This window comes from Salinicola endophyticus (assembly GCF_040536835.1).
GTDB lineage: Bacteria > Pseudomonadota > Gammaproteobacteria > Pseudomonadales > Halomonadaceae > Salinicola > Salinicola endophyticus_A.
In genome coordinates this window covers 1,761,137-1,818,807 of record NZ_CP159578.1, presented here as the reverse complement: position 1 = coordinate 1,818,807, position 57,671 = coordinate 1,761,137, and the positions used below count along the sequence as shown (strand labels likewise).

The 57,671-nt window shown below is 67.1% G+C and carries 45 protein-coding genes (2 of these 45 running past the window's edge); 30 read left to right on the top strand and 15 right to left on the bottom strand.

The window, feature by feature from the left end:
- Window positions 1–1,427: the 3' portion of a dihydroxyacetone kinase subunit DhaK gene (locus ABV408_RS08260; protein ID WP_353981931.1), read on the top strand. Its footprint begins 217 nt before the window's first position; the window shows 1,427 of its 1,644 coding nt (coding positions 218–1,644); its start codon lies beyond the left edge, outside the window; the stop codon is at window positions 1,425–1,427.
- An 86-nt stretch (window positions 1,428–1,513) separates the two neighbouring features.
- Here the strand turns inward: ABV408_RS08260 and ABV408_RS08255 are convergent, their stop codons facing one another.
- The 3 genes from ABV408_RS08255 to rpe are packed head-to-tail and all read right to left on the bottom strand — an operon-like array spanning window position 1,514 to window position 3,332.
- On the bottom strand, window positions 1,514–2,260 hold the full coding sequence (locus ABV408_RS08255) for a ParA family protein (RefSeq protein ID WP_106420399.1): 747 nt from the start codon (window positions 2,258–2,260) through the stop codon (window positions 1,514–1,516).
- Between the two features lie 36 nt (window positions 2,261–2,296).
- Complete coding sequence (locus ABV408_RS08250) at window positions 2,297–2,632, bottom strand: GIY-YIG nuclease family protein (RefSeq protein WP_353981930.1); 336 nt, start codon at window positions 2,630–2,632, stop codon at window positions 2,297–2,299.
- Between the two features lie 10 nt (window positions 2,633–2,642).
- On the bottom strand, window positions 2,643–3,332 hold the full coding sequence (gene rpe, locus ABV408_RS08245; RefSeq protein ID WP_035469669.1) for a ribulose-phosphate 3-epimerase: 690 nt from the start codon (window positions 3,330–3,332) through the stop codon (window positions 2,643–2,645).
- A gap of 399 nt (window positions 3,333–3,731) precedes the next feature.
- On the opposite strand from rpe, the gene ggt reads away from it, so the two are divergent.
- From ggt to ABV408_RS08210, 7 genes are all read left to right on the top strand, one after another.
- Window positions 3,732–5,474 (top strand): gamma-glutamyltransferase, encoded by a 1,743-nt coding sequence (ggt, locus tag ABV408_RS08240; protein WP_353981929.1) that lies wholly within the window; start codon window positions 3,732–3,734, stop codon window positions 5,472–5,474.
- Between the two features lie 35 nt (window positions 5,475–5,509).
- On the top strand, window positions 5,510–6,664 hold the full coding sequence (locus ABV408_RS08235) for an MFS transporter (protein ID WP_353981928.1): 1,155 nt from the start codon (window positions 5,510–5,512) through the stop codon (window positions 6,662–6,664).
- A gap of 200 nt (window positions 6,665–6,864) precedes the next feature.
- Window positions 6,865–7,890 carry a thiosulfate ABC transporter substrate-binding protein CysP gene (gene cysP / locus ABV408_RS08230; protein WP_353981927.1) on the top strand — a complete coding sequence of 342 codons (1,026 nt, stop codon included), beginning with the start codon at window positions 6,865–6,867 and terminating at the stop codon, window positions 7,888–7,890.
- Complete coding sequence (gene cysT, locus ABV408_RS08225; protein WP_353981926.1) at window positions 7,887–8,741, top strand: sulfate ABC transporter permease subunit CysT; 855 nt, start codon at window positions 7,887–7,889, stop codon at window positions 8,739–8,741. Before cysP ends, cysT begins: the two co-directional genes overlap by 4 nt.
- Window positions 8,741–9,568: a sulfate ABC transporter permease subunit CysW gene (gene cysW, locus ABV408_RS08220; protein ID WP_353981925.1), complete on the top strand. Its 828-nt coding sequence runs from the start codon at window positions 8,741–8,743 to the stop codon at window positions 9,566–9,568. Before cysT ends, cysW begins: the two co-directional genes overlap by 1 nt.
- On the top strand, window positions 9,565–10,647 hold the full coding sequence (locus ABV408_RS08215) for a TOBE-like domain-containing protein (RefSeq protein ID WP_353981924.1): 1,083 nt from the start codon (window positions 9,565–9,567) through the stop codon (window positions 10,645–10,647). The genes cysW and ABV408_RS08215 overlap by 4 nt, the downstream gene beginning before the upstream one ends.
- A 71-nt stretch (window positions 10,648–10,718) precedes the next feature.
- Window positions 10,719–11,312 carry a YajG family lipoprotein gene (locus tag ABV408_RS08210; RefSeq protein WP_353981923.1) on the top strand — a complete coding sequence of 198 codons (594 nt, stop codon included), beginning with the start codon at window positions 10,719–10,721 and terminating at the stop codon, window positions 11,310–11,312.
- A 103-nt stretch (window positions 11,313–11,415) separates the two neighbouring features.
- Here the strand turns inward: ABV408_RS08210 and ABV408_RS08205 are convergent, their stop codons facing one another.
- The 3 genes from ABV408_RS08205 to ABV408_RS08195 form a co-directional block, all read right to left on the bottom strand.
- On the bottom strand, window positions 11,416–12,051 hold the full coding sequence (locus tag ABV408_RS08205) for a thiopurine S-methyltransferase (protein WP_353981922.1): 636 nt from the start codon (window positions 12,049–12,051) through the stop codon (window positions 11,416–11,418).
- Between the two features lie 94 nt (window positions 12,052–12,145).
- Window positions 12,146–12,757, bottom strand: a complete 612-nt coding sequence (locus tag ABV408_RS08200; RefSeq protein WP_353981921.1) for a TIGR04211 family SH3 domain-containing protein — start codon at window positions 12,755–12,757, stop codon at window positions 12,146–12,148.
- A gap of 300 nt (window positions 12,758–13,057) precedes the next feature.
- Window positions 13,058–13,387, bottom strand: coding sequence for a DUF1820 family protein (locus tag ABV408_RS08195; protein WP_035469689.1), 330 nt, complete (start codon window positions 13,385–13,387; stop codon window positions 13,058–13,060).
- Window positions 13,388–13,637: 250 nt separating this feature from the next.
- Here ABV408_RS08195 and miaB point away from each other — a divergent pair, with 250 nt between their 5' ends.
- The 7 genes from miaB to ABV408_RS08160 all read left to right on the top strand — a co-directional run bounded on the left by miaB (window position 13,638) and on the right by ABV408_RS08160 (window position 22,661).
- On the top strand, window positions 13,638–14,987 hold the full coding sequence (miaB, locus tag ABV408_RS08190) for a tRNA (N6-isopentenyl adenosine(37)-C2)-methylthiotransferase MiaB (protein ID WP_353981920.1): 1,350 nt from the start codon (window positions 13,638–13,640) through the stop codon (window positions 14,985–14,987).
- 246 nt (window positions 14,988–15,233) lie between these two features.
- The gene (locus ABV408_RS08185; RefSeq protein WP_353982212.1) at window positions 15,234–16,238 is read left to right on the top strand and encodes a PhoH family protein; all 1,005 of its coding nucleotides are present in this window, start codon (window positions 15,234–15,236) and stop codon (window positions 16,236–16,238) included.
- Window positions 16,235–16,726, top strand: a complete 492-nt coding sequence (ybeY, locus tag ABV408_RS08180; protein WP_353981919.1) for an rRNA maturation RNase YbeY — start codon at window positions 16,235–16,237, stop codon at window positions 16,724–16,726. The genes ABV408_RS08185 and ybeY overlap by 4 nt, the downstream gene beginning before the upstream one ends.
- Window positions 16,727–17,062: 336 nt before the next feature.
- Window positions 17,063–17,956 (top strand): HlyC/CorC family transporter, encoded by an 894-nt coding sequence (locus tag ABV408_RS08175; RefSeq protein ID WP_207034649.1) that lies wholly within the window; start codon window positions 17,063–17,065, stop codon window positions 17,954–17,956.
- 72 nt (window positions 17,957–18,028) lie between these two features.
- Complete coding sequence (gene lnt / locus ABV408_RS08170; protein WP_353981918.1) at window positions 18,029–19,513, top strand: apolipoprotein N-acyltransferase; 1,485 nt, start codon at window positions 18,029–18,031, stop codon at window positions 19,511–19,513.
- A gap of 242 nt (window positions 19,514–19,755) precedes the next feature.
- Entirely contained in the window at window positions 19,756–21,123 is a 1,368-nt protein-coding gene (locus ABV408_RS08165; RefSeq protein ID WP_353981917.1) for a VOC family protein, read from the top strand.
- 134 nt (window positions 21,124–21,257) lie between these two features.
- A complete protein-coding gene (locus tag ABV408_RS08160) occupies window positions 21,258–22,661 on the top strand; it encodes an MFS transporter (protein ID WP_353981916.1) in 1,404 nt (467 codons plus the stop codon).
- 181 nt (window positions 22,662–22,842) lie between these two features.
- Here ABV408_RS08160 and ABV408_RS08155 read toward each other — a convergent pair whose 3' ends face one another.
- Window positions 22,843–23,391 carry a zinc ribbon-containing protein gene (locus ABV408_RS08155; RefSeq protein ID WP_353981915.1) on the bottom strand — a complete coding sequence of 183 codons (549 nt, stop codon included), beginning with the start codon at window positions 23,389–23,391 and terminating at the stop codon, window positions 22,843–22,845.
- Between the two features lie 334 nt (window positions 23,392–23,725).
- Between ABV408_RS08155 and leuS the strand changes: the two genes are divergently transcribed.
- The 3 genes from leuS to holA all read left to right on the top strand — a co-directional run bounded on the left by leuS (window position 23,726) and on the right by holA (window position 27,983).
- On the top strand, window positions 23,726–26,311 hold the full coding sequence (gene leuS / locus ABV408_RS08150; protein ID WP_353982211.1) for a leucine--tRNA ligase: 2,586 nt from the start codon (window positions 23,726–23,728) through the stop codon (window positions 26,309–26,311).
- A gap of 94 nt (window positions 26,312–26,405) precedes the next feature.
- Window positions 26,406–26,894: an LPS assembly lipoprotein LptE gene (gene lptE / locus ABV408_RS08145; RefSeq protein ID WP_353981914.1), complete on the top strand. Its 489-nt coding sequence runs from the start codon at window positions 26,406–26,408 to the stop codon at window positions 26,892–26,894.
- Between the two features lie 30 nt (window positions 26,895–26,924).
- Window positions 26,925–27,983, top strand: a complete 1,059-nt coding sequence (holA, locus tag ABV408_RS08140; RefSeq protein ID WP_207034660.1) for a DNA polymerase III subunit delta — start codon at window positions 26,925–26,927, stop codon at window positions 27,981–27,983.
- 58 nt (window positions 27,984–28,041) lie between these two features.
- On the opposite strand, the gene ABV408_RS08135 is transcribed toward holA, so the two are convergent.
- The gene (locus tag ABV408_RS08135; RefSeq protein WP_353981913.1) at window positions 28,042–35,499 is read right to left on the bottom strand and encodes a carbohydrate-binding protein; all 7,458 of its coding nucleotides are present in this window, start codon (window positions 35,497–35,499) and stop codon (window positions 28,042–28,044) included.
- 695 nt (window positions 35,500–36,194) lie between these two features.
- Between ABV408_RS08135 and ABV408_RS08130 the strand changes: the two genes are divergently transcribed.
- The 6 genes from ABV408_RS08130 (at window position 36,195) to ABV408_RS08105 (ending at window position 44,409) form a co-directional block, all read left to right on the top strand.
- Entirely contained in the window at window positions 36,195–37,934 is a 1,740-nt protein-coding gene (locus ABV408_RS08130; RefSeq protein ID WP_353981912.1) for a type I secretion system permease/ATPase, read from the top strand.
- Window positions 37,931–39,301 carry an HlyD family type I secretion periplasmic adaptor subunit gene (locus tag ABV408_RS08125; RefSeq protein WP_353981911.1) on the top strand — a complete coding sequence of 457 codons (1,371 nt, stop codon included), beginning with the start codon at window positions 37,931–37,933 and terminating at the stop codon, window positions 39,299–39,301. Before ABV408_RS08130 ends, ABV408_RS08125 begins: the two co-directional genes overlap by 4 nt.
- A 17-nt stretch (window positions 39,302–39,318) precedes the next feature.
- On the top strand, window positions 39,319–40,746 hold the full coding sequence (locus tag ABV408_RS08120; RefSeq protein ID WP_353981910.1) for a TolC family protein: 1,428 nt from the start codon (window positions 39,319–39,321) through the stop codon (window positions 40,744–40,746).
- Window positions 40,747–40,832: 86 nt separating this feature from the next.
- Window positions 40,833–41,225, top strand: coding sequence for an MAPEG family protein (locus ABV408_RS08115; protein ID WP_353981909.1), 393 nt, complete (start codon window positions 40,833–40,835; stop codon window positions 41,223–41,225).
- A 114-nt stretch (window positions 41,226–41,339) separates the two neighbouring features.
- The gene (locus ABV408_RS08110; protein WP_353981908.1) at window positions 41,340–43,496 is read left to right on the top strand and encodes an EAL domain-containing protein; all 2,157 of its coding nucleotides are present in this window, start codon (window positions 41,340–41,342) and stop codon (window positions 43,494–43,496) included.
- 28 nt (window positions 43,497–43,524) lie between these two features.
- Window positions 43,525–44,409: an LD-carboxypeptidase gene (locus tag ABV408_RS08105; protein ID WP_353981907.1), complete on the top strand. Its 885-nt coding sequence runs from the start codon at window positions 43,525–43,527 to the stop codon at window positions 44,407–44,409.
- A gap of 84 nt (window positions 44,410–44,493) precedes the next feature.
- Here ABV408_RS08105 and ABV408_RS08100 read toward each other — a convergent pair whose 3' ends face one another.
- From ABV408_RS08100 to fadB, 4 genes are all read right to left on the bottom strand, one after another.
- Window positions 44,494–44,970 (bottom strand): YbhB/YbcL family Raf kinase inhibitor-like protein, encoded by a 477-nt coding sequence (locus ABV408_RS08100; protein ID WP_353981906.1) that lies wholly within the window; start codon window positions 44,968–44,970, stop codon window positions 44,494–44,496.
- 171 nt (window positions 44,971–45,141) lie between these two features.
- Window positions 45,142–45,546: a GFA family protein gene (locus tag ABV408_RS08095; RefSeq protein ID WP_353981905.1), complete on the bottom strand. Its 405-nt coding sequence runs from the start codon at window positions 45,544–45,546 to the stop codon at window positions 45,142–45,144.
- A 129-nt stretch (window positions 45,547–45,675) separates the two neighbouring features.
- Complete coding sequence (fadA, locus tag ABV408_RS08090) at window positions 45,676–46,851, bottom strand: acetyl-CoA C-acyltransferase FadA (RefSeq protein WP_353981904.1); 1,176 nt, start codon at window positions 46,849–46,851, stop codon at window positions 45,676–45,678.
- A gap of 26 nt (window positions 46,852–46,877) precedes the next feature.
- The gene (fadB, locus tag ABV408_RS08085; protein ID WP_353981903.1) at window positions 46,878–49,046 is read right to left on the bottom strand and encodes a fatty acid oxidation complex subunit alpha FadB; all 2,169 of its coding nucleotides are present in this window, start codon (window positions 49,044–49,046) and stop codon (window positions 46,878–46,880) included.
- Between the two features lie 237 nt (window positions 49,047–49,283).
- Between fadB and ABV408_RS08080 the strand changes: the two genes are divergently transcribed.
- Together ABV408_RS08080 and slyA are read left to right on the top strand one after the other, a co-directional pair.
- Window positions 49,284–50,411: a DUF5924 family protein gene (locus tag ABV408_RS08080; protein ID WP_353981902.1), complete on the top strand. Its 1,128-nt coding sequence runs from the start codon at window positions 49,284–49,286 to the stop codon at window positions 50,409–50,411.
- Window positions 50,412–50,488: 77 nt separating this feature from the next.
- Window positions 50,489–50,941 (top strand): transcriptional regulator SlyA, encoded by a 453-nt coding sequence (slyA, locus tag ABV408_RS08075; RefSeq protein WP_207034682.1) that lies wholly within the window; start codon window positions 50,489–50,491, stop codon window positions 50,939–50,941.
- Window positions 50,942–50,950: 9 nt separating this feature from the next.
- On the opposite strand, the gene ABV408_RS08070 is transcribed toward slyA, so the two are convergent.
- Window positions 50,951–51,472: a preprotein translocase subunit YajC gene (locus tag ABV408_RS08070; protein WP_353981901.1), complete on the bottom strand. Its 522-nt coding sequence runs from the start codon at window positions 51,470–51,472 to the stop codon at window positions 50,951–50,953.
- A 200-nt stretch (window positions 51,473–51,672) separates the two neighbouring features.
- On the opposite strand from ABV408_RS08070, the gene ABV408_RS08065 reads away from it, so the two are divergent.
- A complete protein-coding gene (locus ABV408_RS08065; RefSeq protein ID WP_035469719.1) occupies window positions 51,673–52,128 on the top strand; it encodes a universal stress protein in 456 nt (151 codons plus the stop codon).
- 56 nt (window positions 52,129–52,184) lie between these two features.
- On the opposite strand, the gene ABV408_RS08060 is transcribed toward ABV408_RS08065, so the two are convergent.
- Window positions 52,185–54,134: an ATP-binding cassette domain-containing protein gene (locus ABV408_RS08060; RefSeq protein ID WP_353981900.1), complete on the bottom strand. Its 1,950-nt coding sequence runs from the start codon at window positions 54,132–54,134 to the stop codon at window positions 52,185–52,187.
- A 141-nt stretch (window positions 54,135–54,275) separates the two neighbouring features.
- On the opposite strand from ABV408_RS08060, the gene ABV408_RS08055 reads away from it, so the two are divergent.
- Both ABV408_RS08055 and ABV408_RS08050 read left to right on the top strand, forming a co-directional pair.
- Window positions 54,276–55,151, top strand: a complete 876-nt coding sequence (locus ABV408_RS08055; RefSeq protein ID WP_353981899.1) for a TatD family hydrolase — start codon at window positions 54,276–54,278, stop codon at window positions 55,149–55,151.
- Window positions 55,148–55,624 carry a hypothetical protein gene (locus tag ABV408_RS08050; protein WP_207034692.1) on the top strand — a complete coding sequence of 159 codons (477 nt, stop codon included), beginning with the start codon at window positions 55,148–55,150 and terminating at the stop codon, window positions 55,622–55,624. The genes ABV408_RS08055 and ABV408_RS08050 overlap by 4 nt, the downstream gene beginning before the upstream one ends.
- 22 nt (window positions 55,625–55,646) lie before the next feature.
- Here the strand turns inward: ABV408_RS08050 and ABV408_RS08045 are convergent, their stop codons facing one another.
- Entirely contained in the window at window positions 55,647–56,207 is a 561-nt protein-coding gene (locus tag ABV408_RS08045; protein WP_353981898.1) for an elongation factor P hydroxylase, read from the bottom strand.
- Window positions 56,208–56,318: 111 nt separating this feature from the next.
- Between ABV408_RS08045 and ABV408_RS08040 the strand changes: the two genes are divergently transcribed.
- Window positions 56,319–57,671, top strand: partial view of an MATE family efflux transporter gene (locus ABV408_RS08040; protein ID WP_353981897.1) — the 5' portion only. The gene runs 96 nt beyond the window's last position; only the first 1,353 of its 1,449 coding nucleotides appear in the window; its start codon is at window positions 56,319–56,321; the stop codon falls past the right edge of the window.

The window sequence follows — 57,671 nt, the reverse complement described above, 5'->3', positions numbered from 1 at the left end:
GCATGCTGACCGGCGCGGTGGTCGGCGGGCTGTTCGCCTCGCCCAGTGTCGATGCGGTGCTCGCCGCGATTCGCGAGGTGTGCGGCGCAGCCGGCTGTCTGCTGATCGTCAAGAACTACACCGGCGACCGGCTCAATTTCGGCCTCGCCGCCGAGCAGGCGCGCCAGGAGGGCCTGGCGGTGTCGATGGTGATCGTCGGCGACGATATCGCCCTGCCCGACTCCCCCCAGCCGCGCGGCATCGCCGGCACGCTGATCGTGCACAAGCTGGCCGGCTGGCTGGCGGCGCAGCAGATACCGCTGGAGACCTTGAGCGAGCGCGTCGAGGCCGCCCTGCCGCGGATCGCCTCGCTGGGGCTGGCGCTCTCCCACGCCGCCCGCCCGGGCGAGGCGAAAGCCCCCTGCGCCCCCGAGCTGGGCCTGGGCATCCACAACGAGAGCGGCGTGCGCCGGGTCGATCCGGAGAGTGCCAGCGAGGCGGTGGAGACCCTGCTGGCACCGCTCACCGAGACCCTCGCCGCGCGCGGCTACGCAGCGCCCTACGTCGCCCTGCTCAACAATCTGGGCGGCGCCGCCGAACAGGAGATGCAGGTGCTCGCCGCCAGCCTGCTGGTCAACCGCCGCGGACTCGCGCTCTCCGGGGTGATCGGGCCGGCGGCGCTGATGACCTCGCTCGACATGCAGGGCTTCTCGATCACCCTGGTGGCGGCCGACGACGATCTCTTCGACGCCCTCGCCGCGCCGACCGACGCGCCCGCCTGGCCGGGGCTGCGCACGCCGCGTGCGCCGGCCCGCTTCACGCCCCAGGTCAGCGAGACGCCGGTGCCCGAGCATGTCGAGCGCGACGCCACGGTGGAGACCCTGCTGCGCGCGGCGATCGCGGTACTGACGGAGTCGCGCCAGGCCCTCGACGACCTGGATGCCCGCAGCGGCGACGGCGATGCCGGTACCAGCCTGGCCAGCGGCGCCGAGGCCGTCGCCCGGCGTCTCGATGCCGGCCAACTGGAGAGCGCTCGACCCGGGGCGCTGTTCGCTGGCATCGGTGCCTGCCTGGCCCGTGACATGGGCGGCTCCAGCGGTGTGCTGCTATCGATCCTGTTCACCGCGGCGGGGGCCAAGCTGGCCGAGAACGACGATCTCGCCGCGGCACTGGCGGTGGGCATCGAGCGCATGCAGCGCTACGGCGGCGCGGCGCAGGGCGACCGCACCCTGCTCGATGCGCTGATACCGGCGGTGGACGCACTGCGCGAAGGCGGCGATCTGACCAAGGCGGCCGAGCGCGCGCGGGAAGGTGCCGAGGCTACGGCGACGATGGCGCAAGCCCGCGCCGGGCGTTCTGCCTATCTACCGGAGAGCGCCCTGCAGGGGGTAACCGACCCCGGCGCCGAGGCGGTGGCGAGGGTGCTGCAGGCGCTGGACGAGGCCTGAGCGCGTCTTATCCATGGCCCCCGACGCCGCGCCTTGTCCATGGCGCCCGATGCCGCGCCTTGGCTTATGGCACCCGATGCCGCGCCTCAGGCGTCGAGATCGGCCTTGAGCTCTCGCCACAGCTGACGGTAGGCCAGGGTCGCTCGGCTGCGCGGCGCCAGGTCGGCCAGCGGCTGGCATTCGAGACTCATGCGTTCGACGTCGCTGGCATAGGGAATCCAACTGCGCATGGGCCGGCCGAGGGCCGCGGGCGGTGAATCGAGCCAGTCGCGGTGCAGGGTACGCCGCCGGTCGACCAGATTGAAGAACGGCGAGAGCCGCTCGCGCTGGCGCTTCTTGAGATCGAGATGGTCGAGCATGCGCGAGAACGCCTGCACCGAGAGCGGGCTGGGGATGGTTGGCACCAGGATGCGGTCTGCGGCACGGATCAGCTGCTCGGCCAGCGTCGACAGCCCCGGCGGGCAGTCGAGGATCATCAGCCCGTACTCCTCGCCGAACGGCTCGATCAGCCGCTTGAGATGCTTGTCACCGTCGGCGCTGGCGTCGAGCAGACGGTCCAGCTCGCGCAGGCGAATATCCGCCGGCAGCAGGTCGAAGCGCTCCCACGGGGTGTGCTGCACCTGCTCGCCGAGCGGCGACTTACCGGCGAGCAGCTTGGAGACCTTCTTGCTCAGCCCGCTCTCGCCGCCCAGCACCCAGGTCGAGGCCCCCTGGGCGTCGAGATCCCACAACAGCACCGGCACTCGATCAAGATTGGCCTCCCGGGCCAGATTGACCGCCGCCGAGGTCTTGCCCACTCCGCCCTTCAAGTTGTGCAGCGCCACGACCTTCATGCTCTCGACCACCCTTTGTTAACATATAGTTACATTCTACGGGCCATGGGTTTCGGACATGATGACAGTTCGATGACAATTACCCTCGCGCTGCGCCAGCCAGCGCCGCTTCTGGGCCGCGCCCAGGCGCTTGATCGCCGCCTCCCGCTTGAGCGCCTCGCTCTGGCTCCCCACCTGCTCGACGTGGCGCAGCGTCAGCGGTCCGCGCCCGCGCAGCGCGCGAGCCCCCTTGCCGCGACTGTGCTCGGCGAAGCGCCGCGCGACGTCGGTGGTGATGCCGGTATAGAGCGCGCCGGCGGCGGTCTCGATCAGATAGAGATACCAGGGGCGCACGGCAGCCGTTGGCGCATCATCCCCCGGGCATTCACTCACCTTCGCCACCTCAGTCCAGTGCCGCCAGGGCGCTACGCATCTCGCCGATCACACCATCGTAGCGGTGCGGGTCGTCGAGGCTGCGCGCCTTGAAGATCGCCGAGCCGGAGACGAAGGTATCGGCGCCGGCACGCGCGATCTCGGCGATGTTCTGCGGCGACACCCCGCCATCGATCTCCAGCCGGATCGGCAGCCCACTGGCGTCGATCCGGCGCCGCGCCTCTTGCAGCTTGTCGAGCGCGGCGGGAATGAAAGACTGGCCACCGAAGCCGGGGTTGACGCTCATCAGCAGGATCATGTCGAGCTTGTCCATCACGTAATCGAGATAGGAGAGCGGCGTGGCCGGGTTGAATACCAGCCCGGCCTTGCAGCCACGGCTCTTGATCAGCTGCAGCGAACGATCGATATGCTCCGAGGCTTCCGGATGGAAGGTGACGTAGCTGGCCCCGGCGTCGATGAAGTCGCCGATCAGCTGATCCACCGGCTTGACCATCAGGTGGCAGTCGATCGGCGCGGTGACGCCGTGCTTGCGCAATGCCTCGCACACCATGGGGCCGATGGTCAGATTGGGCACGTAGTGGTTGTCCATCACGTCGAAGTGGATCATGTCGGCGCCGGAGGCCAGCACATCGTCCACCTCCTGCCCCAGGCAGGCGAAGTTGGCGGAGAGAATCGAGGGGGCAATCTTGAAATCACGCATATGACGCAGCGTCCTGGCAGTGATGGGCGTGGGCATGGATTCGAGTATGCCTGCATTCTAGCAGCCCTCGGCGCCGCTGCGGTTAGCCGATCGTGCGCCCACGGGCTATGCTCGGCCAGACACCGCGGAGCGCATAGCGCCCTCCGGGTAGCGGGAGAACGCCGCCGGCGCCGAGCGTCCCGGGCCCCGCCTCTAAGGAAACGCTGAATAAATTGCCGAACGAGATGAAGGGCAAGGCGCCCGGAGTGCAGAAAACGAGACATAACATGGGGTTAGGCGAGTGTTCGAGCACCGCGTAACGCAGCCATTCGCTCGTGCAGGCATTTATGCAGTGGTTCCCTAACAAGACCAAAACCCAGATAAAGACCCATGACGGGATCAGCCCAAGGAGCCTACGCCATGTCCTCACTCTTTCGTCCGCGCGCCCGGCGCTGGCTGTCGATCACGCTCTCCACGCTCTATCTGGGCATCGCGCCACTGGCGCAGGCCGATTCGGCGATCCTCGAGGGCGAGCGTTTTCACCCGCAGGTGGGCGAACACGGCATGGTCGCGACCAGCCACTATCTGGCCTCACAAATCGCCCACGACGTGCTCGCCAAGGGCGGCAATGCGGTGGACGCCGCGGTCACCGCCGGCTTTGCGCTGGCGGTGACCCAGCCGCGCTCGGGTAATATCGGCGGTGGCGGCTTCATGCTGATCTCCGACGAGCGGCGCGATGAGGTGATCGCCATCGACTACCGCGAAAAGGCGCCCGCGGCAGCCTACACGACGATGTTCCAGAACGATCAGGGCGAGGCGGTGCCGCAGCTCTCGCGCTTCACCCACAATGCTGCCGGCGTACCCGGCACGGTGGCCGGCCTGGCACTGGCGCTGGACAAGTACGGCACCCTGAGTCTGGCCGAGGCGCTGGCCCCGGCGATCAAGCTGGCCGAAGAGGGCTTCGAGGTGCCGCCGCGCTTCGCCGAAGGGCTGGCACAGGCCCAGGATCGCCTCAAGCAGTGGGACGCCACGCGCAAGGTCTTCTACAAGCCCGACGGCTCGAACTACCAGGCCGGCGAACTGTTCCGCCAGCCTGATCTCGCCGCCACGCTCAAGCGCATCGCCGCCCAGGGCCCGCGGGAGTTCTACGAGGGCGAGACGGCGCGCCTGATCAGCGCCGAGATGCAGCGCCACGGGGGCCTGATGACCGCCCAGGATCTGGCCGACTATCAGCCCACGATTCGCAAGCCCGTGCACGGCAACTATCGCGGCTACGATGTCTACGCCATGAGCCCGCCCTCCTCCGGCGGCGCGCATATCGTGCAGATGCTGAACATTCTCGAGGGCTATGACATCCACGCCATGGGCTTCAACTCGGCGCGCACCATTCACTTGATGGCCGAGGCGATGCAGCGCGCCTACGCCGACCGCGCCGAATACCTGGGCGACCCCGATTTCGTCGACGTGCCGCTGGCCGGGCTGACCTCGCCGGCCTACGCCGCCGAGCTGCGCGGCGAGATCCCCCTCGACCACGCCACCCCGAGCGCCGAGATCGCCGCCGGCAACCCGCTGCCCTACGAGTCCAACGAGACCACGCACTTCTCGATCGCCGACGACAGCGGTCTGGCGGTCTCCAACACCTATACCATCAACTTCAGCTACGGCTCGGGCATCGTGGTCGATGGCGCCGGCTTTCTGCTCAACAACGAGATGGATGACTTCTCGGCCAAGCCGGGCGCGCCCAACGCCTATGGGCTGATCGGCGGCGAAGCCAACAAGATCGAGCCGCGCAAGCGCATGCTGTCGTCGATGACGCCGACCATCGTCAAGAAGGATGGCAAGAACTTCCTGATCACCGGCAGCCCCGGCGGCTCGCGCATCATCACCACGACGCTGCAGGTGGTGATGAACGTGATCGACCACGGCATGAACATCCAGAGCGCGGTGAGCGCGCCGCGTATCCACCACCAGTGGCTGCCCGACGAGATCCGCATCGAGGATGGCATCAGCCCCGACACCCAGGCGCTGCTCGAGGCGATGGGCCACACCCTCAGCCAGCAGGAGGCGATGGGCGCCGCGCAGTCGATCCTGATCGAACCCGACGGCACCTTCACCGGCGGCGCCGACCCGCGCCGCTCGACCTCCTCCGCCATGGGGCTGTGAGTGCACGTCCGGCGTGACGCGCGTGGCCGGCGGTGATGTCACGCCGGCCGCAGTTGGCGATCCTGGTGATCGCCCTCGCCGAGTGGTTCGGCACCTCGCTCTGGTTCACGCCCAACGCCCTACTCGCCGAGCTGCGTCTGGCCTGGGCGCTGGATGCCGATGACCTGGCCTGGCTCACCGGCGCGGTGCAGGTGGGCTTTCTGCTCGGCACCCTGGGGATCGGGCTCAGCGGGCTTGCCGACCGCCGCGACGCCAGTCGGGTGTTCGCCGTGTGCTGCGTGATCGGTGCCGCCAGCAATGCGGCTCTCGTGCATGCCGGCGGGCTGGGCCCGGCAGTGGCACTGCGCCTGATCACCGGCATGGCGCTGGCCGGCATCTACCCGGTGGGGATGAAGCTGATGGTGGGCTGGGCCCCCAAGCGCACCGGCGCGGCGCTAGCGTGGCTGGTCGGCATGCTGGTGCTCGGCACCGCGATGCCGCACCTGCTGGCGGCGCTGGACCTGGGCGGCGGCTGGCAACTGACGCTGTGGCTGGCCTCGTTGCTGGCAGTGACCGGTGGCGCCGGCGTGGCCTGGCTGGGGGAAGCGTCGCGTCCGGGTCCACGCCCATCACGTCCACGCCTGGGTGGGCTGGCAGCCTTTCGCCTGCCTGAGTTTCGCCGCGCTGCCGGCGCCTACTTCGGTCATATGTGGGAGCTCTATACGCTGTGGGCGCTGCTGCCGCTATGGCTTCTGCACGCCCTGCCCGGGCTCTCCACGAGCGGCGCGGCACTCTCGAGCTTCGCCCTGATCGCGGTGGGCGCGCCCGGCTGCTGGCTCGGCGGCTGGCTGAGCCAGCGCCACGGCAGTCGGGCGGTAGCGCGCTGGGGCCTGGCCGGCTCGGCGCTGTGCGCCACGCTCTACGCCCTCGCCGCCGACACCCTGCCCACGGCGGTGCTGATCGTGCTGCTCGGCGCCTGGAGCCTGCTGGCGGTGATCGACTCGCCGCACTTCTCGGCGCTCTCGGCGCGCGCCTGCCCCGCCGCGCTGGTGGGCAGCGCGCTGACCCTGCAGAACGCCATCGGCTTCGCCATCTCGGCGCTCTCGCTGGGCCTGCTGCTGCCGTGGCTGCCCCTGCTCGGGCAGTCGCTCGCCTGGCTGCTGCTGCCCGGTCCTCTGCTCGGCCTGCTGGCGCTGGGCCGCGGCCATTGAGCGACCTTGGTGGGCACTGCAGCGCTTATAGAAGGCTTGCGCATCGTTATACCCAAATGACATAAATAGACATATTGTAATTCCATATGGGTTTATTTAGCCTGCGGGTCTATAGCAGGCACACCCATACGACAACTCCATACGATAAGAGCGCCGCGTGCCTACGCGCGCGACAAGCCATCACCATTCAGGGAACCCTCATGCTCCGATTCGCTTCGTCTCGCCGCTGGTTCGCCGCTTCCACCCTGGGGCTCGCTCTCGCCCTGGGTAGCGTCGCTCCGGCCCAGGCCGATCAGCCCCGCGAGCTGCTCAACGCCTCCTACGATATCGCCCGCGAGCTGTTCGCCGCGGTCAATCCCAAGTTCATCGACTGGTGGCAGCAGCAGCACGACGAGCAGGTGAGCGTGAAGCAGTCCCACGGCGGCTCTTCGACCCAGGCACGTTCGATCATGCAGGGCCTGCGCGCCGACGTGGTGACCTTCAACCAGGTCACCGACGTCAACGTGCTCGCCGACGCCGGGCTGGTGGCCAAGGATTGGCAGGCGCAGTATCCCAACCACGCCTCGCCCTACTACTCGACCACCGCCTTCCTGGTGCGCAAGGGCAACCCCAAGCAGATCGAGAACTGGGACGACCTGGCGCGCGACGACGTCGAGCTGGTGTTCCCCAACCCCAAGACCTCGGGCAACGGCCGCTACACCTATCTGGCCGCCTGGGCCTACGCCGACCAGGCCTTCGACGGCGACAAGGCCAAGATCGAAGCCTACATGAAGCGCTTCCTGGGCAACGTCGAGGTGTTCGACACCGGTGGTCGCGGCGCCACCACCACCTTCGTCGAGCGCGGCATCGGCGACGTGCTGATCACCTTCGAGTCCGAGGTCAACAACATTCGCAACGAATATGGCGCGGATGACTACGAGGTGGTGGTGCCGCCAGTGAGCATCCTGGCCGAGTTCCCGGTGGCGGTGGTCGAGGAGTACGCCGAGCGCAACGGCAACCTGGATCTGGCCAAGGGCTACCTGGACTACCTCTACACCGAAGAGGCCCAGCGCCTGCTCGCCAGCTTCAACTACCGGGTCAACGACGAGGCGGTGGCGGCCGAATTCAGCGATCGCTTCCCACAGACCGAGCTGCTGCGCGTCGAGGACGTCTTCGGTAGCTGGCCCGAGGCGATGAAGACCCACTTCGCCAGCGGCGGCGAGCTGGACCAGCTGCAGCGCCGATGATCGCCGCGACCCTGCGCCGGCAGGCCAGCCGCCGCGTCCTGCCGGGCTTCGGGCTCTCGCTGGGGGTGACGCTGACGTTCGTCTCGCTGATCCTGCTGCTGCCGCTGATCAGTCTGGTGGGGCAGCTGTCGCAGCTGAGCCTGTCGCAGTACTGGTTTCTGATCAGCGATCCGCGCATCCTCGCCAGCTACCGGGTGACCTTGCTCGCCGCGGCGGTGGCGGCGCTGTTCAACGCCGCCTTCGGGCTGCTAATGGCGTGGGTGCTGGTGCGCTACGAGTTCCCCGGCAAGCGTCTGGTGGACGCGCTGATGGATCTGCCCTTCGCCCTGCCCACCGCTGTCGCCGGGGTCACCCTAGCAACGCTCTACTCGAGCCAGGGCTGGGTCGGGCGCTGGCTCGAGACGCTGGGCCTGCCGATCGCCTACACCTGGGTCGGCATCGCCCTGGCCATGGCCTTCACCAGTATTCCGTTCGTGGTACGCACGGTGCAGCCGATCCTCGAGGATCTACCGAGCGAGGTCGACGAGGCCGCAGTGACCCTAGGCGCGCGTGATGGCCACGCCTTCCGCCGGGTGATCCTGCCCCATCTGTGGCCGGCCCTGGTCACCGGCACGGGGCTGGCCTTCGTGCGCTCGCTGGGCGAGTTCGGCGCGGTGATCTTCATCGCCGGCGGCAAGCCGTTCGAGACCGAGATCACCTCGCTGATGATCTTCGTCAAGCTGCAGGAGTACGACTACGCCGGCGCCGCCGCGGTGGCCTCGATCGTGCTGGCGACCTCGCTGGCACTGCTGCTGGTGATCAATCTGTGGCAGGGGCGCTTCATTCGCCGCCTGCATGGGGGAGGCGCCTGATGATCCGTATCGGTGATGCCCCCGGCGTGCGCCGGCTGCTGATCGGCGTAGCGCTGGTGCTGACCGCGCTGTTCCTGCTACTGCCGCTGGTGGCGATCTTCGCCCAGGCGCTGATGGGAGGCATCGACCTCTACTGGCAGAACCTGAGCGACCGCTACACCCTGGCGGCGATCGGACTGACCCTGCTGGTGACGCTGCTGACGGTGCCGATCAACCTGGTGTTCGGGATCTTCCTGGCATGGCTGGTGACCCGCTTCACCTTCCCCGGGCGGCGCCTGCTGCAGACCCTGATCGATATCCCGTTCGCGGTCTCACCAGTGGTTGCCGGGCTGGTCTATCTGCTGCTCTACGGCCGCAATGGCTGGCTCGGCGGCTGGCTCGACGGCTACGACATCCAGATCATGTTCGCCTGGCCGGGCATCGTGCTGGTGACGATCTTCGTCACCTGCCCCTTCGTCGCCCGCGAGCTGATCCCGCTGATGCAGGCCCAGGGCGCCCGCGAGGAGGAAGCTGCGGTGACCCTGGGGGCCTCCGGCTGGACGATCTTCCGCCGCGTCACCCTGCCCAATATTCGTCACGCTCTGCTCTACGGCGTGATCCTGACCAACGCCCGCGCGGTGGGCGAGTTCGGTGCCGTCTCGGTGGTCGCCGGGGCGATCCGCGGACAGACCAATACCCTGCCGCTGCAGGTGGAGCAGCTGTATCAGGACTATAATACCGTCGGTGCCTTCACCAGCGCCTCGCTGCTGGCGCTTCTGGCGCTGCTGACCCTGGCCGCCAAGGCGGCACTCGAATGGCGCGCGGCGCGCCGGGAGAGCCTCGCATGAGCATCCGTATCTCGCAGATCGACAAGACCTACGGCGCCACCCGCGCGCTGGCGCCGATCGACCTCGACATCCGCGATGGCGAGCTGATCGGCCTGCTCGGCCCCTCGGGTTCGGGCAAGACCACGCTCTTGCGCATCGTCGCCGGCCTCGAGCAGGCCGATGGCGGCAGCATCCACTTCGGCGAGCGCGAGGTCACCCAGGTGCACGTGCGCGAACGCCGGATCGGCTTCGTGTTCCAGCACTACGCCCTGTTCCGCCACATGAGCGTGTTCGAAAACGTCGCCTTCGGCCTGCGCGCGCTGCCGCGACGCCAGCGCCCGTCGAACGGCGAGATCCGCACGCGGGTCATGCAGCTTTTGGAGATGGTGCGGCTCTCGGCCTTCGCCGAGCGCTTCCCCGCGCAGCTCTCCGGCGGCCAGCAGCAGCGCGTGGCGCTGGCCCGCGCACTGGCGCTCAAGCCCGATGTACTGCTGCTCGACGAGCCGTTCGGCGCGCTCGATGCCAAGGTGCGCCAGGAGCTGCGCCGCTGGCTACGCCACCTCCACGAGGAGCTCGGTTTCACCAGCCTGTTCGTCACCCACGACCAGGAGGAAGCGCTGGAACTCTCCGACCGCGTGGTGGTGATGAGTAACGGCCGGGTCGAGCAGATCGCCACCCCGGATACCCTCTATCGCGAGCCGGCCAATCGCTTCGTGTTCGAGTTCCTGGGTGACGTCAACCGGCTGGAGGGCGACGTGATCGAGGGCCGGCTGACCTGCGGCAATGCCAGCGTCAGCGTGCCGGGGATCGAACCGGGGCGCCGCGAGCTGCTGCTGCGCCCCCACGAAGTGCATCTGGCCGAGCGTGCCATCCCTGCGGCGCACCTGCCGATCACCGTGGCGTCGATCGTGCCGGTGGGCGCCGAAGTGCGCCTCGAGCTCGAGGCCGACTGGCTCGAGGAGCCGTGGCTGGCGAGCGTCAGCCACGCTGAGTTCGAGCGCCTGGGCATCACCCGCGGGCGGCGGCTGTTCGCCGTGCCCAGCCGGCTGCACGGCTTCGATGCCGCCGGCGCGCAGAATGTCGCGCTGCCGGTTGGCTGAGGCGCTACGAGCGCGCGCCCGAGGCGTCTATACTGGGCGGGTCTTCCCCCAGTCAATTCGAGAGGTACGTTATGCGTCAGTGGTTTGCGCTCAAGTGCGTGGCGATTCTTGGGGTGCTCGGCCTGCTCGCCGCCTGCGCCCAGAGCCCCCAGATCCTTTCCGTACAGCCGAAGGTGAGCGGCGGCTTTCCGCACACCGGCAGCGGCCAGACGGTCACCCTGAACGTGGTCGACGGCCGCGACGACAACGTCATCGGCACCCGCTCCGGCACCGCCTCGGCCACCTCGACCATCACCGTCGAAGCCCATGACGTGATTCCCAAGCTGCAGGCCCAGGCCGAGAACGCGCTGCGCAGCATGGGCTTCAACCCCACGACCCAGGATACCGGCGGCCCCTCGCTGACCCTGACCCTGGCCGAGCTCGACTACGCCCGCGGCAATGCCGACGAGCCGCTGCTCGGCGCCTCCCAGCTGCAGGCGATCATCGCCGCCAAGGTGGAGAACGGCAGCAACAGCTACACCGGCCGCTACACCGCCAAGCGCAAGCAGAGCTACGCCTTCAAGCCCGACTGGGACACCAACAACCGCATGGTCAGCGAGCTGCTCAGCAGCGCCCTCGATCGCACCTTCCGCGACCAGCAGCTGGCCAACCTACTGGCACGCTGAAGGCCTCACAGAAGGCAGCACCACAAGCCGTACCAGACGACGACGCCCGCAGCCGAAAGGCCGCGGGCGTCGTCTTTAGCAGAGTCGTCGGAAGGATCGTACTTCAGCGGCACGGCCCACGTCGCAGCAGATGCCACACCGTCTCGCAGGCCCCCTTGGCGTCGGGTTCACCCGGGCCATCCAGCCGCTGCAGGGCGAAGTTGGGACCCAGCAGCCGCTCGACTTCCGCAGCGTCGACGCTGTAGGGCGGCCCCTGCTCGCCGTCGGCGTGGCTCAGGGTGACCAGCAGCCCCTGGGTACCCGGCAGGAACAGCTGGGCCAGATGGTGGGCGTAACGCTGCCGCGTGGCACGCGGCAGCGCGATCAGCGCGGCGCGGTCGTAGAAGGCCGCGAGTTCGGCGGCCTGCTCGACGTGGAAGCGGAAGAAGTCACCGCACCACAGCTCGATCCGCCCCTGCCGCACGCAGGAGAAACCGGCCTGGGCATAGCGCAGGGCCGGCAGTGCCCCCTCGCCGATGAACTGATCCACCGCCAGCGGCGACAACTCCACACCCAGCACCGGATGCGCCTGCGCCGCCAGCCAGCGCATGTCGTGGCTCTTGCCGCACAGCGGCACCAGCACCTTGGCTCCGGGGGCCAGCCCCAGCTGCGGCCAGTGATTCACCAGAGCGGCATGCGGGGCGTCGCGATGAAACCCGATGCGCCCCTCGCGCCAGCGTCTCAGCCAGTCGATCTGCATCCGCCCCTGCCCTCTCTTTCGTCACCGCCCGCATCCTTTCAGCACCACCGCCTCATCGGCCGGCCCGAGGTCTCGGTGCCGCCGCCGGGCGATCTCAGAACCAGCGGTCGCGCTTGCGCCGGCGACGCGGCAGGTGCGGCACGATCAACCCCAGGATCAGACCCGCGCCGGCGACCCCGCCGCCGTACATGAAGTAGCGCATCAGCAGGTCCTCCTCCTGGGTATCCAGACGCGCCTGCATGTTGCGCATCTTGGACTCCGCCTGGGAGTAGGCCTGGCTGAGCTGGTTGTTGCTCGTCTGCAGCTTGTCGACCTGCTGCTGGCGGCTGGCGAGTTCGCTGCGCAGGTCCGCCACGCGCTGGTTCCACTCGTCGTCGATGCCGTCGAGGCGCTGGGTCAGGCTGGCGACCTTGTCACGCAGGGCCGGCAGCTGCTGCTGGGCGCTCGGCGTGTCCTGCACGAAGCGCGACTGGATCCAGACTTCGTCGCCATCGGGGCCGCGCACCTGGGTGTAGTCGCCCTGGGTCTGCAACACCGTGACCGGGTCACCGCTGTCGAGGGTGCCGACGATGCGGTAGCCATCGGTGGGGCCACTGCGCACGAAGGTGGGCAGCTTGTCGCTGACCCAGTGGTCGCTCTGCGCCGAGACGCCGGCGGAGAACAAAAGCGCCGCGCCCACGGCGCAGCCCATCGCAACATTTCGCATTTTCAACATGTCGTCGTGATCTTAGTGGCTAATGGATAACGGTTCGGCTTCGTTCCACGCGACGATGAGCGGCCTCCGCGTCCTGCAGAGGCATCGTTGGGCCGTGAACGACGGGCGTCCGCGGCGGTTGTCCGGTTGCTCGCTGGCCATCCCCAACCTCTCTCGGGGAGACATCCACACTTTCTGTGGATAACGTTTGGGACAACTGGTTTCATGTCGTCGTCACACGCTGGTCATCCCGGCGCTGGCGACAGATTGGTGAATTTCTGATCAACGCCGAGGTCTGCGCCAGGCTCTACCTCAGCTGTCCTCGCGCGGCGGCCACGCCATCGGGCGCGGGAATTCGGCGACATTGCCCTCGGCCTTGACCGCCTTGGCCACCCCGCCGCGCTCGACCTCGTCGATACGCACGATCGCGCTGTAGGGGATGTAGCTGCGGCTGACGCCATCGAAGGTGCGCCGCAGCTTCTCGGCGCTGGGATCGACGACGACCTTCGACTGATCCTCGAAGACGAACGCCTCCACTTCGATGAATCCCCACAGGTCACTCTGAAAGATCTCGCGGGCGTAGAGTTCCCACACTTCCCCTTGATTGTGGAAGACCACCCGATAGACCGGCTTGGACGACATAGACGCAAGACTCTCCGACATCACGGCGCCCGGCAGCACCAGCGCAGTCCGGGTCGCAAATAGGCGCAAGGGTATCACAGCCGGATGGGCTTGCGAGCGCCACGGGTTGGCCGCCAGCCGCCGGCGGCCGTATAATGCCGCGTTCGCGACGATGGCGATCTCGCTCGACGGCGACACCCCACCGCGCGAAACGCTCTTATCCTCTTTCCCCACGAGTACCGGTGACGCGCGCATGGCCGCAACGCAACCCATGACGAAGAAGCTCTTCATCAAGACGCACGGCTGCCAGATGAACGAGTACGACTCCGCCCGCATGGCGGATTTGCTCGGTGAGTCCCACCGCCTCGAGATGACCGACGACGAGCGTGAAGCGGACGTCATCCTGCTGAATACCTGCTCGATCCGCGAGAAGGCGCAGGAGAAGGTGTTCCATCAGCTCGGCCGCTGGAAGAAGCTGAAGGCCGCCAAGCCCGACCTGGTGATCGGCGTGGGCGGCTGCGTGGCCAGCCAGGAAGGCGAGAACATCCGCAAGCGCGCACCGCACGTCGACATGGTGTTCGGTCCGCAGACCCTGCACCGGCTGCCGACGATGCTCGACGCGCGCAGCAAGAGCGCGACGCCGATCCAGACGGTGGACGTCACCTTCCCCGAGATCGAGAAGTTCGACCACCTGCCCAAGCCCAAGTCCGACGGCGCCACCGCCTTCGTCTCGGTGATGGAGGGGTGTTCGAAGTACTGCACCTTCTGCGTGGTGCCCTACACCCGTGGCGAGGAGGTCTCGCGCCCGTTCGAGTCGGTGATGGAAGAGGTGGTGCATCTGGCCGAACAAGGCGTGCGCGAGATCAACCTGCTGGGGCAGAACGTCAACGCCTATCGCGGCCGCGACGCCGAGGGCGACGAGATCGACCTGGCCGAGCTGATCGCCTGCGTGGCCGCCGTCGAGGGCATCGACCGTATCCGCTTCACCACCTCGCACCCGGTGGAGTTCTCCGACAGCCTGATCGAGGCCTACGCCGAGATCCCCGAGCTGGTCAGCCATCTGCATCTACCGGTGCAGTCCGGCTCCGATCGCATCCTGGCGGCGATGAAACGCGGCCACGGCCGCGACATGTACATCGACAAGCTAGAGCGTATCCGCGCCCTGCGCCCGGACATCAGCTTCTCCTCGGACTTCATCATCGGCTTTCCCGGCGAGACCGACGAGGATTTCGCCCAGACGATGGATCTGATCCAGCGCATCGGTTTCGACGCCTCGTTCAGCTTCATCTACTCCAAGCGCCCGGGCACCCCGGCCTCCTCACTACCCGACGACACGCCGGAGGAGACCAAGAAGCAGCGCCTGGCACTGCTGCAGACCCGTCTCAATCAGCAGACCCAGCAGATCAGCCGGCACATGGTCGGCAACGTCGAGCGCATCCTGGTCACCGGCTTCTCGCCCAAGGACCCGGGCAAGCTCTCCGGGCGCACCGAGAACAACCGCGTGGTCAACTTCCGCGCCGACGACCCGACCCGCCTGATCGGCCATTTCGTCGACGTCTCGATCACCGAGGCGCTGCCCAACTCGCTGCGCGGCGAGCTGGTCTCCGACGCCCGCTATTGATGCCACCACCGTGACACCGGCCCGCGGCCGTACGCGGCGCACCCCGCGCCGCGCTCGGCCGGTCGCGGGCGCATCGCCGGCCCACGCCCGTGGGAGATTGGTTATCCTGGAGCATTGCCCCCGCGGGAAGCGTCGCAGTAAGCTGACAGCTTCCACTTCACATCATCGACGGATCCTTCTGCGTTGACTCAAGACCACCAGTCCGCCCAGCGCGTCGTGTCACTGACGCTCGAACCCAACGATCCCATGCGCCTCGCCAGCCTGTGCGGGCAGCGCGACGAACACCTCAAGCTGATCGAAACGCGCCTCGGCGTGACGCTGCGCAACCGCGGCAACACCTTCCAGCTCGCCGGCCCCGAGGCCAGCGTCAAGGCTGCTGCCAACGTGCTCGAACACCTCTACCGTGAGACCGAGGCCGAGGAGCTGCTCCCCGATACTGTCCACCTCTATCTGCAGGAATCCGGGATCGAGGCGCTCGAGGAGGAGACCGGCGATCTCGAGGAAGGCGGTATCCTGATCCGCACGCCGCGGGCGCTGATCAAGCCCCGCGGCTTCAATCAGCAGGGCTATGTCGCCAGCATCCGCCGCCACGATATCAACTTCGGTATCGGTCCAGCGGGCACCGGCAAGACCTACCTGGCGGTGGCCGCGGCGGTCGAGGCGCTCAATCGCCAGGAAGTGCGCCGCATCCTGCTGGTGCGCCCGGCGGTCGAGGCGGGTGAGAAGCTGGGCTTCCTGCCCGGCGACCTGGCGCAGAAGATCGATCCCTACCTGCGCCCGCTCTACGACGCGCTCTACGAGATGCTCGGCTTTGAACAGGTCAACAAGCTGATCGAGCGCCAGATCATCGAGATCGCCCCGCTTGCCTACATGCGCGGGCGCACACTCAACAACGCTTTCATCATCCTCGACGAGAGCCAGAACACCACGCGCGAGCAGATGAAGATGTTCCTGACGCGTATCGGCTTCGGCTCCACCGCGGTGATCACCGGCGACGCCAGCCAGGTCGACCTGCCGCGCGGGTCGAGTTCCGGCCTGATCCATGTGCTCGAAGTGCTGCGCGACACCGCGGGCATCGGCATTACCCAGTTCGCCCCCAAGGACGTGGTACGCCATCCCCTGGTGCAGCGCATCATCGAGGCCTACGATCTCCACGAAGCGAGCGAGGAAGCCGCCGATCGCAAGCGTCGCGAAGAGCGGCGTCAGGCGCGTCTGGAAGCCAGCGCCGCGCGTGACGGTGGTGCCTCGTGACCCTCGAGATCGATCGCCAGGTCGCGGTGGCCGACGCGGCCGCCGCCGAGCTGCCCGGCCTCGCCGACCTCGAGGCCTGGGTCGCGCGGGTCCTCGACCACGTCGAGGAGCCGCGCCGCGAACTCACCGTGCGCTTCGTCGAACGTGACGAAAGCCAACAGCTCAATCGCGACTACCGCGGCAAGGACAAGCCCACCAACGTGCTCTCGTTTCCCTTCGAGGCGCCGCCGGGCATCGAGCTGGGCCTGCTCGGCGATCTGGTGATCTGCCACGCCGTGGTGGCCGCCGAAGCCGCCGAACAGGGCAAGTCCTGCCACGATCACTACGCCCATCTGGTAATACATGGCTGCTTGCATTTGCTCGGCTATGACCATATAGATGACGCAGAGGCCGAAGAGATGGAAGCGCTGGAGCGCACTCTGCTGGCCGGGATCGGCATTGCCGACCCCTATCGGGAGGAGCGGTCGGAAGACGCGTCGGACGCCTGACGCCCTGACTGACTCGACCGACTGATGCATTTGACCGACGTACTCGACTGACTACCGAAGCGACCGTCCAGGCAACCACATCGACGCCATGCCGACATCGACGCACGCCGCTCCCTGCCGGGAGCGCACCGACGCCAGCCCGTCCCAGATGGACGATCCTGTCGACGAGCCTCCGCCACGCGGTGCCCGGCGGCAGGGACACGGCCCGGACTCCTTTGCCGCCCCGGCGGCAAGACCCCATTACCGACACGCGCTCTCGGGCCAGCCTTGGCCCGGTAGCGCGTGTCGTTTTCGTACCCAGCCCCAACGGCATCCGAGGACAAGAGACTCCCACTCATGAGCGAAGACCGATCGAGTAGCCAGAACAGTCGATCCTGGCTGGAAAAGCTGATCAGTACCTTCTCGAGCGATTTCGACGAGCCCAGCTCCCGCGAGGAGCTGCTCACCTTCCTGCGTGAAGCGGGGCCCAAGCTCAACCTCGACCAGGACGCCCTGACCATCATCGAGGGCGCCTTCCAGATCAGCGACCAGCAGGTGCGCGAGGTGATGATTCCGCGCTCGCAAGTCACCGCGGTGTGCGTCGACCAGCGCCCGGAAGACTGCCTGCCGATCATTCTGGAGACCGCCCACTCGCGCTACCCGGTGATCGACGACAACCTGGATGACGTGCTCGGCATCCTGCTGGTCAAGGATCTGCTGCCGCTGCTCAAGCGCAACAGCCAGGAGCGCGAGGCGTTTTCGCTGCGTGACGTGCTGCGTCCGGCGATGTTCGTGCCCGAGTCCAAGCGTCTCAACAGCCTGCTCAAGGAGTTCCGCGATACCCATAACCATATGGCGGTCGTGGTCGACGAGTACGGCGGTACTGCCGGTATCGTCACCATCGAGGATATCCTCGAGCAGATCGTCGGCGACATCGAGGACGAACACGACACCGACGAGGAAGAGGACATTCGCGATCTCGGCGACGGCACCTTCGCGGTGCGTGCGCTCACCCCGATCGAGGATTTCAACGAGCAGTTCGGCACCGAGTTCTCCGACGAGGAGTTCGACACCGTCGGCGGTCTGATCATGCAGCGCTTCGGCCATCTGCCGAGGCGCAACGAGCACACCGATCTAGGCCAGTGGCGCTTCACCGTGCTCAACGCCGACAACCGGCGCATCCGCCTGCTGCAGGCGCGTCCGGTACCCGCGGCGCTGGAGCAGGAGCGCGCACGCCACGTCGAGGGCTGAGCCGTACGGCGGCCGCCGCGACGCCGCCGAGCGACTCTGATATAAGGGGCACTTTGCGCAAGGAGTGCCCCCATGCCCGCCGCCCTACCCCTTATCTCCGCCCGCCGCCCATGGCCGGCCTATCTCGCCGCGCTGGTCGCCGGGGTGCTGGCCACGCTGAGCTTTGCCCCCTTTCATCTCTGGTGGCTGGGGCCGATCGCCGTCGCGCTGATGGCCCTCGACCAGCACCGCCTGACCCTGGGCCAGGCCACCCTGCGCGGATGGCTGTTCGGGGTCGCGCTGTTCGGTAGCGGCGCTTCCTGGGTCTATGTCTCGATCCACGACTACGGCTACACCGGGGTACCGCTGGCGCTGTTCCTGACCGTGCTCTTCGTCGCCACCCTGGCGCTGTTCCACGCCCTGATCTTCGGTCTCTACCGGCGCTTCACCACGCCACGCTGGGCCGTGTTGAGCTTCGCCGGCGCCTGGGTACTGGGCGAGGCCTTCCGTAGCTGGGCCTTCACCGGCTTCCCCTGGCTGCTGCTGGGCAGCGCCCAGGTCGACTCGCCGCTGGCGCCCTGGGCGCCGGTCGGCGGGGTCTATCTGCTGTCGTTGATCGTGGCGCTCTCCGGCACCCTGCTGGTGGCCTTCTGCCGCCGCCGCTGGTGGGCCGCGGCCCCCCTCGCCGCGCTCTGGCTGCTGCCGCTGCTGCTGCCGACCCACTGGACCCAGCAGGCCGCCGACCCGCTTCGCTTCGCACTGCTCCAGGGCGATCTGCCCCAGCTCAGCAAGTGGAGCCCCGAGGGCCAGCGCCAGGCGGTCAACACCTATACCCGCATGACCCGCGAGCTGCCCGACGACGTCGATGTGATCGTCTGGCCGGAAACCGCGCTGCCGATGCTGGCGCAGCAGGCGCTGCCCTATCTGGAGCGGCTGCAGGCAACGCTGCCCGAGCAGAGCGCGCTGCTCACCGGGATCGTCCAGCGCGATGCCGATGAGCGCTACTACAACGCCATCATCGGTGTCGGCGCCACCCGCGGCGAGTACCGCAAGGCGCACCTGGTACCGTTCGGCGAGTTCCTGCCGCTCGACTTCCTGCTGCGTGGGGTGATCGACTTCTTCAACCTGCCGATGTCGGACTTCAGCGCCGGCGCCGACTCGCAGCCGCCGATCCTGACCCATGGCATCGCCATCGGCAGCGCCATCTGCTACGAGATCGTCTACCCGGATCTGGTCGCCGAGCGCGCGCGTGACAGCAACGTGCTGCTCACCGTCTCCAACGACACCTGGTTTGGACGCTCGATCGGCCCGCTGCAGCACCTGCAGATGGCCCGTCTGCGTGCACTGGAGAACGGCCGCTACGTGGTCCGCGCCACCAGCAACGGGGTCACCGCGATCATCGACGACCAGGGCCGGCTGCGCGAACGCGCGCCCCAGTTCACTCCCGCCAGCGTGGTCGGCGAGGTGGTCCCGATGACCGGGCTGACGCCCTTCACGCGCACCGGCAGCTGGCCGGCCTGGGGGCTTGCGCTGCTGCTGCTGCTGCCGGGTCTGACCCGCCGCTTCCAGCGCGCCTGAGGCCGCTGAGAACCCATTCCCAAATCCTCTGACGATGGGCGCCGGATCTAGCGGTTGTGAAAGGCGCTCGAAGCCGGGTCGAGAGAAGCGGCGCCGGCGGGCGCCGCCAACGCTGTCATTTCCGCAAATGCGACCCGGCTTTATCGATTGGGCCCGGCGCGCCCACACGCCCTTGTCAGCCCGCCCGTGATGGCGAAGGATGGGACCCTGAACTCACCCTTCGCGCATCGAGCCATCCCATCATGACGCTTTCCCTGGTATCCCCCGACGAGGTTCGCACCGCCTTTTCGCAGGCGATGTCCGACATGTACCGCCACGAGGTGCCGCAGTACGGCACCCTGCTCGAACTGGTCGCCGACATCAACGCCAAGGCCTTGGCGGCGGACCCGGCGCTGGAGCAGACGCTGGTCGCGGGCGGCGAGCTCGAGCGCCTCGACGTCGAGCGCCACGGCGCCATCCGTGTCGGCACCGCCGAGGAGCTGTCGCTGCTGCGCCGGGTCTTCGCCCTGATGGGCATGGAGCCGGTCGGCTACTACGATCTCTCCCAGGCCGGGGTTCCGGTCCACTCCACCGCGTTCCGCCCGGTCGACGAGGCGGCGCTCAAGCGCAATCCGTTCCGCGTCTTCACCTCGCTGCTGCGCCTCGAGCTGATCAGCGATGACGACCTGCGGCGCCAGGCCGCCGCCATCCTCGCCGGACGTGACATCTTCACTGCACAAGCGCGCGAGCTGCTCGATCTCGGCGAGCGCCAGGGGGGCTTCGACACCCACCAGGCCGAACGCTTCGTCGAGGCGATCCTGGAGACCTTCCGCTGGCACCAGGACGCCACCGTCGACCACGCCACCTATCAGGCGCTGCACGATGCCCACCGTCTGGTCGCCGACGTGGTCTGCTTCCGCGGCCCGCACATCAACCACCTGACGCCGCGCACCCTGGATATCGACGCCGCCCAGGCGGCGATGCCCGCCTACGGCATCGACCCCAAGGCGGTGATCGAGGGCCCGCCGCCGCGGCGCTGCCCGATCCTGCTGCGCCAGACCAGCTTCAAGGCGCTCGAGGAGTCGATCCGCTTCGCCGGTCGCGACGACGGAACCCATACCGCACGCTTCGGCGAGATCGAGCAGCGCGGCATCGCCTTGACCCGAGCCGGCCGCGAGCGCTACGACGCCCTGCTGGCGCGCTCGCGTGAGTTGCCGCCAGCGACCGACAACGCGACTCACCAGCGCCAGCTCGGCGAGGTATTCGCTGAGTTCCCCGACGACCACGACAGCCTGCGCCGACAGGGCCTGGCCTACTTCCGCTATCGCCTGAGCGATACCGGTCATGCCGCCCTGGCCGCGGGAGAGACGCCGCCGGCGGATCTGGAGGGGCTGATCGCCCGGCACTGGGTCGAGGCACTGCCGATCACCTACGAGGACTTCCTGCCAGTCAGCGCCGCCGGCATCTTCCAGTCCAATCTGGGCGATACCCGCCACGCGGCCTATGCCAGCGAGTCGAACCAGGCCGCCTTCGAACTGGCACTGGGGCGCCCGGTGCTGGATGAGTTCGCGCTCTATGCGCGGCTGGAGGAGGACTCCCGCGAGCGGCTGCGCCAGCAACTGGGGCAGTGAGTCTGGCCGGCGCGCAGGCGCCGGCTCTTCCCCCGAGGTCGCAGCGGGGACAGTGTTCGTCGCTGGCGCAGCGCGCGGCCAAGGCGTTCGGCTCTAGGCTTGAGGGTCAACCCTCTGCCTGCGAGTGACCGCACGTGCCCAACAACAACAATCATTTCGACAACAGCCATTTCAACAACGACCATCCCGACGCCAGTCACATGGCAGCCCAGGTCGATCTTTCGACGCTGCGCAAGGTGATCGCCGCCTCGGCGATCGGCAATTTCGTCGAGTGGTTCGACTTCGCCGTCTACGGCTTCCTCGCCGTGGTGATCGCCAATCACTTCTTCCCGCCCGGCGACCCGTCGTTGGCATTGCTGCAGACCTTCGCCGTATTCGCGGTCTCGTTCGCCCTGCGCCCGCTCGGCGGCGTCTTCTTCGGTATGCTCGGCGATCGCATCGGCCGCAAGCGGGTGCTGGCGATGACCGTGATGTTGATGGCCGGCGCCACGACCCTGATCGGCCTGCTGCCGACCTATGCGAGCATCGGCCTGCTGGCGCCGCTGGCCCTGGCCCTGGCGCGCTGCATCCAGGGCTTCTCCGCCGGTGGCGAGTACGCCGGCGCCTGCGCCTTCGTGATGGAGCACGCGCCGCGCACGCGCAAGGCGCGCTACGGCAGTTTCGTGCCGGTCTCGACCTTCGCCGCCTTCGCCACCGCGGCGGCGCTCACCTACGCCATCAGTACGCTGCTCTCGGAGCAGGCCATGGCCGACTGGGGCTGGCGCGTGCCCTTTCTGATCGCCGCGCCGCTGGGTCTGGTCGGCCTCTACATGCGCATGCGCCTCGATGAGTCACCGGCCTTCCAGGCGCTCAAGGCGCAGCACGCGGTGCCCCACTCGCCGCTGGGCGAGACCCTGCGCTCCCACGGCGCCACCATCGTCTGCCTCAGCGCCTTCATCTCGGCGACGGCGCTGTCGTTCTACATGTTCACCACCTACTTCACGACCTACATGCAGGTGGTCGGCGGCGCGAGTCGTACCACGGCCCTGCTGGCAAGCCTTGGCGCACTGCTGTTCGCCGCCGCGCTGTGCCCGCTGATCGGCCGCTACGCCGACCGGGTCGGGCGCCGGCGCACCATCCTCTCCGCCGGTATCGCGCTAATCGCGGCGGTGTTCCCGGCCTACACCCTGGCCGCCAGCGGCGAGTGGCTGTCGTCGATGATCGGCGCGGCGCTGATGGCCGTGGGTGCAGTGATCTGCGGCGTGGTCACCGCGGTGCTGCTGTCGGAGCAGTTCCCCACCCGAGTGCGCTACACCGCCTCCGCACTCTGCTACAACGTCTCCTACACCATCTTCGGCGGCACCGCACCGCTGGTCGCCACCTGGTTGATCGACAGCACCGGCTACCATCTGGCCCCGGCCTACTATCTGATCGCGATCACGCTGCTGGCGCTGTGGGGCGGCATGCGTCTGCCGGAAACGGCGGACCGGGCGCTGGATGCCGACGAGTCGACCTGGCGCACGGTGACACCGGGTCGGGAACAGCCACTGGCGCGCTGAGACGAACATCGCGCGCTGAGGCGAACAACACGTACTGAGCGCCCACCGGGGCGCGAGACGACCGCGCAAAGCAAGCAGCGGCCCCGAGACAGATCGGGGCCGCTGCATTTCTAGAGCTGGGATGCCCTGGAGTGGGTCACGCCAAGCGCTGGGCTCTGTACGAAAACTATCTGCGCCCGGCTCAGTCGGCCGTAGAGCGCGGTGCGCCCGAGTCGCGCTGGAAGTAGCGGTGGCCGCAGGCGTGGCACGCCTCCAGACGCTTGACCTGAGCGAAGGTGACGCCGGCGCCGCAGTGCACACAGCTCATGCGCCCGGGCAGGGCGACCTCGCCGGCAGTGTAGTCGGCGCGCGCCGCCTCGAGATCGTCCTCGAAGCGCTCACGGTCGATGGTGGTACGGTCGGCGATCGAGAACAGCGCCTCCGAGACCCGTCGCGAGAGCACGTCGAGGTCGATACCCAGCCAGCTCGCCACGCCTTCGCCGCCCTTGGCCAGGAACTGGCGAAAATCGCGCATGTCACGCTCGACCCAGGCCCGCAGCAGGGCCATCTCGTCCTTGGTGAACTCCTCGAATTCGGCCTCGAAGGCCACCGCCTCGTCGAGTTCGCGCTGAAAACTCTCCCAGGAGAGTTCGCCACCGCCATCCTTCAGCCGCGTGAGGACACGTTCATAGGCCTCACTGAGGCGCGAACGCTCCTGCGGGTCCTGCGGCGCTGATTGATGTTCCGTCATGGCCATCTCCTTCTACGTTGACTACTGTCGGTCCCACGTTGACTACCGTCGGTTCCACGTTGACCGCTGTCTGTCCGCTGCGACGTCCTTGCGTACGCAGCCGGAGCAACGCCCGCTTCACTGCCGCCAGCGGCACCCGCTGTGGGGCCGCGGCGGTGTCCATCGGAGCGCCGGCCGGCATCGCGCGCCCCTACCTGCCGCAGCGGGTCTGGGGTATGCTTGTGGGCCTGAAAATCGACGCCGGCCCCGCACACTTTCCGTCTCTTCAGAGTATAGCTTTTCGCGGGACGCCTGGCGCTCTCTCACGCCGAACGCAAGGTGCATGACCGAACCGATGGACGCCCACTACAACCCGCAAGCGATCGAACGCGCCGCACAGCAATTCTGGAACGAGCATCAGAGCTTCAAGGCGAGCGAGGATCTGACTCGCGAGAAATACTACTGCCTGTCGATGTTCCCCTACCCCAGCGGCAAGCTGCACATGGGTCACGTGCGCAACTACACCATCGGCGACGTGGTCAGCCGCTTCCAGCGCATGCGCGGCAAGAACGTGCTGCAGCCGATGGGCTGGGATGCGTTCGGCATGCCGGCGGAGAACGCCGCGATCAACAACGGCGTGGCGCCGGGCAAGTGGACCTACGCCAACATCGACTACATGCGCAGCCAGCTCAAGGCGCTGGGGTTCGCCTACGACTGGGACCGCGAGTTCGCCACCTGCGACGTCGACTACTACCGCTGGGAGCAGTGGTTCTTCGCCAAGCTGGTGGAGAAAGGCGTGGTCTACAAGAAGATGTCCACGGTCAACTGGGATCCGGTCGATCAGACCGTGCTCGCCAACGAGCAGGTGATCGACGGCCGCGGCTGGCGCTCCGGTGCGCGGGTCGAACGCAAGGAGATCCCGCTGTGGTTTTTGAAGATCACCGACTACGCCGATGAGCTGCTGGCCGACCTCGACAAGGTCGAGTGGCCGGAGCAGGTCAAGACCATGCAGCGCAACTGGATCGGCAAGTCGCGCGGCGTGGAGCTCACCTTCGATGTGGCCGGCGAGAGCCTCGCCGATGACCTGCGCGCGCTCGACGTCTATACCACCCGCCCCGACACCCTGTTCGGCGTCACCTATGTGGCGGTCGCCGCCGGTCACCCGCTGGCCAAGCACGCGGCCGAGCGCGACCCCGCTCTGGCCGAGTTCCTGATCGAGTGCCAGCAGGGCGGTAACTCCGAGGCGGAGCTGGCGACCATGGAGAAGCGCGGCCGTGATACCGGATTGCGCGCGATCCATCCGCTCACCGGCCAGGAAGTACCGATCTTCGTCGCCAACTTCGTGCTGATGGAGTATGGCACCGGTGCGGTGATGGCGGTGCCGGCCCACGACCAGCGCGACTGGGAATTCGCTACCAAATACGGCCTGGCGCTGGCACCGGTGATCGCCGACGCCGACGGTCAGGCCCCCGATCTGAGCCAGGGCGCCTACGCCGAGCACGGTCGTCTGATCAACTCCGGCGAGTTCGACGGGCTCGAGTTCGAAGCGGCGTTCGATGCCATTGCCGCGCGTCTGGAAGCCCTCGGCCGCGGCAAGGTCAAGACCAACTATCGCCTGCGCGACTGGGGAGTAGCGCGCCAGCGCTACTGGGGCGCACCGATCCCGGTCAAGTACGGCCCCGAGGGCCAGACCGTACCGCTCACCGATGCCGAACTGCCGGTGGCGCTGCCGCTGGAGGTCGAAGTCGACGCTTCGGGCTCGCCGCTCAAGAAGATGCCGGCGTTCTACGATCTCGGCGACGGCTGGACCCGCGAAACCGATACCTTCGACACCTTCATGGAGTCCTCCTGGTACTACGCGCGCTTCTGCTGCGCCGACAACCCGGAGGCGATGCTCGATGAGCGCGCCGACTACTGGCTGCCGGTGGATCTCTATATCGGTGGCATCGAGCACGCCATCCTGCACCTGCTCTACGCCCGTTTCTTCCACAAGCTGATGCGCGACGAGGGCCTGGTGGGCAGCGACGAGCCGTTCCAGCGCCTGCTCACCCAGGGCATGGTGATCGCCGAGACCTTCTACCGCGAGTCCGCCAACGGCGCCAAGCAGTGGTTCAATCCGGCCGATGTCGAAGTCGACCGTGACGACAAGGGTCGGCCGCTGCGCGCTCGCCTCAGCAGTGACGGTGAACCGGTGGAGATGGGTGGCATCGAGAAGATGTCGAAGTCGAAGAACAACGGCGTCGACCCGCAGGCGATGATCGATCGCTTCGGCGCCGACACCGTGCGCCTGTTCATGATGTTCGCGGCCCCGCCGGAACAGTCGCTGGAGTGGTCCGACTCCGGCGTCGAGGGCGCCCACCGCTTCCTCAAGCGGCTGTGGAAGCTCACCGCCGACCACCTGGCCGCCGGCACTCCGGCCGCGCTCGAGGTGGCCGCGCTCGACGACGCCGCGGTCGATCTACGTCGCAAGACCCACGAGACGATCGCCAAGGCGGGCGACGACATCGGCCGCCGCACCACCTTCAATACCGCCATCGCCGCGGTGATGGAGCTGACCAACGCCCTCGGCCGCTACGCCGACACCTCGCCCCAGGGCCTGGCCGTGGCGCGCGAAGCGCTCGAGGCGTGCGTGCTGCTGCTGGCCCCGATCACCCCGCACACCTGCCACGCCCTGTGGCAGGCCCTCGGCCACGCCGACCCGGTGATAGACGCGACCTGGCCGGAGGTCGACGAGCAGGCGCTGGTCAAGGCCAGCATCGAACTCGCGGTGCAGGTCAACGGCAAGCTGCGGGCGCGCCTCGAAGTGCCCGCTGAGGCCGACAAGGCGGCCATCGAGGCCCAGGCCATGGCGGCGGAGAACGTCCAGCGCCATATCGAAGGCAAGAGCGTACGCAAGGTGATCGTGGTGCCGGGCAAACTGGTCAATATCGTCGCCAACTGAGCCCCGCGTCCACGCAACCCGAACCAGCGGGCGGATGGGATCATCCGCCCCCGGCGGCGCCCTGGCGGCGCCGCTCTCGACAAGGAGTTACCTGATGATGCGTCGCCCCGTAGTGATCGGCCTGATGGCGTTGGCACTGACCACGCTGGCGGGCTGCGGCTTCCAGCTCCGCGGCCTCGGGCAGGCCGAACTGCCCTTCTCCGACATCGCACTGAGCGCCAATGTCTCGCCGTTCAGTGAAATCGTGCGTCAGCGACTCCAGAGCGCAGGGCCCCGGATCGACGACAGCGCCGATCTACGTCTCAATCTGGGCGACGAGCAGGTCCGCGATCGCCGCCTGACCCGCGCTGACTCCGGCAGCCGTGAAACCGAGATCACCCTCACTGCGCCTTTCTCGGTACAGCGTGTCAGCGACGGCGCCTATCTGCTGAGCCAGCAGCAGCTCGAAACCTCGACCACGGTCCTGCTCTCGGACGACAACCTCTACGCCAGTGACGAGATGCGCAAGCAGACAGTCGAGCGCCTGCGCCGCGAGGCCGCCGACCAGTTGATCGACCGCCTGGCCGCCCTCGACACGCCGTGAAGGTTTTCAGGTCATGAAGGGTTTTAGTTCATGAAGGTCTTTCCCGACAAGCTGGAGGCAGCGCTGGCCAAGCGCCTGCCCCCGGTGGTCCTGGTCTCCGGTGACGAACCGCTGATTCACATGGAGGCGTGCGATGCGGTGCGCCGGGTCGCTCGCGAGCGCGGTATCGAAGAGCGCGAGGTGCTCCACGTCGAGTCGGGCTTTCAGTGGACCCAGCTGCTGGAGTCGGCGGCGAGCCTGTCACTGTTCGCCTCGAGCAAGCTGATCGAAGTGCGGCTCGGTGGCCAGTCACCGGGCCAGGAGGGCGGCAAGGCGCTGGAGGCCTATGCCGAGAAGGCCGGCGACAGCGACAACGTGCTGCTGCTCAGCGCCCAGCGACTGGATCGCAAGGCGCAGTCGAGCAAGTGGTTCAAGGCGCTCGACAAGATCGGCCTCTTCGTCCCGGTGTGGCCGGTGGATCATCAGCGTCTGGGCTTCTGGATGCGCGATCGCGCCACGCGCCACGGGCTGAATCTCGACATGGACGCCGCGCGCCTGCTCGGCGAGCGCACCGAGGGCAATCTGCTCGCCGCCGATCAGGAGCTGCAGAAGCTGGCGCTGCTGATGCCGCCCAATGCACGGCTGACGCTCGAGTCGATCGCCAGCGGTGTCGAGAGCAGCGCGCGCTACGATGTCTTCACCCTCACCGACGCCTGCCTGCGCGGCGAGCGGGAGCGGGTCGCACGCATCGTCGGGGGCCTGCGTGAAGAGGGCATCGAAGCGCCGGTGGTACTGTGGTCGTTGACCCGTGAGCTGCGCACCCTGCTGTCGATCTTCCAGCATCTCGATCAGGGCCAGAGCCTCGACCACGCCTGCAAGGCGCAGCGCCCGATGATTCCCGAAAAGCGCCGCCCCGGCTATCAGCAGGCGCTCAACCGCCTGCCGCTGCGGCGGCTGCACAAGCTGTTGCTGTTCTCCCAGCGCATCGACCTGGCGATCAAGGGCGCGCTGACGCTACCGGTGTGGGACTGCCTGCAGGATCTGGCGCTGACGCTGGCCGGCGGCCGCGGCCTGCTGGCAGAGATGCCCCACGCCTACCGCATCGGCTGACGGTCGGCGCTGCCCCCTAGCCGCGGCCCGGCGTAGACATACGCCGGGCCGCGTCGCGTCAGGCAATCTCGACGTGCTGGGGCGTGTCGATGCCGCTGATCGCGACGTCGTCGCTCATCGCCGGTTCACTGTCGAAGCTGTCGCTGGTGGCGAGCATCGTGTCGCCGGCGCTCGGCGCGCTGCTGCCACTCGCGCTCGACCCACCGGTGGCGGTCAGCGTGAAGTTGGCCAGGTTCATGGCGCCGCCGTTGAAGGCCAGCCGCAGCACCTGCTCCCCCGCCGCCAGATCGAGCGTGACGCCGTCATTGCTCTGGTAGTTGTTCCAGCCGCCGGTGTTGATCACGCTGGCCGAGGTCGCACTATCGTAGACCTGGCCCGCCTGCGCCACGCTGGCGGTGATGCTGCGCCCGCCGGCGGTGGTGGCGGCAGCGAACGACAGCTGGTAGGTGCCGGCTTCGGCGACATCCAGCGTGTACTCCACCCACTCGCCGTTGTCGATCCACCCGATCGCCTCGCCGTTGCCACGAATGTCGACGCCTTCACCACGGAAATCCGTGCCCAGCTGCGTCTCGCTACTGTCGTGATAGGCCACCCCCTCACCGCCCTGATCGTAGAGCGCGGCCTGCAGGGTGAACTCGTTGTCCACCGTCCAAGGGCTGCCGTCGGCATTGAAAGCGCTCTGGCTGGCCGGTGTCAGGGTGAACGACGCCAGGTTCATGGCGCCGCCGTGGAAGGTCAGACGCAGCGTCTGCTCCCCCGCCTCGAGCATCACCTGGTGGCCCTGGGTAGGCAGGAAAGTGCTCCAGCCACCGGAGTAGCCGACACCCACATCGGCCACGGCATAGACCCCGCTGCCCTGGTCGAAGGTGGCACTGATCGAGCGCGCGGTACCACTCTGGGCCCCCATGGCGGACAGGAAGGAGAGATCGTAGACGCCGGCAGTGTCGACCTCCAGGGTGTACTCCACCCACTCGCCCTCCTCGATCCAGCCGATGGCGTCGCCGTTGCCCTGGATATCGACCCCGGTGTCGCGGAAGCCGGGATTGCCCAGCTGGGTCTCGCTCGAATCCTTGTAGGTCAGGTGCGCTGGCCCCTCGTCGAACAGCGCGGCATCCAGGGTGAGGCCGTCGGCATCCACCGCCCACGGCGTCTGGGTGTCGTTGAACGGCGAGCGTAGCGCCGGTTGGATACCCTGGATCAGATAGACGTTGTCGTTGTAGTCGTAGTTGATCCCGGTGTAGTCCATCACCACGAAGTAGGTATCGGGGATCGCGTTGTGCTCGCTGTCGTAGGCCTGGAACACGCGCACGGTATAACCGCGCTCGATACCCGCATCCTCCGCCGGCGGCGTCCCGCCACCGTGCGGGTTGAGCGAGGGATCGGTGGAGAGGTTGGCGACCGAGATGCCGAAGACGTCGTCGCCGGCCCAGCTGTCGGGGATGCGGCCGCGGTCGAAGGTGGCGGTGGCATAGTTGCCGTTGGCGACATGCGGCAGGAACGACTGGCTGTAGAGCGAGTCGTGATTCATCAGCGAGGTGCGCTCCCCCTTGTCACCCGGTGCGTGCAGCGCCAGCAGCGCGCCGCTGTAGCCGTGCAGCGCCGCGAGCTGGGTCACCTTGGCGCTCTGTACGCCATCGGCCAGTTGCCAGTAGCGCGACAGCACCTCCTCATCGTTGACCGCGCGGTAGAGATCGAAGTCCTGCAGTACCGACTCGCCGCCGCCATCGAGGGTGGAGAGACCGTCGATATGATTCCCGAAGCCGAAGACCCGCCAGATCTCGTTGAGATTGGGCTCCCAGCCGCCCTCGTCGCGGGCCTGCCAGAATCCCGCCAGTTGAATCTGGGTGGTGGGCGTATCGACGTCATTGGAGTGGATCGTCAGCGAACCCTGGAACACGCCGTCGTCGGCGTTGTTGCGCGGCGGGGTGTAGGCCGCACGGTCGAACAGCACCTCGACCGACAGCGCGGCCCCCGGCGCCAGCACCCGCCCTTCGAGGGCATCGGGATCGCTCAGCCGGAAGGGGCCATCCAGCGTCGCCCCGGTCAGGGTCAGGTCGCCGCTGCCATGATTGGTGACGATGACCGTACCGCTGTCCTTGTACTCCCGGGCCTCCGGTGAGGTGCCGGTGGCGTGGTTCTCCTCGAGATAGTTGAAGGCGAGCCGATCGCTGAAGAAGGCGGGGTCGGCGCTGACTGCGCTGATCTTGCCATCGGCGGCCACGCTGAGCGGCTCGTCGGGCACGCGCAGCAGATCGATATCGGGACCATTGGCCTTGGGCGCGGTCACCGCGATGGTATTGCTGCCGGCGGTGAGGGTCACCTGCACGGTCTGGTAGACCCAGTCGCTCACCGTGGCGCTCTTGGCCGGAAAATTGACCGCCGGATAGTCGCTGCCGTTGACCTCCATTGCCAGCGGCCGATCGGCCTTGCCGGTGGTCAGCGAGTAGCGAAAGCCGATCTCGTAGACACCGCTGCGCGCGACCTCCACCTGCCAGCTCAGGGTCTGATCACTGCTGCCGACGAAATCGACATAGCCCTCACCGGAGGCGTCGCGGTCGCTGACCGTCGACGGTACCACCACAGCACCGCCCTCAAGCGTGGCACTCTCCGCTTCGTAGAAGGTGTAGCCCGGGGTGGTGTCGTGCACCAGCACCTCGAGCTGATCGATATTGGGGCCGGTGTTATTGACCGAGCGCAGCGTGACGCTGTTGGCGCCGGCTAGCAGCGTTGCCGGGATATCCAGCGTCTGCCAGGTGTTCCAGGCCGCATTGCCACTGCTCATCCCGGTCGGCGGCGCGAAGCCGTAGGTGCCCACGCTCTCGCCGTTGACGAAGACCTCCAGCGGGCGCTCGCCGGAGCCCCCGTTGGCGTAGCGCACCCGCAGTACCGCAGCACCGGCGTCGCCCGTCGCGACATCGACGTCGAAGGTGATGAAGTCGTTGTTGGTGCTGCCGAAATCGGCATAGCCGCCGACCACACCGTCGCTGTCATCGGTATTGCCATCCAGGCCATAGGCCCCCGGGCGCACGCCGGAGGCGGTGCCGACATTGGCCGAGGCCGGCTCGGGGTTGTCGCCGTCACGGATCACGATCTGGACGCCGGCGCCGCTGGCGATGGTCGCCAGGTTGTCGTCCTCGGCCTGGATCGTGGCCACGCTCTTGAGATCGTCGCCCGGCACCACGACGTCGCCGGGGACCGGGTCGAGACGAATGATCTGACTCTGGCCGTTGGTACGATTGAGCGTCATGAGATAGAGCTGTCCTGTCAGCGGGTTCTGAATGATATCCAGCGGGTCGACGAAGCTGATCACCTTGCCGTCGGGGTCGCGCAGCACGCTGTCGCCGCTGACCTTGCCGTCGGCATCCAGGGTGATCCAGCGAATGTCGTCACCACCGGAGTACTCGACGAACAGCAGGCTCCCCTTGAGCGTGGCGCCGAAGACCCCGCTGGTGTATTCGATCGCCCCGTTGGGCGAGCGATTGGTCCCCAGCGAGTAGGCATCCTCGCCGCGGTAGTTGGGGTCGGGCTGGGTGCCCACCGGATACTCGTCGGTCTCGTTGAGATCCTTGCCGCTGGTCGGATTGCCGCCGTTGAGCACGTACTCGTCGTGCAGCGGATTGGGATGACCGTAGTAGCCGCCCTTCTCGATCTGGAACAGGAAGTCGTCTTCGATACCGACGTTGATCAGCCCCTCGTTCACCGCCGTCGCCGGATCGTCCGGCGTGCTGCCGCCTGCCGCCGAGCCATTGGTGGGCAGGTAGAGCGAACCGTTGGAGTGCCACACCAGGTCGTAGGCGTTGCGAATGCCGGTGGCGTAGATCTTGAGCACCGCATCGACGGCATAGGGGTCGTAGTACTGGATCAGCAGGTTGCCGTCGGCATCCTGCATGCTGGCGGTGCCGTTGGCGGCGAATACCAGATACTGCCCCCCACCCATGTCGATCGGGCCGTTCTTGAGATCGCCGTCGCTATCCGGATAGCGGGTGTTGGAGCCGTCGCTGGGTAGCGGTTCGGTGGAGACGTCGAAGCCCCCCGGCGGTGCCTCGCGGTAGGGGTCGATCTCGAGCACGGCCGCATTGAGCAGGCGCTCGGGCCGATTGCCCCAGGCGCTGTCGTCCTGGCCCATGGCGGTATTGGCCCCCTGGGAGACATACATCAGATAGGGCGGCACGTCGGGGTTGGTGAGCGCGTCGTAGGCCGGGTTGGCGTGGAACACCAGGCTGTTGGTGACGTGGTCACCGTTGGAGCGCGGCAGCCCAGTGATGTAGGTCTGGGCGCTACCGCTGAACACGGTGTCGTCGGGATCCAGCGTGATCTTGCTCACCCGGCCGCTGAAGTCGGGTACGCCGTTGTCGCGCCCGGTCAGTGGAATCGGGTAGTTGTCGGTGACCCAGATCACGTCGGGATCGGTCGGGTCGAAGGTCAGGCCGATGATGCCGCGGGCGCCAGCATCATCCTGGAAGTAGTTCAGCGCCAGAGTCTGCTCGTGGGACAGGGCGCCGGTGATCGGATCGATATCGAAGCGTCTGATCTCGCCGCTCATGGTCGAGACGTAGAGCTTGCTGCTGTCCGGCGACAGCGTCATCGAGGTGAACTGATAGGCGTTGTCCTCGGCGCCGTTCAGCTCCACGGTCGAGTTGAAGGCCACTTCGCTGTCCGGGACTTCGGCCTCGGCACCGGTGACGAAGGTGGTGGTGAACTTCTGGAAGTCACGGGTCGGCGCCGCGGTGTCGGTGTTGCTGCCACGATCCTGGAAACCATCGATCACCAGGGTATAGCTGGTGTAGGGGTCGAGCCCATCCACCGGCGAGATGGTCAGGGAGTCGAAGCCACCGGTGGTATTTATGTTGAACGCCACCGCCTCCCCGGTAACGGTGTTGAAAAGCCGCACCGAGCCGTCCTGCAGGCTCTCCAGCAGTGCGCCGCCACGCCCTTCCACCACCGAGATACCGATGAAGATATCCGAGGTGGGATCGATCCCCACAGGCGGGCTGCCGTCGCTCGGCTGCAGGTCGACCTCGACCTGATTCTGACCGACCCCGGCCACCGCACGCGGATCGGTGAAGTGGGCGTAGTCGAGCGGCGCGGCGCGATCGTCGTCGGGCGTGAGATCGGGCAGCGGCTGGATCTCGAGGTACTGGATCTCGGTATTGGCGCTGTCGGCGCCGATCGAGTCCAGCGTCAGACGGCCGTCGGTGACATGCACCACCTTGGTGATCAGCGTGGAGCGATAGCCCTGGCTGTCATCGGCGGGGTTGGGATCGGCGGGAAAGCCATCCGGGCGCATCGGCACCAGACGCCCGAAAGCCTCGCCTTCGGCGTTGATCACGTTGACGCTGTCGTAGCGGCCACCGCTGTCGCCGAGCGAGAGGGTGACTTCGTAGTAGCCATCCTCGAGTTCGATCTCCCAGCCGGCGTGCTGCGCGTAACCCGGCTTGGCAAAACCGGCGTAGGTCGCCTGCAGGCCGTCGACACCGGCCAGCGTGCCGGCGCGATTGCCAAGTGCATCGGGATCCTGGCCGCTGATGCCCATCGGCGTGGTGCCATTGGCGGTGCCGTCGGCGATCGACGCCTCGGTGACCCAGCCGTAGGCGTGCGTCTTGCCATCGACCTGAAGCGATTGGGCACCGAAGGCGAGACCGGTGTCGGCCACATAGCCCTCGGGCGTGGCCGCATTCGCCGGCTGGAAGTTGATCTTGATCACCGGGCGCTCGCCCGGCTCGACCACCGCATCGACCACATGGTGCACCTCGAGCTTGTCGATATTGGGGCCGCCGGCGCCGATGTTCTCCAGGCGAATGGCGTTGTTGCCCGCCGCCAGCGTCACTGCGTAGTGCACCTCGGTCCAGTTCTCCCAGCCGCTCGCGCCATCGCCGGTGGAGACGAAGGCGACCTTGCCCTGGGATTCACCGGCGACGACCACCTTCATCTCCTGAGTATCACTGGCGCCATTGGCATAGCGCACCACCAGGTCGTAGGTGCCAGCCTGCACCACCGAGACCTGAAAAGTGGCGGCATCGCCCGCCTGCTCCCCCATGTCGAGATAGCCGCTACCGCTGTAGTCACCCCAGAGCCCATCGCTGCCGGCGGCAGGATCACTCTCCGGATGGCTGGCATCGCGTACCACGGTGTCCGCCGGCGAGCTGCCGTCGTCGCGCCCCATCGCTTCACCTTCGATGCTGGCGACCAGGGTCGGCGGAGTGGTCATCTCCCCGACATAGTCGAAGGCGATTTGATCGATGTTGGGACCATTGGGGACGCCGCCCTCGGCGGCGCTGGGCAGGCTCAGGGTCAGCGCGTTAGTGCCGGCCGACAGCGGAAGCGTCACCTGCACCTCGCGCCAGCTGGCCCAGCCACCGGTAGGCGGGAACGACACCAGCATGGCGGCGCCGTTGTCCAGGTTGAGCAGCAGCGGGCGGTCGCCACTACCGCCATTGGCGTAACGAATGGTGGCGGTGTAGAGCCCCTCGACGCTGGGCTCGGCGTGGAAAATGACGCTGTCTCCGGGGTTGGTGCCCAGATCGACATAGCTGTCGCCGATCGCCCCGGCGCGATGACTGCCACCGGCATCGGGGTGCGCGGCGTCGACCACGCGGGTCAGGGACGGGTCCGTGCTCGCGCCCAGGTCATGGATCTCGACCCGGCCGGTATCCTCGGCCTGCAGAGTGAAGCTGGGCGGCATGCCGACCGCCGCCTTCACCAGCGACAGCGCCAGGCTGTCGACATTGGGCCCCTCCGCCAGCAGATTCTCCATGCGGATGCGATGGCTACCGGCCTCCAGCGCCAGTGTCAGCGTCGCATGGTTCCAGGTCTCCCAGCCGGCACTGCCGCTGCCGGTACCGGTGAAGCCGAGCACGCCCTGCGCCTCGCCATCCACCTTGACCGCCATCGGTCGCGAGGTGGTGGCACTGCCGCTGACCGCGTAGCGCACGTCGAGCTGATAGATGCCAGCGGTCTCCACCGTCACATCGAAGTAGGCGGCATCCCCCACCTGGCTTCCCATGTCGAGATAGCCGCTGCCACTGTGGCCGTTCCACAGCCCGTCGCTGCCCGCCGCCGGGCTGCTCTCGCGGTGATCCGCGTCGCGCACCCCGGTATCCGCCAGCGAGCTGCCGTCATCGGCGATCAGCGAGGTCCCCTGCAGCGTATAGACATCGCTGGACCAGCCCTCGTCGTTGACGATCTCCAGCGCCTGGGTCTGGGCGCTACCCAGGATCGTGGTACCGGCCCCATTCACCGCCTCGATCTTGAGCAGCGCGCCGCCACGCCCGGTGTCCTCATCCAGCGCCACGCGATAGGGCGTGATGAAGGTGCTGTGCTGCTGCTGGTTGCCGCCGGCATCATCGAGCGTGACCACCACCCCTCTGACCTGACTGGCGCTGAAATCGGCACCGTCGAGCGGCGTCACCTGCAAGCGATAGCCGTCACCGATCAGCTCGCGCGTCACCGCATCGCCAGGCGCCAACGTCCTGACGAGGGTTCCGGATTGGGCATCGACAATGGCAAGCGAGAACATGGATAGCGCCCCTACGCAAGGAGTGAAGGGTCAAGTTGCGGCGCCTGAATCACGCTCGCACAGTCCCGGGAAACGATAGAGAAGACCCGCCGATCCCGGCGGATGGGTATATCGTCCCATCACCGAGCCATGGGGCGGCTGACACCACGGCTCGAGGGCGGGACTAAAGTCTGACTGGACGGAAACTAACCCGTCGCTGAAGCCTGCGAAAGTTGAAACTTCTCCCACCTCGAAGGTGAGTTTCAGGAAATGGATAACGCCGATCCAATGACGCCGCTCGGCGCCAAATCCGAGGCCGTTGATTTATCGAAAGTCGTTGCCATAAACCGTATTAACATTTCATTACTAACGTCAGAACAACCAAATCTCTCGTGAACGCAGCATGAGAAACATCAGACTAGATAACAGAAACAAAACCGCCTTGAATCGCCACTTCAGCGCGGTTGTTCTAGGCACACAGGCATCAGGCAGACGCACAAAGCCTTCGATACACGATTAAAAATCATTGATTTTTATATAGAATTCCCGCTCAAGACAACATCGATACAATCGACACCTGATAAAATTCACCGAAGCCCCGGGCTTGCAAATATCTTCACAATCTCCGCATTCTGACGCCGAAAAAGCGCCCTTCCCAGGCGCCCCACGCCACTTCACTGGGCCATCATGTGAATCGACCCCCGTCAAAGACAGCCATGCATCAAGCGCTGATCGCTTGTCGCAACTCGTTTCTTTGCGTGCTGTTCTTCAGTTTGTTCATCAACCTGCTGATGCTGGTTCCCTCGATTTACATGCTGCAGGTCTATGATCGGGTCATCACCACACGCAGCCCCGAAACGCTGACCATGCTGACCCTGGTCGTGCTCTATCTGTTCGCGATCATGGGCGGCCTGGAGGTAGTGCGCTCACGCATTCTGGTGCGGGTCGGCAATCGCTTCGATCGTGCGCTGAGCGAGCCGCTCTATCAGGCCGCTTTCCAGCGCGCCTTGGCGAGCGCCGGAAAGCCCTCGGCACAGGCATTCAGCGATCTCGCCACGCTGCGTCAGTTCATCGCCGGCAATGCCCTGTTCGCCTTTTTCGATGCCCCGTGGATACCGCTCTATATCGGCCTGCTGACACTCTTCCACCCCTGGTTCGGCGCCTTTGCCACCGCCGCGGGGATCATCCTGATGGGCCTGGCGTGGATCAACGAGAAGAGCACCCAGAGACTGCTCGGCGAAGCCAACCGCGCCCATGCGCAGGCCCAGGAGATGGCGGCGAGCAATCTGCGCAATGCCGAAGTGATCCAGGCCATGGGCATGCTGCCCAACCTCCACCAGCGCTGGCAGCAGTGCCAGCAGGCCTATCTGCTGCACCAGTCACACGCCAGTGACCGCGCCGGGGTGTTGAGCAATCTCTCCAAGACCCTGCGGGTGACCTTCCAATCGCTGGTCCTGGGTCTGGGCGCGCTGCTGGTCATCGAAGGCAGCCTGACCGGGGGCATGATGATCGCCGGCTCGATTCTGATGGGGCGGGCGCTGGCGCCGATCGATCAGATGATCGGGGGCTGGAAGGGCTTCATTCAGGCGCGCGCCGCCCATGCCCGGCTCGACGCGCTGCTGGCCAAGCTGCCCGCCGAGAGCGAGCGCATGCCGCTGCCGGCACCGACCGGCGACGTGGCGCTGAGCGCGGTGAGCGCCGCCCCGCCGGGGGCGCAGGCGGCCACGCTGCACGAGATCGCCTTCCACTGCGTGCCGGGTGAGCACGTCGCCATCGTCGGCCCCAGCGCCGCCGGCAAGTCGACCCTGGCACGCGTGCTGCTGGGCGTCTGGCCGGTGCAGCAGGGCGAGGTGCGCCTGGGCGGCAGCGACATCGCCCAGTGGCCGCGGGAACGCCTTGGCCCCCACCTCGGCTATCTGCCGCAGGACGTCGAGCTGTTCGACGGCAGTATCGGCGACAACATCGCCCGCTTCGGCCCGCTCGATCCCGCCGAAGTGCTCAAGGCGGCGCACAAGGCAGGGGTCCACGACATGATCCTGCACCAGGCGCAGGGCTACGACACGCTCATCCAGGGTAGTGGCGGCGTGCTCTCCGGCGGCCAGCGTCAGCGTCTCGGGCTGGCGCGAGCGCTCTACGGCTCACCGTGTGTGGTGGTTCTCGACGAGCCCGATGCGCATCTCGACACCCTCGGCGAGCGCGCCCTGATCGCCTGCCTGGCACAGCTCAAGCGCGAGGGCACGACGCTGTTCGTGGTCACGCATACCCCGGCCATTCTCGATCACGTCGATCGCGTCATTCAGCTGGAAGCCGGACGCATCGTGCGCATCGATGCCCGCACCCGACCCGATACGCCTACCACCAGTGGCGGCGTACAGGCGTTGCGCCTGCGTGCCCGCGGCCGTGTCGGCGACGCCGTGGCCACGACGCGCCCCCCACAGGAGTCCTCGCCCTCATGAGTTCCGCCACCACACCCCTGTCACTCGGCCCTGGTCCTGGACATGGTCCTAGACATGGCCCCGGCACATCGTCGGGCGGCGCCCCGACCCATGACCGCACCACCTGCCGCGCCGGTCTCGCTCTGCTGGCGATCGCCCTGGGCGGTTTCGTGCTGTGGGCGACCAGCGCCGATCTGGCGGTCGCGGTGGTCGCCCCCGGCACCGTCACGGTCGAGGGCGCGACCAAGAAGATCCAGCACTTCGAGGGTGGCATCGTCAAACGCATCCTGGTCAGCGATGGCGACCACGTGAAGGCCGGCCAGACCCTGATCGTGCTCGACGACACCCAGCCGCTCTCCAAGCTGGCGATCGCGCAGTCCGAGTACCGTATCGCGCTGGCCAGCGAGATCCGTCTCAACGCCGAGCAGGCCGATCGTGACACGCTCGAGTTTCCCGCCGGCCTGCTGGATGACCCATCTCCCCGGGTACGGGCGGTGGTCGATGTCCAGCGTCGGCTGTTCGAAGTGCGCCGCAAATCCCAGGCCGACGCACTCGCGGCGCTCGACGAGAAAGCGCGCCAGATGAACCAGCAGATTGCCGGTCTGGAGTCGCTGCAGCGCATCAACCGCTCGCGCATCGCCTCGCTCAGCGGCGAAGCCGGCGACTACCGCACGCTGTTCAGCGAAGGGCTGGGAGACAACCAGCATCTGCGCGAGCTGGAGCGCCAGGTGCTGCAGTATCGCGGCGAGAATGCCCAGCACGCCGCCGAGGTGGCACAGCTGCGCTCGCAGATCAGCGAGAACGGCCTGCAGCAGGAGATTCAGCGTCAGGAGTACCACCAGAAGGTGGGCGAGGAGCTGAAGACGGTACAGGCACAGGTGACCGATGCCCAGGAACGCATCACCGCCCTCGGCGACCAGGTGACCCGGACCACCATCGCGGCCCCGGTCTCCGGCACCGTGGTCGGTTCGCAGATCCATACCCAGGGTGCGGTGATCCGCTCGGGGGATACTCTGATGGAGATCGTCCCCGCCGACGAGGCTTTCGTGGTCGAGGCGCGCATACCCGATCGCGACATCGACAACGTGCATGCCGGACAACCCGCCGAGATACGTTTCAGCGCCTTCAACCAGCGCCTGACCCAGGTGGTGCCCGGCGAGGTCGCCCATGTCTCCGCGGATACCTTCGAGGACGAGGCCACCCGGGCCCACTACTACAAGGCGCGCATTCGAGTCACCAGCGCTGGCCAGGCCCAGATCAACGCCTCGATGCAGCTACTTGCGGGCATGCCCGCGGAGGTGATGCTGCAGACCGGCGAACGGACCTTCGCCAGCTATCTGCTGAAGCCGTTCGACGACATGCTCGCCCGCGCGCTGCGAGAAGAGTGATGCGCCGCGACTCAGCCATGTCGCCCCCGCTTCTCCCCCTCTGGCGTCTGGCCCTTCGACATCTGCCACGGCTGGCCCTGGGCCTTGCGCTGAGCGGCAGCGTGCTGGCGCAGCCCGACTCGCCAGCGCTGCCACCACTGCCGGCGCTGGTGGGTCTCGCCCTCGACAACGACAGCGGCCTGCGCAGCCGGCGCCTCGACAGCCGCGCGGTGGCGCAGGAGATTGCGATGGCGCGCGCGCGTCTGCGCCCGCAGGTCAGCGCCAATGCCGCCTACCGCATGAGCGATGCCGACAATATCTATACCCGTAACCCCGACGACTACCCCGATGCCGACTACGCCCAGCGGGTCTCCGGACGCACCCGCGACAGCAGCTGGGGCCTGCGCCTGAGCCAGCCGCTGTTCGACCTCGAGCGCTGGCGTCAGGTCGACAAGGCCGGTACCCAGGTGGATGCGGCAACGCTCGAGGTGGCGGTGGCCGAACGCGATCTCGCGCTACGGGTCATCGATAGTTATCTGGACGCCTATCAGGCCTCACGCAAGGTTGGCCTGCTGATCGCCCAGCGCGAGGCGCTGGTACTGCAGCAGCGCCAGGCCCAGCGCGCCTACGAGCTGGGCGTGGGCGATCGCATCAACCTGCTCGAATCGCAGTCGCGGCTGGATCAGGCGATCGCCGATCAGACCGCCGCCGAGAGCGACATGGCCAATGCGGTCAGCGATCTCGAACGTCTCAGCGGCGCCACGCTCGACTTTGCCCCAGCGCTGATCGAGCCGCCGCAGACCCTGCCCCTGGATCCCGAGCCCCGCCCGCTGAACGCTCTGCTGGCGCTGACCGATGGCAATCCCCAGGTCGAACTGGCCGCGCGCCGTCAGCGGGTCGCCCAGGCGGATACCGATCTGCGCCACGCAGCACGCTACCCCAAGGTCGACCTGGTGCTCGACTACAACGATCTCGATAGCGACGATCCGCTGCGCACCAGTCGCGACCTGAGCGCCGGGGTCGAGGTCGATCTGCCGCTCTATCAGGGGGGCTACACCACCGCCAGCATCCGCCAGGCCGAGTTCAGCGCCCTGGCCGGCGCCGCTGCGCTCGACGACGAACAGCGCCTGGCCCAGCAGGAGGTGCGCAAGCGCCTGCGCGGCATGCAGGCGGATCAGCGCCAGCTCCAGGCGCTGCAGCGCTCGACCGAATCGGCAAGCCTGTTCCTGGCCGCTGCCCAGCGCGGCGCGGCGCTCGGGCTGCGCGATCTGGTCGATGTTCTGGATGCGCGCTCGTCGCTCTACGATCTGCGCATTCGCTATGTCGAGTCGGTGTGTGCCTATCTGCGCGATCGCGCCCATCTCGATGCCGCCATCGGCGGACTCGACTCGGCATCGATCACCGCGCTCTTCAGCGTGCTCGGGCGTCTCGAGCGCCATGATCGAGCGCTACCGCCTCTCAGCTAGCGGCGCGACCGGCTTCTGCTACCTTGGCGGTAAGCACTCGCGCCGCAGACGGCGTGACGACTCACCTTGGCTCAAGGAAGATTCCCATGATGACGCTACCGCTCTGGTGCCTGCTGATCACCGCCCTGCTCCCCTTCTGGCTGGCCTTCTGGGGCAGCGCCGTACGGCGGCGCGCCCCCGGCGGCCTCGACAATCATCATCCGCGCCAGCAGTACGCCACTCTGGAAGGCAAGGGCGCACGCCTGTGGGCCGCCCAGCAGAACGCCTGGGAGGCGCTGGCGCTGTTTACCGCGGCGGTGGTCGCCTATGGCTACGCCGGCGGTGGGGGCTGGCTGGGCAGCGCCGCCTGTCTCGTGTTCGTGCTCGCGCGGATTGCCCATGGCGTGTGCTACGCGCTGGACCTGGCAACGCTGCGCTCGACGGTGTTCATCGTCGCCTTTCTCGCGGCGCTGAGCCTGTTCGCCCTGGCGCTCCTGTGAGCGCCGCGGCCAGGACACGACATGCCCGGGCCAGGTTCAAGTTTTAGCCCATGGCGTCGATAAGATTCGGGTTAAGGACGCGCTATCCTTGCCAGAGACCGAGATCCATACCCCATGCCCATCGACGACGACGCTCTCCTCGGCCGGAATTCCGGCGAGGCGCTGCCAGCCACGCAGGAGGTCGACCTCGGCACGGCCACGGCGTCGAACGGTCCCGAGGGGGCACGCGGGTGGCCGCTGGATGCGCTGACGATACTCGACCTGGTTCCCTGGCACTGGTCGCTCCCGGACACCTTCTGCCGGCTGCTCTCGTCGGGCGTGGCGCATGACGCGGCACCGACCCAGCTGAACTTCCGCGAGCTGCTGCGCCCAATGACACCCGCGGAGCGTCAGCGCCTGGTGCATCAATGGCGACGCCTGATCTGCGGCCTCGACGACCGCTTCGATCTCACCCTGCAGCCCGATCGTCGTCACCCCGAGCTGCGCTGGCGAATCCGCGGCGCAGTGACGCTGCGCACTGCGGAGGGCTATCCGCTGGCTGCCACCGGCATGCGTGAAGTGGTAGCCGAGGACAACGTCTGCGATATCGGCAGTCGCGTGCGCGCGCATGCGTTCGTTGCCTCCCGCGATCCGATGCTGGTGGTCGGCGAACAGTGGCAGATTCTCGAGGTCAACGACGCCTTTCTCGAACTTGGCAGCCGGCCGCTCAGCGACATCCTGGGTCAACCGCTCAACCGCTACGTCAGCGCCAACGCACTCTCCTCGCCGCCAGCCACGGCGGTCAGCCGCGAGCGCAGCCACCACCACGAGGGGGTGTTCGATGCCGGCAGCGGCGATGCCATCCCGGTCGAGCTGACGCTGAGTGACTTCACCCTCGGCGATAGCCACCAGGTGCACTATATTGCCGTGCTGCGCGACATCTCGGCACGCAAGCGCTCGGAGCGCGAGCTGGAGCACCTGGCGAGCATCGACACCCTGACCCAGTTGCCCAACCGCGCCACCCTGCAGTACGCACTGAAGCGTCAACTGCGCCAGGTCTCGCCGATCCACGCCCTGGCGGTGCTGTTCATCGACCTCGACGGCTTCAAGCACATCAATGACTCGCTCGGCCATCAGGCCGGCGACACCCTGCTACGGATCATGGTCAAGCGCCTGCGCGCCACCCTGCGCAGCCGCGATCTGATTGCGCGCTGGGGCGGTGACGAGTTCGTGGTGGTGATCGACGTAGGCGGCGACCGCCAGCTGGCCCCGCGGATCACCCGGCGTCTGCTGGAAGTCCTGGCCCAGCCGATGGTGATCGGCGGTCATCAGATCAGCGTCACCGCCAGCATCGGCATCGTCCACGCACCATTCGACGGCAAGGATAGCGAGACCCTGCTCAAGCACGCCGACGTCGCCATGTACGCGGCCAAGGACAAGGGCAAGAACGCCTTTGCGATCTACCACGACCAGCTCAAGCATCACGATCTGGAAAAGATGTCGATGCTCTCGCTGCTGCGCGACGCGATCGCCCAGGAGACGCTCGACTTCCTGGTCCAGCCCAAGTTCGATCAGCACAGCCGGATCGTCGGCGCCGAGCTGCTGGCCCGCTGGCACACCGAGAGCCACGGCCAGGTACCGCCCAGTACCTTCGTGCCCCTGGCCGAGCACAACGGCATGGCCAGCGCCCTCGGCACCCTGGCGATCGAGCACGCAGCGCGCGGCGCCGCACGGCTGGCGGCCAGCGGCCAGGCCATTCCGGTGGCGGTCAACATCTCGGCGCTGCACGTGATGGACGAGGCGCTGCCGGAGACCCTGCGCAGCGCTTGCCGCCGCCACGCCATCCCCACCGAACTGATCGAGCTGGAAGTGACCGAGTCGGTCTTTCTGGAGAATACCCGAGCCCCCGAGGCACGCATCGAGGAGCTGCGCAGACAAGGCTTTCGCGTGGCCATGGATGACTTCGGTGCCGGCTACTCGTCGCTGGGCTATCTCAAGCGTCTGCCGTTCGACACCATCAAGATCGACCGCAGTTTCCTCAGCGACCTGGAGGCGGACCCGCGTTCGCGCCACCTACTCGAGGGTATCGTGGGGCTATGCGACCTACTCGGCTTGGACACCATCGCCGAGGGGGTCGAGACGCAGGCCCAGTGGCAGTTGCTGCAGGCGCTGGGCATCAAGCAGTACCAAGGCTTCTTCCTGGGCCGACCGATGCCCATGGAGGCCCTGCTCGAACGCCTCGGCGCCTGCGCCGACGGCACTGGCCGCGCTCCCCGGGGCAGGCTAAGGTAGGGCTCCACCCGCTGCCCGAGAGCGCTCTATGTCGTTGACGCTGAGTCTGGTCGCTCCAGCCTCGTTCACCGCCCCCGAACTGCTAGATCAAGCCGCCGAGGCGCTGGCCGAGCTCGACATCGGCGTGCGTTTTCCGCCACAGCTGCAGGCGCGCTGCCGCTATCTCGCCGGGGACGTGGCCCACCGCCTGGCGGTACTGCAGGCCGCCTACGCCGACCCCGACACCGACGCGGTGTGGGCCGTGCGCGGCGGCTATGGCTGCGCCCATCTGGCCACCGAGATCGACTGGTCGCGCCTGCCGCCCAAACCGCTGATCGGCTACTCCGATCTCAGCGTGTTGCTGAGTCAGTGCCTGCGCCACGGCCTGCCGGCGATCCACGGCCCGGTGATGAAAGAGGGGCTCAAGCTAGTGGCCGACGAGCCGGCGGTACGCACCGCCAGCCGCCGCGACCTGGAGGCGCTCAAGGGCCTGCTGCAGGGCGCAGCGCCCCCCAGCGTGGCGCTGACCGCGATCACCGCGGCATCTGACCACCGCAGCAGTGGCCCGCTGGTGGGGGGGAATCTGGCGGTACTGGCGAGCGTAGCCGGCACGCCGCTAGCGTTTCGCGCACCGCCGGGGGCCATCGTCATCCTCGAGGATGTCGGCGAGCCCTACTATCGTCTCGAGCGCGACCTGTGGCAGTTGGCACAATCCGGCGCCCTCGACGCGGCGAGCGCGGTCTGCCTGGGCACCTTCGAAGGTTGCGAGCCCTACGCCGATCTGCGCCTCGAAACGCTGTTCGAGACCTGGCTCACGCCGCGCGGCATCCCCCTTTTCAGCGGCCTGCCCATCGGTCACGGCCGCGACAACCTGCCCTGGCGCTACGGCGCGCCGGCCAGCATCGTCGACTCACGCCTGCACTTCTCGGCCTGAGAGCTGAACGCCGTGCACAAAAACACACGGCGCCACCCCAAGGATGGCGCCGTATGCAAATGACGCGGTGACGACAGACCTCATTCAGTCACGCCGATAGGTTCCGACCAGCCGGCTCATGCCCAGAATGTGCGGCTCCAGCTCGTCGAGCAGTTCACGTTGCGTCAGGCCCTCGGGCAGCTCGGTCAGGGTATCCAGCGCCAGCACCCAGAAGTAGTACTGGTGCACGCCGTGGCCCTCGGGCGGCATGGGGCCGCCATAGCCAACGGCACCGCCATCGTTGACGCCGGCCGTGCCCTCTCGGGTGTCTTCCGCCAGCGACGTCACGTCCGCCGGGAGGTTGTAGAGCAGCCAGTGCACGTAGCCGTAGCTGCCATCCTTGACCAACGGCGCATCCGGGTCATGGCAAATCACCGCGAATCCCTGGGTGCCCGCCGGCGCATCCCGCCAGCTCAGAGCCGGAGAGAGATCCTCGCCTTCAGCCGAGTGGCGCTTGGGGATGGGCGCATTCGGCGCGAAGGCACTACTTTCGACGTGCATGCTCGACGGTGCAAAAGGCATAGGGTTCCTCTCCTGAAAAGCGATGAACGGTGACGCCGGCGCGTCTGCTCGTGCATTAGAGGTGGTGGCATCAGCGTGAGATTCAACCCGGCGTGGACGCGCGCGCAAGACGCCGGCCACCACACTGCACCCAGGATAGTCGGCTTTCGCCGCTGGGCATCCTGTTGGCGCTCACACCCCCTCGGGGAAAGCAGGAAATTGGGGAATCCCCGCAGCGGGTTCGCACCAAGGGGCCTTGGATTCGAGATTGATATGCGCAGCCGGCTTCACCTCCAGCGGCGTATCGACGGTCGACAGCGCGATCAGGAAAAAGCGCTGCCTATCCGGCGAGTAGTTCATCAACCGAGTGCCACAGTCGGCACAGAATGCCCGATAGCCACCGGCAGCACCCTGATGCTCTCTGAGACAGCCGCTCTCGTCATTGAGCGTCAGCGACGCAGCGTCGGCCATGGCCATGGTCGCGTAGTCCGCACCATGGGCTTTGCGGCAGAAGCGGCAATGACAGTTGAACACCTTGTCCGGATAGATATCGATTCGATAGGTGATCTTTCCACAGAGACAACTGCCCTCGACCATTACGCTCTCCTTCGACGGGTGGCTGGTGAAGTGACGCTTCTCAGTATGACGCCGGTAGCTCGCGTCCGCGAGCTACCGGCGTCGGGTGCCGCAGCGTGATGCGCTACGGCGGATTCACACACTACGCGATCAGAGCCGTTCGAACACCGTCGCCACGCCCTGCCCCATGCCGATACACATGGTCGCCAACCCCAGCTTGGTGTCCTTCTGGCGCATCACGTTGAGCAGCGTGGTGCAGATGCGGGCGCCGGAGCAGCCCAGAGGGTGGCCGAGGGCAATGGCACCGCCGTTGAGGTTGACCGCTTCGTCGAGGCGATCGAGCAGGCCGAGATCCTTGAGCACCGGGATCGACTGTGCGGCGAAGGCTTCGTTGAGCTCGACCGTCTGGATATCGGCGATCTTGAGCCCGGCGGCCTTGAGCGCCTTCTGCGACGCCGGCACCGGGCCATAACCCATGATCGAGGCGTCGCAGCCGGCCACCCCGGTGGAGACGACCTTGGCCAGCGGCTTCAGACCCAGTGACTTGGCGCGTTCGTAGCTCATCACCATCAGCGCCGAGGCGCCGACCGAGAGTGCTGACGAGGTCGCCGCGGTGACGGTACCGTTCTTGGGATCGAACACCGGCTTGAGCGAGGCCATCTGCTCGAGACTGGCATCCTCGCGCACCACCTCATCGTGCTTGACCAGCGTGCGAAAGCCCTGCTGATCGTGTCCTTCGATCGGTACGATCTCGTTGTCGAACCAGCCCTGCCGGTTGGCGTCGCTGGCGCGCCGATGCGAGCGCAGGCCGAATTCGTCCTGCTGCTCGCGGGTGACGCCGTGCATCTTGCCCAGCAGTTCGGCGGTCAGGCCCATCATCATCGCCGCCTTGGCGGCGTGCTTGCTCGCCCCCGGGTTGACGTCGACCCCGTGGGTCATAGGCACGTGCTCCATGTGCTCGACGCCGCCGATCAGGTAGCAGTCGCCCATGTCGGCACGAATGTTGGCCACCGCGATGTGCAGCGCACTCATCGACGACCCGCACAGGCGGTTGACCGTCTGCGCCGGCACCGAGCGCGGAATGCCGGTGAGAATCGCCGCATTGCGGGCGATGTTCATCGACTGCTCCAGGGTCTGGTTGACGCAGCCCCAGATCACGTCGTCGACCCCAGCCGGATCGAGCCCGGCGTTACGCGTGAACAGCGCCTGCATCACCGCGGCAGAGAGATTCTCCGCGCGCACGTTGCGGAAGGCGCCATGCTTGGCCTTGGCCATGGGAGAGCGAACGGCATCGACCACCACGGCATCTCTTGCATGCAAACTCATAACGTTGACTCCGGTTGGTGGTGAAATCAGGCGCCGTCGCCGGCCTCGGCGTAGAAGCGCTCGCCCCGGCTGGCCATCTCGCGCAGCCGCTCGGTGGGCGCGTAGAGTGCGCCGAGTTCCGCCGACAGCCGCTCGGCCAGGGCGACGAATTCGGCGCAGCCCATGGCGTCGATATAGCGCAGGGCACCGCCGCGGAACGGCGGGAAGCCGATGCCGTAGATCAATGCCATGTCGGCTTCGGCGGGAGAGCCCACGATGCCCTCTTCGAGACAGCGCACGGTCTCCAGACACAGCGGCACCATCATGCGCGCGATGATCTCGTCATCGTCGAGCTCGCGTGTCTCGCGCTTGACCTCGGCCACCAGCCGGTGGGCCTCGTCGTCGTGAAGCTTCTTGGGCTTGCCCTTCTTGTCCTCTTCGTAGCGGTAGAAGCCCTGGCCGTTCTTCTGCCCCAGGCGCTGGTTGTCGAGCATGACCTGAATTGCCGACTTGCCATCCTGCCCCATGCGCTCGGGAAAACCTTCGGCCATCACTTCGCTGGCGTGAACCGCGGTATCGATGCCGACCACGTCGAGCAGATAGGCCGGCCCCATCGGCCAACCGAAACGCTCCATGATCTTGTCGGCGCGCTCGAAGTCGACACCCAGCTCGACCAGACGGCTGAAGCCGCCGAAATAGGGGAACAGCACCCGGTTGACCAGGAAGCCGGGGCAATCGTTGACCACGATCGGGGTCTTGCCCATCTGGCGGGCATAGGCGACCGTCGCCGCCACTGCCGCATCCGAGGTGTGCTCACCGCGAATTACCTCGACCAGCGGCATGCGGTGCACCGGGTTGAAGAAGTGCATGCCGCAGAAGTTCTGCGGCCGCGACAGATTGGCTGCCAGACGGTCGATCGAGATGGTCGAGGTGTTGGAAGCGAGGATGGTCTCCTCGCCCACTGCCGCCTCGACCTCCTTGAGTACTGCGCCCTTGATCTTGGGATTCTCGACCACCGCCTCGACCACCAGGTCGACCTCGCCGAAATCGCCATAGGAGAGCGTCGGGCGAATATTGCTCAGCACCTCGGCCAGGCGCGTCTGGCTCAGCTTGCCGCGCTCGAGCTGTTTGGTCAGCAGCTTGCGCGCCTCCTTCAGCCCCAGTTCCAGCGCCTCGGACTTGATGTCCTTCATCAGGATCGGGGTGCCCTTGTAGGCGCTCTGGTAAGCGATGCCGCCGCCCATGATGCCGGCACCCAGCACTGCGGTCTGGGCTACCGTCCTGGCGTCGCGCTCGTACTGCTTGGCGCGCTTCTTGACCAGTTGATCGTTGAGGAACAGCCCCACCAGGTTGTAGCAGACATCGGTCTTGGCCAGCTTGGCGAAGGCGTTGGCCTCGATCTGCTGGGCCCGTTCGCGCTCCTCGCCGGCGCCCTTCTGGATCACCCGGATCGCCTCCACCGGCGCCGGATAATGGGGGCCAGCCTTGCCAGCGACGTAGCCCTTGGCGGTCTCGAAGGCCATCATCTGCTCGACCGCATTGAGCTTGAGCGGGCCCTTCTTCTCGGCGCGCCGCGCCGGATAGTCGAGATCGCCGGCGCGAGCCTTGGCGAGCACGTCACGCGCGGCGTCCAATAGCAGATCACCCGGAACAACGGCATCCACTGCGCCCACCTTGAACGCAGTGGCAGCGTCGTTCTGGCTACCACCGGCGATCCACTCCACCGCGTTGTCGGCACCGATCAGGCGCGGCAGGCGCACGCAGCCACCCCAGCCGGGCAAGATCCCGAGCTTGGTCTCGGGCAGGCCGATCTGGGCGCTCTCCGCCATGACCCGGAAGTCGGTGGTCAAGCAGAGCTCGCAGCCGCCGCCGAGGGCCAGGCCGTTGATCGCGGTGACGCTGGGGAAGGCGAGATCCTCGATGCGATTGAACAGCGCATGGATCTGCATGTTCATGTCGACCAGGAAAGCTTCGTCCTTGGCGAACATGGCGTGGAACTCGGTGATGTCGGCACCGACCACGAAGACGTCCTTGGCACTGGCGATCACCAGCCCCGCGACGTCGCTTTCGCGCTCCAGCGCCGTCACCGCTTCCTGCAGCTCCGCGATCACCTGCGACGAGAGCTTGTTGATCGATTCCGCCTTAAGATCGAGCGTGAGGACGACGACGTTGTCCGCCTCCCGCGCCATCCGAATGGCATCGCCTTGATAGAGCATGGGATTCTCCGTGCCATGGCTGCGAAACCACCTTCGGGATCAGCCCCGAAAGCGAATCATACGAGCGTTTGAATAGCATCAGCTTGAGCCGCGCCGAGGGTAGCGTCAAGCTCAACCAAAGTCGCGACCGACGCCTGGCTGCGACTAGAATGAGGCCGCACCGGCCTTAAGTCTCTCAGCGTAGGCCAAGTGATTCGACCCACCCCGCAGAATAGGCACAACGAGGACGTTTTCATCGTGATCGACAAGGAGGTCGCGGTCCCCGCCAGGCTCGCCTGGCTGGAGCCACTCATCGCTCGGCTGCAACGCTATCTGTGGCTGTGGCCACCCATCGCTTTCGTACTCGGCCTGCTGGGGTTCTTTTTGGTCAACCGCCAGCAGTGGCTGGGCGCCGTGCTGGCGATCGGCCTGCTGCTGACCTGGCTGTTGCTGATCGTCGAGAGCGTGGCCAGCCGCTGGCTCTCGCGGCGCGGCAGGCAATCCGGTCTTCCCCGCGCGGTGACCACCTTCATCACCCAGATGGTGCACCAGGAGACGCTGTTCTTCTGCCTGCCCTTCTTCCTGGCGACCACGATCTGGGCCAGCGGCCAGGCGCTGTTCACCGGCCTGCTGGTGGGCTGTGCACTGCTGGCGATTCTCGATCCGCTCTACTTCGGCCTCTCCCAGCGCCACCGCTGGCTCTACTTTCTGCTCCACTCGCTGTGCGTGTTCGTGGTCATGCTGGTGACACTACCGATCATGTTCAGCCTGACCACCGGCGAAAGCCTGGTGCTGGCGATCGCCGCCATGACCTTCTTCAGCCTGCCCAGCCTGATCGGCCTGCTGCGCCCCGCGGGCGCGGTGCGCTGGCTGGCGATGTTCGGCCTGCTGATCCTGCTCGGCGGCATCGCCTGGAGCGGGCGTGCCTGGATCCCGCCGGCGACGCTGTGGCTTTCGGGCAGCGCGCTCTCGCCGGGCTTCGACACCGCCGCCCGCACGCCGCGTGGCGAGATGGTGCTGACGCCAGAGAACCTGCGCGCTCGCGGCCTCTACGCCTACACCGCGATTCGCGCCCCGCGCGGCCTGCGCGAGAAGATCTACCACGTCTGGCGCCACGACGGCCAGGTGGTGGAGCGTATCGCCCTGATCATCCACGGCGGACGCGACCAGGGCTACCGCGCCTGGACCCACAAGCAGAATTTCAGCGGCGATGTCAGCGGGCGCTGGCAGATCGACGTCACCACCGCGGTCGGTCAGCGTATCGGTACGCTGCGTTTCACGGTGGCCGATGACGCCGACGCCACCCGCGCCGACGGGCATATCCATCGGCCCCCGGGCATCCCCGGCTGGAACATTCGCCACCTGCTCGGCGGCCGCGGCGAGTGACCGCAGCCGCCACGACTTGCATTATCCTGCGGCGCTTTGGAGAATGTTAGGACGTTCACGATTTTAGGTAATCCGCTATGCCGCAACATATCGGCTTCAAACTGGCGCGCCTGCCACGACTCTGGCGTGCCGTCATCGATGAACGCTTGGCGCCGCTGGGATTGACCCAGACCCGCTGGGTGACGCTCTACAACCTGCGCCGCATGGGTGGTGGCCAGGCGCAGTGCGACCTGGCCCGGGCGATCGGTGTCGAGGCACCGTCATTGGTGCGCACGCTCGACCAGCTGGCCGAGCAGAACCTGATCGAGCGCCGCCCCTGCGCCGAGGATCGTCGCACCAAGCGTCTGCACCTCACCGAGGAGGCGGCGCCGCTGCTGGAGCAGATCGAAGCGATCGTGGACGAGGTGCGAGACGAGATGCTGGCCGGTTTCAGCGCCGAAGAGATGGACACCTTCGAAAGCATGCTCGATCGCATCGAGAAAAACGGCGTGGCGCTGCAGCGCCAGTCGGAGCAGAACCGGGCCGGCTGAGCCCATCCTTCACGCCGGCCGGGCGGGTGGTGGCGCCGGATTGCCGCTGCCTGCGAGCGTATCGCGCATCGCTTGCCAGCTCGGCCACTCGCGCTCGAAGCGCGCCAGTTCTACCGCCTCCTGCCACCAGACGCACAGCGTATGCTGGTGCGACTCGACTGCCAGCGCATCCTCGGGCAGCGTCTCGAGCCACGCCTCGAGCGCGGCCAGGCGCTCGGCGTCGAGCGACGGCAGCGGCGCCTGCCGCCAGCGCCAGCCCGCTGCTGCCGGGGCCAGCGCATCGCTGCCGACCCGGTCCCTGACCAGCGTGAAGTCACTGCCGGTGAGCGTGCCGGGGTAGCGCAGGCGATAGCCGGTCAGCGGCAGATCCGGCTGCGCCAGCGGCGCCTTGGCAAACGACAGCTCGCCGCCGTTTCCCTTGGCGTGCCGCCGCAGCCGCCCACGCACCGACTCGGCCCGACTCGGGCGCAACCACATCATCGGCGACAGCATCAACAGCACCGCCACCAGCAGAAATCCCAGTACCGCCATACCGCACACTCTCCCTGACCACGCGTCTCATCACGGACGTCGTGTTTTCGTGTCTGTTTACAAAGCGTTGCGCCCAACGCCGGCATGAACGATGATCGGCTGCGGCAGCACGCCGCGGCCTGCGCGCGTCGCCGCCGTTGTATGCCCAATGGACCCAGCTTAGAGTGGGTATTGTCATTCGCCGGATGGGGGGTTCACCCATGAGCAACGAATATCACCACGTGCTGGTCGCTGTAGACCTCACCAAGGATTCGCACAAGGTGCTCGAGCGCGCGATCCCGATTGCCCGCCGCAATCAGGCCAAGCTCTCGATCATGCACACGCTGGAACCGCTCGGCTTTGCCTACGGCGGTGACATTCCGATGGATCTCACCAGCATCCAGGACCAGCTGGACGAGCACGCCACCCAGCGTCTGGGCGATATCGCCGATCCCTACGATATTCCGCGCGAGGATCAGCACATCGTGGTCGGCATGCCCGATACCGAAATCCAGCGCTTTGCCAAGGATCACGACGTCGATCTGATCGTGGTCGGCTCCCACGGCCGTCACGGCTTCGCGCTACTGCTGGGCTCCACCTCCACCGGTGTGCTCCACGGCGCCGAGTGCGATGTGCTCGCGGTGCGCGTGGGCAAGGATGGCGAAAGCGCCGAGTAACCGCCACCCGGCCCATCGCGCCACGCCGCGCGATGGGCCTCTCGACCATCAAGAGCTCAGCCTTCTCCTTCCGACATGGCCTCCAGCTCCATCCAACGCTCCATCGACGCGTCCAGCTCCGCCTGAGTCTGTGCCAGCGCCTCCAGCGTGGCGGTGACCTGGCCACTCTCCTGCTGATAGAAGGTGGGGTCGCTCATGCGCGTCTCGAACTCGGCCACGCGGGCTTCCAGCGCTTCGATCGTCGCCGGTAGCGCATCCAGTTCGCGCTGCAGCTTGTAGGAGAGTTTCTGGCGGCGCTTGTCCGCCGCTGCGGGGGCCGCCGGCTGACTGCCGCCCCGCGCGCTGTCTCTCGTCTTGCCAGCCTCGGCGTCCACCGGGGCCGCCGGCTGCTCCCAGGGCGCCGGTGGCAGCTTGCCACCCTGGCGCACCCAGTCGCTATAGCCGCCAACGTATTCACGCACCACCCCATCGCCTTCGAACGCGAGCACGCCGGTGACCACGTTGTCCATGAAGGCGCGGTCGTGGGAGACCAGCAGCAGCGTGCCTTCGAAGTCCAGGAGCAGCTCCTCGAGCAGCTCCAGCGTCTCGACATCAAGATCGTTGGTGGGCTCATCGAGCACCAGCACATTGGCCGGCTGGGTGAACAGCTTGGCCAGCAGCAGGCGATTGGACTCCCCGCCCGAGAGTGCGCGCACCGGCTGGCGCGCCCGCTCCGGGGTGAACAGGAAGTCCTGCAGATAGCTGATGACGTGCTTGTCCTTGCCGCCAACGCTGACCTTGTCGCTGCCCTGGGCGACGTTGTCGTAGACGCTCTTGTCGAGCTCGAGCCCCGCGCGCAGCTGATCGAAGTAGGCCACGCTCAGGTTGGTCCCCAGCCGCACCTCGCCGGCGCTCGGGGTCAGCTCGCCGAGCAGGATCTTGAGCAGAGTGGTCTTGCCAGCCCCGTTGCGTCCGATCAGGCCGATGCGATCGCCGCGCTGGATCTCCAGCGACAGATCTCGAATGACAATGCCGTCACCCCCGCGCGCCTCGGCGTAGCCGTGGGTGACGCCCTTCAGCTCGACCACGCGCTTGCCGCTGCGCTCGCCGCTGTCGACCTGGAACGACGCCTTGCCGGTGCGCTCGCGCCGCTGGGCGCGCTCGTCGCGCATCTTCTCGAGCGCACGCACGCGCCCTTCGTTACGCGTGCGCCGAGCCTTGATGCCCTGACGGATCCAGCTTTCTTCCTGGGCCAGCTTCTTGTCGAACTCGGCACGCTCGCGCGCCTCGACCTCGAGTTCATGCGCCTTCTGTGCCTGATAGGTGGCGTAGTCGCCGGGGTAGCGTCCCAGGCGTCCGCGATCCAGTTCGAGAATCGCGGTTGCCAGCCGCGACAGGAAGGCGCGGTCGTGGGTAATGAACAGCACCGCGCCTTCGAAGGCCAGCAGCTGGGTCTCGAGCCAGGCGATGGTGTCGATGTCGAGGTGGTTGGTGGGCTCGTCGAGCAGCAGCAGATCGGGGCCGGCGACCATCGCCCGGGCCAGCGCTACACGCCGCCGCCAGCCGCCAGAAAGATCGCTCATCAGGGTGTCCGCCGGCAGGCCCAGCCGGGTCAGCACGGTATCGATGCGCTGATGGAAGGACCAGCCGTCGAGTGCCTCGAGCCGGGTCTGCAGCGTTTCCAGACGGCGCATGTCGGGTTCGGCCTGGGCCACCAGCTGGTGATACTCGGTCAGCAGGGCACCGGTCTCCGGCAGCCCCTGGGCCACGAGTTCGAAGATCGTCGCCTGATCGGCGTCCGGCAGGGCCTGCTCGAGCACCCCGATCTTGAGCCCGGGGGCGCGCCAGACATGGCCGTCGTCGGCCTGGTTGTCGCCGGCGATCAGCCTCATCAGGGTCGACTTGCCGGTGCCGTTACGGCCGACCAGCGCCAGACGCTCGCCCTTCTCGATGACCAGGTCGGCGCCATCCAGCAGGCTGTGGTGCCCATAGGCGAGTTGCAGTTGTTCCAGGCGAAGCAGGGCCACGTTGATCCTCTCGGTGGTGATGCATGCATGATCGCTGGCCATTGTACCCTGCCGGGACGGCTGCACCGATAGCAGGCTGCACTCGCGGGGCCGGCGTTCTACAATGGGCGGCTTCGAAACACCCACTGCAAGGAGTGCCGCTTGAGCGACACGCCCCACGACGCCCTGTCAGCCGCCGACTCGCCGCTCCCCGAAGCGCTGCGTCTCTCCGCCCCCGCGGCACTGGTCGATATCGGCGCCAACCTCACCCACGAGAGCTTCGCGTCGGATCTGCCGGCAGTCCTGGCCCGGGCCGAGGCGGCTAACGTGCGCGCCCTGGTCGTGACCGGCGCCGACCCCGATGGTTCCGAGCGTGCCTGCGAGCTGAGCCAGTGCCACCCCAACCTGTGGGCCACCGCTGGCGTACATCCGCACCACGCCGCCGACTGGGATGCCACGCTGGAGCGCCGCATGCGCGAACTGCACGCCCAGCCCCGCGTGGTGGCAGTCGGCGAGTGCGGGCTCGACTTCAATCGCAATTTTTCCTCGCCGGCGGAACAGGTGCGGGCCTTCGAGGCGCAGCTGGCACTGGCCGCGGAGTCCGGGCTGCCGCTGTTCCTCCATGAGCGTGACGCCGGCCGGCGCATGCTGGAGATGCTGCACGAGTGGCGCCACCGCTTGAGCGATGCGGTGATCCACTGCTTCACCGGCGAACGCGATACCCTCTACGGCTATCTCGACCTCGATCTGCATATCGGCCAGACCGGCTGGCTGAGCGACGAGCGTCGCGGCCACCATCTGCGTGAGTTCATTGCTGAGGTGCCCGCCGAACGCCTGATGGTGGAGACCGACTGCCCCTATCTGCTGCCGCGCAACCTGCCGGCCAAGATCAAGGGCCGTCGCCACGAGCCGGCTCTGCTACCTTGGATAGTGAGGGAGCTGGCGCGCTGGCGCGGCGAAGACGAGGAGACGCTGGCCCGCGTCACCACCCGGACCGCCAGCCGCTTCTTCCGTCTGCAGGAGACTTTCGAGCCATGAGCGAATTTCCCGGTTTCATTGCCGTGGAGACCGGCGATGACAACGCCATACCGCTGGCGATTGCCTGGGCGTTGCCCAACGGCCAGGTCAAGCACACCCTGATCCAGCCCGACGACGACTGGCTCGACGAGGAGCTTCTCTCGCTTGGCGGCTACGGCCTGGACGAGCTGCGCCAGTTCGGCGTGAGCCCGCTGGACGTGCTGCGCGAGCTGGAGAACGACCACTTCAGTCAGACGCTCTATACCGCCGGCGTGCAGGATGACGAAGCGGCGCTGTCGCGGATGTTCGACGACTTCGGCGTCGACCCGTTCGTCGAACTGGCACCGGCGGAGATTCTCTACCCGGATCTATCGCCCGGCGAGTGGTCGCGCGCCCGCGGCGAGCTTTTCGGCGAGCTGGGGCTGGAGCCGCTGCGCCCCGAGCACGAAGTCCAGGTGATGCTCTATCTGCACCAGCGCCTGACCCAGGGGTGATGGCCGCGGCAGGCAGCGGTGATCAAGCGCTGGTGAGCACCGCTGCCAGCCGCGCGCGGCCGGCAGCGATCGCCACGTCCCGCGTCTCGCCTCGACGGTAGAACGCCCGCAGCGTGGCGGCGAAAGCCTCGGCACGCGACGGCAAGCCCTGATCACGATAGCGCTCGGCGCGTGCCGCGACCTTGGCGGCGAAGGCCTGGCGGTCGACGGCGACGCCATCGAGGTTGTCCACGCTGACCTCGAAGGGCTTGACGCAGGCCTCGCACAGCAGCCGCTCCAGCGCCTGCGGGGCGACCTCGACCTGTTCGAATATCGCCTGCTGGTCGGCATCGCGGCCATCCGGTTCGTACCAGTAGCCGTAATCCTCCAACTGACGCCGCGCCGTGCCGGCGATGCACCAGTGGCTCACCTCGTGCAGGGCACTGGCGAAAAACCCGTGGGCGAAGACGATACGGTGATAGCCGACATCGCCACCGGCGGGCAGATAGATCGGCTCGCCGCCGCCCTTGACCAGACGCGTATTGAAGGTGTCGGCGAAGACCCCATCGAATAGCGCCATGACATCATCGATTGCGTGCACCATGACTCCTCCTGGACCGGCCGGCAGTATACGGAAGTCCATGCCCGGCGCCGAGCATCCCCCAGCGACTCCTGCTAATATTCCCGCCCTGTCCGTCCGGTCAAGGAGCGAGCCGTGTCGACCCTACCCCGCTTGCCGCGCTGGCGTCGCGAAACGGCGGCGCTGCTGCGTCTGAGTCTGCCGATCTGCGGCGCCCAGCTGGCTCAGTCCGGCATGAGCGCCGCCGATGTAATCATGTCCGGGCGCGCCAGCGCCACAGACCTCGCGGCGGTCTCGGTCGGGGCCAGCCTGTGGGTGCCGATGATGCTGCTGATGACCGGGACGCTGATGGGCCTGACACCGCTGGTGGCCCATCAAATGGGTGCCGGCCGGCCCCAGCACGTGCGCGCCAAGGTGCACCAGGCGCTATGGGTCGCGCTGGTATTCGGCTGCCTCGCGGCACTCATCCTCGGGCTGGGCTCGGGTCTGGTGTTCCGCTGGATGCAGGTGCCCGCAGAGGTCGCTGCCCTGGCCACCGACTATCTCGGCGCCGTGGCCCTGGGGATTCCAGCGGTCGCGCTCTACCAGGCGCTGCGTGCCTTCTCCGACGGCATGCATCACACGCGCCCGGCGCTGTGGATCAGCCTGATTGGGCTGGCGGTCAACGTGCCCAGCAACTACCTGCTGATCTACGGCGGCCCGGGGCTGGTCGAACTGCTCGGCAGCGGCGTGCCCGCGCCGCTGCAGCAATTGCCGGCGCTGGGTGCGCTGGGCTGTGGCATCGCCACGGCGCTGTCGATGTGGTCGATGTGTCTGGGCATGGCCTGGTACACCCGCCGCAGCCGCGCCTATGCCCCGGTGGTGATCTGGACCGCGCCGACCGCGCCGCGTCTGAGAGAGATCGGCGAGCTGCTCTACATCGGTCTGCCCATCGGGCTGGCGATCTTTTTCGAGGTCACTCTATTCACCGTGATCACGCTGCTGGTCGCCTATCTCGGTGAAGTCACCGTCGCCGCCCACCAGATCGCGCTCAACGTCACCTCGATCCTGTTCATGCTGCCGCTGTCGTTGAGCATGGCGCTGACGGTACGGGTCAGCAACCGGATGGGAGCCGGCGACCTGGGCGAAGCACGCTTCGTGGCCTGGAACGGGGTGGCCGTGGGTCTGCTGCTGGCGCTGTTCAACTGCGCCGTGCTGTGGCTGCTGGCCCGTCCCATCGTGACCCTCTACAGCGCCGATAGCGCCGTGCAGTCGCTGGCGCTCTCGCTGATCCTGCTGGCGATGCTGTTCCAGGTCTCGGACTCGCTGCAGGTCAACCTGGCGGGCGCGCTGCGCGGCTACAAGGACACCCGGGTGGTGATGGGCATCACCCTGATCGCCTACTGGGTCATCGGGCTGGGCGTGGGGCATACCCTGGGGCGTGGCCTGGCAGGGATCCCCGAGCTGGGCATCTATGGCTACTGGATCGGGCTCAACGCGGGCCTGACC

Bases quoted from the DNA above. Each gene is read 5' to 3' on its own strand.
- ABV408_RS08255 (WP_106420399.1), bottom strand. From the start codon at position 2,260: ATGAAGGTCGTGGCGCTGCACAACTTGAAGGGCGGAGTGGGCAAGACC.
- rpe (WP_035469669.1), bottom strand. From the start codon at position 3,332: ATGCGTGATTTCAAGATTGCCCCCTCGATTCTCTCCGCCAACTTCGCC.
- ggt (WP_353981929.1), top strand. From the start codon at position 3,732: ATGTCCTCACTCTTTCGTCCGCGCGCCCGGCGCTGGCTGTCGATCACG.
- ABV408_RS08235 (WP_353981928.1), top strand. From the start codon at position 5,510: ATGTCACGCCGGCCGCAGTTGGCGATCCTGGTGATCGCCCTCGCCGAG.
- cysP (WP_353981927.1), top strand. From the start codon at position 6,865: ATGCTCCGATTCGCTTCGTCTCGCCGCTGGTTCGCCGCTTCCACCCTG.
- cysT (WP_353981926.1), top strand. From the start codon at position 7,887: ATGATCGCCGCGACCCTGCGCCGGCAGGCCAGCCGCCGCGTCCTGCCG.
- cysW (WP_353981925.1), top strand. From the start codon at position 8,741: ATGATCCGTATCGGTGATGCCCCCGGCGTGCGCCGGCTGCTGATCGGC.
- ABV408_RS08215 (WP_353981924.1), top strand. From the start codon at position 9,565: ATGAGCATCCGTATCTCGCAGATCGACAAGACCTACGGCGCCACCCGC.
- ABV408_RS08210 (WP_353981923.1), top strand. From the start codon at position 10,719: ATGCGTCAGTGGTTTGCGCTCAAGTGCGTGGCGATTCTTGGGGTGCTC.
- ABV408_RS08205 (WP_353981922.1), bottom strand. From the start codon at position 12,051: ATGCAGATCGACTGGCTGAGACGCTGGCGCGAGGGGCGCATCGGGTTT.
- ABV408_RS08200 (WP_353981921.1), bottom strand. From the start codon at position 12,757: ATGCGAAATGTTGCGATGGGCTGCGCCGTGGGCGCGGCGCTTTTGTTC.
- ABV408_RS08195 (WP_035469689.1), bottom strand. From the start codon at position 13,387: ATGTCGTCCAAGCCGGTCTATCGGGTGGTCTTCCACAATCAAGGGGAA.
- miaB (WP_353981920.1), top strand. From the start codon at position 13,638: ATGACGAAGAAGCTCTTCATCAAGACGCACGGCTGCCAGATGAACGAG.
- ABV408_RS08185 (WP_353982212.1), top strand. From the start codon at position 15,234: ATGCGCCTCGCCAGCCTGTGCGGGCAGCGCGACGAACACCTCAAGCTG.
- ABV408_RS08175 (WP_207034649.1), top strand. From the start codon at position 17,063: ATGAGCGAAGACCGATCGAGTAGCCAGAACAGTCGATCCTGGCTGGAA.
- lnt (WP_353981918.1), top strand. From the start codon at position 18,029: ATGCCCGCCGCCCTACCCCTTATCTCCGCCCGCCGCCCATGGCCGGCC.
- ABV408_RS08165 (WP_353981917.1), top strand. From the start codon at position 19,756: ATGACGCTTTCCCTGGTATCCCCCGACGAGGTTCGCACCGCCTTTTCG.
- ABV408_RS08155 (WP_353981915.1), bottom strand. From the start codon at position 23,391: ATGACGGAACATCAATCAGCGCCGCAGGACCCGCAGGAGCGTTCGCGC.
- leuS (WP_353982211.1), top strand. From the start codon at position 23,726: ATGGACGCCCACTACAACCCGCAAGCGATCGAACGCGCCGCACAGCAA.
- lptE (WP_353981914.1), top strand. From the start codon at position 26,406: ATGATGCGTCGCCCCGTAGTGATCGGCCTGATGGCGTTGGCACTGACC.
- holA (WP_207034660.1), top strand. From the start codon at position 26,925: ATGAAGGTCTTTCCCGACAAGCTGGAGGCAGCGCTGGCCAAGCGCCTG.
- ABV408_RS08135 (WP_353981913.1), bottom strand. From the start codon at position 35,499: ATGTTCTCGCTTGCCATTGTCGATGCCCAATCCGGAACCCTCGTCAGG.
- ABV408_RS08130 (WP_353981912.1), top strand. From the start codon at position 36,195: ATGCATCAAGCGCTGATCGCTTGTCGCAACTCGTTTCTTTGCGTGCTG.
- ABV408_RS08125 (WP_353981911.1), top strand. From the start codon at position 37,931: ATGAGTTCCGCCACCACACCCCTGTCACTCGGCCCTGGTCCTGGACAT.
- ABV408_RS08120 (WP_353981910.1), top strand. From the start codon at position 39,319: ATGTCGCCCCCGCTTCTCCCCCTCTGGCGTCTGGCCCTTCGACATCTG.
- ABV408_RS08115 (WP_353981909.1), top strand. From the start codon at position 40,833: ATGATGACGCTACCGCTCTGGTGCCTGCTGATCACCGCCCTGCTCCCC.
- ABV408_RS08110 (WP_353981908.1), top strand. From the start codon at position 41,340: ATGCCCATCGACGACGACGCTCTCCTCGGCCGGAATTCCGGCGAGGCG.
- ABV408_RS08105 (WP_353981907.1), top strand. From the start codon at position 43,525: ATGTCGTTGACGCTGAGTCTGGTCGCTCCAGCCTCGTTCACCGCCCCC.
- ABV408_RS08100 (WP_353981906.1), bottom strand. From the start codon at position 44,970: ATGCCTTTTGCACCGTCGAGCATGCACGTCGAAAGTAGTGCCTTCGCG.
- ABV408_RS08095 (WP_353981905.1), bottom strand. From the start codon at position 45,546: ATGGTCGAGGGCAGTTGTCTCTGTGGAAAGATCACCTATCGAATCGAT.
- fadA (WP_353981904.1), bottom strand. From the start codon at position 46,851: ATGAGTTTGCATGCAAGAGATGCCGTGGTGGTCGATGCCGTTCGCTCT.
- fadB (WP_353981903.1), bottom strand. From the start codon at position 49,046: ATGCTCTATCAAGGCGATGCCATTCGGATGGCGCGGGAGGCGGACAAC.
- slyA (WP_207034682.1), top strand. From the start codon at position 50,489: ATGCCGCAACATATCGGCTTCAAACTGGCGCGCCTGCCACGACTCTGG.
- ABV408_RS08070 (WP_353981901.1), bottom strand. From the start codon at position 51,472: ATGGCGGTACTGGGATTTCTGCTGGTGGCGGTGCTGTTGATGCTGTCG.
- ABV408_RS08065 (WP_035469719.1), top strand. From the start codon at position 51,673: ATGAGCAACGAATATCACCACGTGCTGGTCGCTGTAGACCTCACCAAG.
- ABV408_RS08050 (WP_207034692.1), top strand. From the start codon at position 55,148: ATGAGCGAATTTCCCGGTTTCATTGCCGTGGAGACCGGCGATGACAAC.
- ABV408_RS08045 (WP_353981898.1), bottom strand. From the start codon at position 56,207: ATGGTGCACGCAATCGATGATGTCATGGCGCTATTCGATGGGGTCTTC.